The organism is Nonomuraea sp. SYSU D8015, from assembly GCF_008065375.1.
Taxonomy (GTDB): domain Bacteria; phylum Actinomycetota; class Actinomycetes; order Streptosporangiales; family Streptosporangiaceae; genus Nonomuraea.
In genome coordinates this window covers 1-55,939 of record NZ_VJYI01000037.1, presented here as the reverse complement: position 1 = coordinate 55,939, position 55,939 = coordinate 1, and the positions used below count along the sequence as shown (strand labels likewise).

Sequence of the window (55,939 nt, the reverse complement as noted above, 5' to 3'; positions counted from 1 at the left end):
CCGGCGACTGGTGGTACGACGGCGGCGACCACCCCGTCGACGTCCGCCTCAGCACCGGCCGCTACATCGCCAACGCCGGCTCGTCGATGAAGTCGCTGATGGCCCAGACACCCATGGTGAACGGCAGGTTCCCGCCCCAGCAGGAGGCCTTCAACGCCTTCATGTCCACGTGGGTCCCGCCGATCAAGGAGTCGCTCCAGGGCACGGAGGGCGGCGGCTACCTGTACGGCGGCATGCAGCCGGGCTTCTGGAACGACGGCGCGCACGGCGTCGTCACCGTCCGGCGGGGCGGCGCGAAGGTGCAGTACGTGCACGTGGTGACCAGGCCCAGCACCGACCTGGTCACGCTCCGGGACAACGGCTACCGCGTGACCCGGGTGAGCGACCTGCGTACCGGTGAGCGGATGCGCTTCAGCCAGTCCGGCGGGCACCTGACGATCCTGGGCATCACGCGGTGGGACCCGTACGACACCGTGTTCAAGGTCGAGACGGCCGGGCAGCAGCACTTCCACGACCAGTCCACGATCCGCGCCACCGCGTCCTCGTCACACGCGGAGCACCCGGCCGCCGCCCTCGTGGACGGCAGCTTCCAGGACTACTGGGACAGCGGAGCCCGGCTGCCGGTCTCGGTGACGCTGGACCTGGGCCGCCCGCGCAAGGCCGCCTATCTGGCGGTCAACCAGCGCGAGTGGTCGCCGACGTACGCGCGGGAGACGTTCGGCCGGCCGGAGGACTCGGCGCGGATCAAGGACTACCGCGTCTACGTGAGCGACGACGGCAGGCGGTGGGGGACGCCGGTGCGTTCCGGGGCGCTGCGCAGCGCCCGGGGCGTGCAGATGATCGACCTCGGCGAGCAGCACGCCCGCTACATCAAGCTGGAGGTGCTGAACACCTGGGCCGGTCCGCAGGCGCCGCGTTTCCACCGGCAGCTCCAGATCGACGAGATCAGGGTCGCGTACGGTTACCCGCGCGCCTCCGGAGTGCCGGTGCCGCTGGAGGCCGAGCGGCAGCAGCGCTCCGGCGCGGCGCGGGCCGAGCCGTGCCCGGCCTGCTCGGGCGGGGCGAAGGTGACCGGGCTCGGCGGCGGACCGCGTAACGCGGTCATGTACCGGGAGGTCACGGTACCCACGGCAGGCGACTACCGCCTGCAGCTCGACCACACCGCGCCGGACTCGGGTGCATCGCGTGTCGCGCCGGACGCGGGGGCATCCTCGGAGGCTGCCCCGGACTCGGCGGCATCGGAAGCCGCCCCGGGCCCGGGCGCATCGGAGGCCGCCGCGAGCCCGGGCGCGTCAGAGGCCACCCCGACGGCGGCGTCCCTGTCGGTCTCCGTCAACGGTGCCGCCCCGGTCGAAGTGCGGGTCGCCGGGGACAACGCGGGCGTGCCCGCCTCAACCGCGCTGCCGGTCCCGCTCCGCGCGGGGGCGAACACGATCACGCTGTTCAGCACGGCCGCCAAGGGGCCGGGGGTCGACCGGGTCGCGGTCGCGCCGATGCCGCCGGCCTCGTCCGTGCCCAAGACGACCATGACGGTCGACCCCTCCGGCCTGCAGTGGGTGGGCCCCGGACAGCAGTCGCTGAAGGTGTCGGCGACGCTGCGGCTCGACGCCGACGACGTGCTCGACCGCGTCTCACTGGCCCCGGACGCGCCCGCGGGATGGTCGGTGGATGGCGGCCCGGCCACCGCGGACGCGCTGCGCCTCGGGCAGACCTTGACGGGCACGTGGACGCTGACCTCGCCGCCCGGCCAGGACGTGACGGCGACCGACGTCCCGATCACGGCGTCGTTCCAGGTGCTGGGGCGGGCGAACACGGTCACGCGGCAGCTGCGGATCCGGCCGCGCCCGGTCGACCGCGTGTTCGTGCGGGAGGCGGAGGACTCCGGGAACCAGATCGGCAGCGCCGGCATCACGAACTGCTCCGCCTGCTCAGGCGGGCAGAAGGTGCGCAACCTCGGCGGCGGGCCGGACGCGTACGTGCTGTTCGAGGACGTCACGGTGGGCGAGGCACGGCAGTACACGCTGTTCATCGACTTCACGGTGAACGGCGACCGCTCGTACTTCCTGACCGTCAACGGCGGGACACCGGTGGAGGTGAAGGTGACCGGCGTCGGCAACAACCGGCCCTACACCACATCCGTCCCCGTCACCCTGCGCTCCGGCCCCAACACCATCAAACTCCACAACGACACGGCCCCGGCCCCAGACCTGGACCGCATCTCACTCGGCTGACGCCTCCACCTCGTGCCCCGGCTCGACGCAACGCACCGCCCGCCGTGGGCTGGCACGACAGGCCCGACGCCGCACCGCAGGCCGACGCCCCACAGCAGGCCGACGCCCCACAGCAGGCCGACGCGGCACGGCATGACAGGCGGTGGGCCAGGGTAGACACGGTCGGCCGGACGACCCCTCGCCGAACGTGGCACGCCGCGCCGGGCGTGGCGGGGAGCGGCGCGGGCGTGACGGAGCCGGGCATGGCGGGGCCGGGCGTGGCGGGCCGGGCATGGCCGGGCATGGCCGGGCCGGACGTGACGGAGCCGGACGTGACGGAGCCGGACGTGACGGAGCCGGACGTGACGGAGCCGGACGTGACGGAGCCGGACGTGACGGAGCCGGACGTGACGGAGCCGGACGTAGCGCCGCCCGGAGCGGGCGGGGGTGCGTGCTGACCCCTGGCGCCCCAGCCGTCGTCTGGGGGCGACCGGTGCCGCACCCCCGTCATCCGGCGCACCGGCGAACGCGCCCGCTCGCCGCGCTCCCCCGCACTCGCCCCCCGCGCCCGTCAGCCGCGCTCGCGTGGGAGGCAGACGCCCGGGCGCCCCATCCTCCCCTCCCCGGCCGTCACGTGAAAGGAGCGGGTCCAGCCCCGGCACAACCTCTCCCCCGACCTGGTGATTTGATGGAGGAAGCGGCCGGGCACGGGGGTGATTTCCATGGATCTCGTACTGCGCGCCGGAACCGCGGACGACGCGCGTGAATGCGGCAGGATCTGCTACGAGAGCTTCGCCGCTCTCGCCGACGCCCATGGCTTCCCGCACGACTTCCCCAGCGTGGGAGTCGCGATCGAGACGATCTCGACACTGCTGGCCCACCCGGGCTTCTACAGCGTCGTCGCCGAGCTCGACGGACGCATCGCCGGCAGCAATTTCCTGGACGAACGTTCGCCGGTGGTCGGCGTGGGCCCCATCACCGTCGATCCGGCGGTCCAGAACCAGGGCATCGGCCGCACGCTCATGCAGAACGTCATGCACCGCGCCGCCGACCGTCAGGCGCCCGGCATCCGGCTCCTGCAAAGCGGTTATCACTGCAGGTCCTTCGCCTTGTACGCGGGCCTCGGCTTCGAGTTCAGGGAAACCTTGGCCTGCCTGCAGGGCACTCCGCCGCACCAGGGCATCGACGGCCACGCGGTGCGCCCGGCGACGGACGCGGACCTGCCGGCCTGCAACGACCTGTGCCGCCGCGTCCACGGTGTCGATCGCGGCGGGGAGGTCGCCGACGCGCTCAAGCTGGGCACGGCCCGCGTCGTCGAGCACGACGGCCGGCTGACCGGCTACGCCACGGACCTGGCGCTCTTCGCGCACGCGGTGGGCGAGACCACCGAGGACGTCAAGGCCCTCATCGGCTCGGCCCTCTCGTTCGGCGGGCTCGGCATCCTGGTCCCCGCGCGCAACAGCGCGCTGCTCCAGTGGTGCCTGGGCAACGGCCTGCGGGTCGTCCTGCTCATGAGCCTGATGACCATCGGCCTGTACAACGAGCCCGCGGGCGCGTACCTCCCCTCCATCCTGTACTGAGGGCCTGGACTGAGGGCTGGTCAGCCCTTGAAGGCGCCGTCCATGATCCCGGCGACCATCCGCCTGCCGACGAACACGAACAGCAAGAGCAGCGGCAGAGTGGCCAGGAACGAGCCGGACATGGCGAGCCCGAGATCGATGTCCAAGCTGTTCTGCAGCGCCTTGATCGCGATCTGCGCGGTGTACATCTCGGGCGACTTCAGCACGATGAACGGCCACAGGAAGTCGTTCCACGCGGTGACGAAGCCGAGCAGGCCGATCACGAACGCGGCCGGCCGGACCAGCGGGAACGCGATGCGCCAGAAGATCTGCCAGGTGGTCGCCCCGTCGATGCGGGCCGCCTGGAGGAGCTCGTCGCTGATCGTGGCCCCGATGTGCTGACGCATCCAGAAGATGCCGAACGCGCTCGCCAGGCCGGGCACGATGAGCGCCTGCAGGGTGTCCACCCAGTCCAGCGCAGAGATGATCATGTACTGCGGGATCACCCCGAGCTGGGTCGGCACGGTCATGGTCAGCACCACGATCAGGAACAACGCGTTGCGCCCGCGGAAGCGCAGCTTGGCGAAGGCGAAGCCGGCCAGCGAGCAGAGCACCGCGTGCCCGACCCCGATGGCTCCGGCCACGATGAGGCTGTTGACCATCGAGCTGACGAACGGCACCGTCTCGAGGACCAGCCCGGCCAGGTGGAAGAAGTTGCCGCCGGGCACGATCTCGGGCGGCATCTGGGTGGCGGTCGCGCTGTCGGTGCTGGCGACCACGAACATCCAGTACAGCGGGAACAGGCAGGCGAAAACGGCCAGGCCGAGGAGGAGATAGGTCCACCAGCGGACACGGTTGGCCTTGTTCATCAGCGCTCCGGGCGGACGCGGGTGGACAGGACGTAGTTGAGCGCGGCGAAGGCGATGATCAGGACGAACAGCGCCACGCCGATGGCGGCGCCGTAGCCGAACTGGAACTGGCCGAAGCCCTGCTCGTACAGGAAGAGCGTGAGCGTCTGGCACTGGCGGACCGCCCCGCAGGTCTGCGCCGCGACCCGGGAGATGAGCAGCGGCTCGGTGAAGATCTGCAGCCCGCCGATCGTGGAGGTCACGATCGTGAACACGATGACCGGCCGCAGGGACGGGATGGAGATGTGGCGGAACTGCTTCCAGCCGCCCGCGCCGTCCACCGCCGCGGCCTCGTACAGCGAGCGCGGGATGGCCTGCAGCGAGGCCAGATACAGCAGGGTCGTGTAGCCGAACCAGCGCCAGGTGACCATCACGGCGATGAGCAGGTGGCTGCCCCACACCGACTGCTTGAAGTCGATCGGCTCCACACCCACCAGCCCGAGCAACCAGTTGAGCAGACCGTAGTCGCGGTCGAACATCTGGGCGAAGACGATGGCGGTGGCCGCGACCGAGGTGATGTACGGCACCAGCATCGACATCCGGAAGAACACCGCGAACCGCAGCCGGGCGTGGTTGAGCAGGTGCGCCAGGCCCAGCGCCAGCAGCAGCTGCGGCACGGTCGACAGGAGCCAGATGCTGATGGTGTTCCAGGCGGCGTTCCAGAACCGGGCGTCGTCGAGCAGGCGGGTGAAGTTGTCCAGGCCGATGAAGATGTGCTCGCCGATCGGGTTCCAGTCGAACAGCGCCACGTAGAACGTGAACAGCAGCGGCACCAGGCCGAACACCGCGAAGATCAGGAAGAACGGCGCGATGTAGGCGTACGGGGCGAGGCGCTCGCCGATGCCCTGCCGCACCCGGGTCGTGGCCGCGGGCGGCGCACCGGCCGCCCGCGGCGTGCTGAGAGTGGTCGTCACGCCGGTCCTACTTGCCGATGGCGGTCTTGATGTTGGCCAGCGCCGCGTCCCACGCCTTGGCGGCGTCGCCCTTGCCCTGCTCCACGTTCGTGATCGCGTTCAGGAACTCCTGGCCGATGACGGCGCTGTCCGGGCCGACGAGGAACGGCTTGAGTCCGGTCAGCGAGTTGGTGTAGATCACCCCGGTCGGCGCTCCGGAGAAGAACTCGTTCTTCAGCCCGGTGAGCTTCGGGTCCTTGTAGACCGATGGAGTGGTGGGCATCGTGCTCCCCGTGTCGACGAAGTGCTGCAGCTGGGCCTGCGGGGACTGGGTCTTGGTGATGTAGTCCCAGGCGGCCTTCGGGTTCTTGGCGCGCTTGGGGATGGCCAAGTAGCTGCCGCCCCAGTTGCCGGCCCCACCGGGAATGGCGGCGATGTCCCACTTGCCCTTGGTGTCGGGGGCGTTCCGCTCCATCTGTGACAGCAGCCACGCCGGCGCGGAGATCACCGCGTACTGGCCCTTGCCCATGCCCGCGCTCCAGCCGTCGGAGAACGAGCTCTGCTTGGCCGTGATCCCGGCCTGCACCGTCTTGATCGCCAGGTCGAAGGCGGTCTTGACCTGAGGGCTCGTGCTGTAGACGACGTTGCCCGAGGGGTCGTAGTACTTCATCGGCCCCTGGTTGACCGCCTGGTAGAACACACTGGTGGCGGCGTTGTCGACGAACGCCTTGCCGGTGGCCGCGGTGTACTTCTTGCCGGTCTCGATGAAGGCGTCCCAGGTCGGCCAGAGCTTGCCGACCTCCTCCCGGTCCGTCGGCAGCCCGGCCTCCTTGAACAGGTCCGTGCGGTAGGCCACCGCCATGCCGCCCACGTCCGTCGGAATGCCGATGATCTCGCCGCCCTTGGTGGTGCTCTGGCTGATCACCCAGTCCAGGTAGTCGCCCTTGATCTTGTCCGCGCCGAACTGCCGCAGGTCGTGGAAGTTCTGCGGCTGCTGCACGAACTTGGGCAGGTCGTCACCCTGGATGAGGACGAGGTCCGGCACCTTGCCGCCGGCCAGCGCCGTGGTCAGGGCCTGTGCGGTCTCCGTGGAGCCCCCCACCTCGGTCAGCTTGACCTGCACTCCCGGGTTCTGCTTCTGGTACTTGTCGACCGACTCCTTCTGGTTGATCCCGGTGAACGACCAGAACTCGAAGGACTTGCCGTCGCCGGACGGCTGGGCCGCGGTGCCGCCGCCCCCTCCGCAGGCGGCGGCGGAGAGGGCGAGGGCTGTGGCGAGCAGGGCAGATGTTGCGATACGGAACTTCACGGCGATCTCTTCTGCTAGGGGTGATGGGAGCCGCGGGGGCGCGGCCTCAAGTGGCGTGGCAGGCGGATGGGTCCGCAAGTTGCCTGATAATTTTCGGCAATTGGTCCGATCGTTAATGCGGGACTCTAGGCAAGCTTTCCGAAACCCGTCAAGAACACGGCCGTAAGATCGCCGAAACCTTCCGGTTAGACTGCGCTCATGACCTCGACCGAGGAGCCCTCCCCCGCCGGATCCGCGCACGCCGGCCCGCTGACCATCACGCAGCTCGCCGAGCTGGCCGGAGTGTCCACCGCGACCGTCTCCAAGGTGGTCAACGGCCGCACCGAGGTCGCCCCCGAGACCCGCGCCCTGGTCGAGGGCCTCATCCGCCGCCACGGCTACCGCAGGCAGCGGCGGCGCGTCGGCCCGGCCGCCCTGGTGGAGGTGGTGTTCCACGCGCTGGAGGGCGACTATCCGGTCGAGATCATCAGAGGGGTCGACAGGGTGGCGCGCGAACACCACATGGCCGTGGTGATCTCCGACATGCGGCGGCGCGACAACCCGGGCATGGGATGGATCGAGGACGTGCTGAGCCGCCGTCCCACCGGCGTGATCGCGGTGTTCTCCGGCCTGACCGAGGCCCAGCGCGATCAGCTCGTCACCCGCGAGATCCCCATCGTCATGCTCGACCCGTCAGGCGATCCAGGACCCGGCGTCCCGTCGATCGGGGCGGGCAACTGGAGCGGCGGCCTGTCGGCCACCCGCCACCTGCTCGACCTCGGCCACCGCCGCATCGCGATCATCACCGGCCCCGGCTGGGCCCTGTCCAGCCGGGCCCGTCTCGACGGCTACCGCGCCGCGCTCGACCTGGCCGGCGTGCCCGCCGACCCCGAGCTGATCTGTCGGGGCGACTTCCTCATCGAGGGCGGCCTGGCCCAGGCCCACCGGCTGCTGCGCCTGCCCGACCCGCCGACCGCAATCTTCGCCTGCAACGACGGGCAGGCCATCGGCGTCTATCGCGCCGCCTATGAGCTGGGCCTGCGCATCCCGGACGACCTGAGCGTGGTCGGCTTCGACGACCTGCCGCCGACGCAGTGGGCCGTCCCGCCGCTGACCACGATCCGGCAGCCGCTCACCGAGATGGCCGCCGCGGCCGCCGCCATGCTCGTGAAGCTCGCGCAGGGTGAGCCGCTGCAGCAGTACCGGGTCGAGCTGGGCACCGAACTCATCATCCGCGGCAGTACCGCGCCACCCGCTCGCTGACCGAAACTTTCTGAACAGTTTCCGTACGTATCGGAGCGGCGGAGCGCCTGAGCACCCCGGTGACCACTGCCACAGGACGCCTGTCTCGAAGGTCCGGTCGAACGTTAACGGTAGCGCTGACACGGAGGTGTCCGGGAGGAGCGGCGGTCAGCCGTGGAACGGACGGACCCGGCGATCGCATCCCCCTCGCGGCGGATTCCGGTGCCTGCTCTGTTCAGCTCCAATGGGGTGGATCACTATGAAAGCGCCGAGTTCGACGGCCCTGCCCACGACTGGAGACCTCCGCATGGTAGAGACCTCGAAGAACGCGAAGCTGCCCCCCAAGGCCCCCGATCGAATCGAGATCGACGACGCCCCCAGGGCCACGTCCCTGTTCGTGAACGGTCACTTCCCCAGGCGCCGTGCGCTGGTCGTCGGCCTGAGCGCCCTGGCCGGGTTCCTGCTGACGGTCATCTGGTCGGCGGAGTTCGTCGACAGCGTCATCGGCGACAACGTGGCCAACACGCTCCTCGGCCACGACGCCAAGGAGACGCCGATCGCCGGGATGGCGGCGGGCATCGCGTTCGCCCTGGTCTCCGGGGTGGCCGGGACGTTCACCGCCTGCAACATCGCCGCGTTCGGCGCGCTGGCGCCCCTGGTCGGCGGCTCGCACACGGTGCGGGCCAGGATCGCGCACATGCTCAAGCCGCTGGGCTGGATGTCGGCCGGGATGCTCGTGGTCTCGGCCGCGTACGGGGTGGTCGTCGCGCTGGTCGGCACCGGCATGCCGCAGTTCTCCACGGCGCCGAGCGTGCCCGGCGAGCTGTCCGCCCGCACCGTGCAGACCATGATCATCTATGGGCTGATCGGGCTGGTCATGATCTACCTGGGGCTGGCCGCGGCAGGCGTCGTCAAGGACCCGCTGGCGCGGATCTCGGCCCGCCACCCGAACGCCCCGATGGTCCTCATGGGAGCGCTCATCGGCGCGTTCCTGATCGGGCGGCCCTTCCCGCTGTTCCGGCAGATGTTCCGGGACGCGGCGGAGAGCGGCAACGTCCTCTACGGGGCCGCGGCCTTCATGCTGCAGTCCATCGGCAACATCGCGGTCATCACGATCCTGTTCGTCGTCTTCGGCCTCATGATGGGCGGCCGGGTGCAGCGGTGGATCAGCGCCAAGCCGAGCCGGGCGGCGGTCCTCATCGCGGCGGCGTTCATCGTGGCCGGTGTGTTCATGGTGCTGTACTGGGACGTCCGCGTGCTCGCCCGCCGCGAGATCATCCCCTGGTACCCGATGGCGCCCTGGGCCTGACCTGAGGCTATTCCCTGCCCGCGCCGAGCACGTCGCGGGCAGGGGTCAGCCCTTGAGTGCGCCGTCGAGGACGCCGCGGATGAAGTGCCGCTGGAAGAACAGGTACACGAGCACGACCGGCGCGATCACGATGACGGTGGCCGCCGCGAGCAGCGGCACGTCCACGTTGTACTGCCCGGTGAAGAACCCCAGCCCGGCGGGGGCCGTGCGCTGGGCCGGGTCCTGGATGAGGATGAGCGGCAGCATGAACTGGTTCCAGCACCACACGAAGTAGAGCACGCCGAGCGTGGTGACGGCCGGCCGGGAGTTGGGCATCAGCACGCCCCACAGGATCCGCCAGGACGACGCGCCGTCCAGCTTGGCCGCCTCGATGAGGGCACGCGGCATGGTGGAGAAGTGGGAGCGCATCCAGAACGCCCCAAACGGCATGAAGGCGGCGATCTCCACCAGCACCAGCCCCCACCGCGTGTTCGTCAGGCCGATGGCCCGCAGGTCGTAGTAGAGGGGGATGACCGTGACCTCGGTGGGAATCGCGAGCCCGAGCAGGAGATAGGCGAAGATCTTCTCCCTCCCGCGGAAGTTCATGGTCGCCAGCGCGTAGCCCGCCAGGCTGGCGAAGAACACCGAGGCGGGCACCACGGCCAGCGCGATCAGCACGCTCGACCACAGCAGCGATCCGAACCCGGCGGTGACCCACGCGCCGGCGAAGTTCTCCAGATGCAGACCGCGTGGCAGCTCCAGGCCGGTCAGCGGGGTGCCGGCCGGCTGCACGGCGGCGGACAGCAGCGGCAGGAAGGGGACGATCACCGCCGCCATGAACAACGCGAGCACCACGGGGGCGCCGATGCGTCCCGCCACCTCGCCGGGCCCGGGCCGCCGGCCGTGACCTCTGTGCTGGCCGGGACCCGTTTTCGTGGCGCTCACGGCACCTCCCTGATCAGGCGGTTCAGTGTCAGGACGATCGCGAAGATGACGGCCGTCAGGACCACCGCGAGCGCACTGGCAAGACCGACGGCGCCGCCGCCGAAGGCCAGGCGGTAGATGAGGATGCCGGGCACGACAGTGCTGTTGCCGGGGCCGCCGCCGGTGGTGGTGTAGATGAGGTCGAAGCTCGCCAGCGCGGCGATGACCGTGATGGACAGCGCGACCGCGATCTCCGGCCGGAGCAGCGGCACGGTGATGGAGACGAACTCGCGCACGGGTCCCGCGCCGTCCATCCGCGACGCCTCGTAGATCTCCCGGTCGATGCGCTGCGTACCGGAGAGGAACAGCACCAGGCACAGCCCGGAGACCACCCAGGTGCCGATCAGCCCCACGGCGAGCAGGGCCCAGTCGAAGCTGCCCAGCCAGGCCTGCGCCGCCTCCCCCAGGCCGGCCTGCCGCAGCACCTGGTTGACCACGCCGTCCTCGGCGTACACCCATCGCCACATGATGCCGACCGCGACGAGGGGCACGACCTGCGGCAGGAACAGCACCGTCCGCACGAAGCCCATGCCCCGGCGCCGGTGGCGGGCCACGAGGGCGGCGCCCACCAGGCCGAACAGGATGGGGAGGGCGGAGAAGAAGATGATCAGGGTGCCGGCGTGCACCGCGGCGGCACGCAGCTGCGGGTCGGCGAACACCAGCCGGTAGTTTCCGAGGCCGGCGAAGGACGGCAAGGTCACCCCGTCCCAGTCGAACAGCGACAGGTACCCGGTGTGCAGCGCCGGCAGGACGGTGAAGAGGGTGTACAGGAGCACCGCGGGCGCCAAGTAGAGCAGGGCGGCGCTGGCGGGCCTGCGCCTTGGCCGCCGGCGCGCGGCCGGGAGGCGCCGCTGGATCGGGGGCGCCTCCCGCCGGCCTGCCGCGACCGGACCGCTCAGCCTGTTCGCCGCCATCACTTGTGGTAGTTGTCGAAGTCTGCCTGGATGCCGGCGAGGAACTCGTCGACCGTGGCCTTGCCGCCCGCGAGCAGCTGCAGCTGCGTCTTGAGGGTGTCCCCCATGGTCGGGGTGGACGCGTTCTGGATGAACGGCTGCAGACCCTTGTCGCGCACGGTCGCCTGCCAGCCTTCCTGCAGCGCTCCCAGCAGGCCGGTCTTGGCGGGCATCGCGTCGGCCTTGGGCGCCATGAACCCCGCGTCGGCGGTGATCTTCGCGGCCTCCTCGCTGCCTACGAAGTCGAGGAAGGCGGCCGCGGCGGCGGCGTTGGCCGACTTGCTGGAGACGCAGTAGTACACGCCGGCGCCGGTGGTGCGGATCTTGGAGTCGGCCGTGGCCTGGGGCATGGAGAAGTAGCCGGCGTCGTCGCCCAGGCCCTTGGCGACGGCCGCGGCGGCCCAGTTCCCGCTGATCCGGAACACGCCCTTGCCCTTGGCGAAGCCGGCGGTGGCGTCCTCGTCGCTGATGCCGTTGACGTCGGGAGAGATGTATCCCTCGTCCACCCAGCGCTTGAGCGTCGCAGCCGCCGTCTTCGCCTCCGGCAGCACGATGGTCGCGCCCTTGTGCCCGAAGGCCCAGGCCGTGCGGTCCTCGGGCTTCAGATACACCGAGAGCAGCTGGTTGAAGGGGTGGTTCAGGCCGCCGTCGAGGTTGCCGACCACCAGAGCCAGCTCTCCTGCGGCCTTCGCCTTGACGAACAGGGCCTCCAGCTCCTCGACAGTCTTGACGGGGACGGTCAGGCCGAGCTCGGCCGCCTTCGCCTTGTTGTAGTAGACGCCTTCGAACGACAGCCCGCCCGGGACCCCGTACAGCGCTCCGGTGCCGACGGTCTTGCCGTCGGGCTCGAACGTGATCTGGTCGAGGCCGGGAAACTTGTCCGGCCAGCCGTAGGCCTTGCCGTACGCGGAGACGTCGAGCAGCAGGCCGCCGGGGATGAGGTTCTGCATCCCGGGGGTGAACTGGGCGATGTCGGGGGCGGTGGTCGCGGACATCGTCAGGTTGATGCTCTTGAGGTAGTCGTCCCAGCCGGTGTACTGCCGCTCGAACGTGACGTTCGGGTGTTTCTTCTGGAACGCCTCCAGCAGAGCCGGGGTCATGCTCGTGTCGTCGGCGTCGGCGACCTTGAGCATGATCTTCTTGTCCGCGGGCAGCGCCGTCGTCACGGGACCGGTGGCCGCGGCCGGTGTGGACGACGCTCCCGGGGTCAGCGCGGCGCAGCCGGCGAGCGCCGCGACGCCCGTGACGGCGAAGCCGGACAGCAGGGTGCGCCGTGAGAGGTCACGGCCTGTCCAGGGGTACGGATGCTGGCTCACAAGGTTCTCCTCGGTGGGGGGTGTGGATCCGGGTAGGGGGCTGGATCAGTCGAGATGGACGACGCGACGCTCGTGCCGGGCGCGTTCGGCCGCGAAGACGAGCTCGTGCGCGGCCAGCGCCTCGGCGGCCGTGTCCGCGATCCAGTGGTCGTCCCAGGTGGCCACGGCCGTGATGAAGTCGTTCATGAGCCCCGCGTCGCCGCCGCTGTGGCCGGACAGCAGCGGGTCGTCCGTGTCGGGGGCCGTGACGTCGATGGTCTCCGTCGCGCGGGTGCGGAAATCGGTGACCCGGATGATCGAGCCGTCGCAGAAGATCTCGCCCATCGTCCCGAAGACGTGGGTCATCCGCGGCCGGCTGGTGGAGAACGCCGTCATGGTGAACGTCGCGGTCGCCCCGCCGTCGAACTCCAGCGCGACCACCTGGTGGTCGACGACGTCGTTGTCGCAGGCCCAGACGCAGCGGCCGTAGGGCCCGGTGCACAACGCCGCGGCCACCGACTCCTCGGTCGGATGCGGGGTGAGCACGCTGAGCGGCCAGGCCAGGTCGCCGGCCGCCAGGTGCTCGCCGTAGATGCGCACCGCGGAGTAGGCGCACGAGTCCTGCAGCACGCAGTCCGGGCACCGGTCGGCGGCCACCGCCGGGCGGTTTCCGGGGACGAAGTAGCTCAGGCTGCCGAAGGAGGAGACCGCCCGCACCGGGCGTCCGACGATGTGGCGGAGCCAGTCCAGGTCGTGGCAGGACTTGGCGAGCAGCATCGGCGCGCTCGTCTCCTCTCGGCGCCAGTTGCCGCGCACGTACGAGTGGGCGTGGTGGGCGAAGCCCACGGGCTCGACGTGGTCGACGTTGACGATCTCGCCGATCCGGCCCCCGGCCAGCAGGTCCCTGAGCATCCGGGTGTACGGCGTGTACCGCAGGACGTGGCAGACCCCGAAGGGGACCTTGTTGCGGGACACCGCGTCCACGACCCGGCGGCACTCCTCCTCGGTCGGGGCGATCGGCTTCTCCAGCAGGACGGCGTACCCCGCCTCGGCGAAGGCGACGGCCGGCTCGACGTGCTGGGCGTCCTGGGTGGTGATGATGACGGCGTCGGCGAGCCGGGGCCGGTCGGCGAGCTCACGCCAGTCCGCGAAGAGCGCGGAGGCGGGCAGGCCGTGCCGGTCGGCGGCGATCCGCTGCCGGTCGGGATGGGGCTCGGCCACCGCGACCACCTGAGCCCGGTCCGGGTGCTCGGCGATCCAGTGTCCGTAGATCTCGCCGCGGATCCCGGCCCCCACCAGAGCCACCCGCACCGGCTCTCGATCAGCCGCGTCGGCGTCGAGCAGGTCCTGCGGCCGAACGCCCACGCCGGTGCCCGGCAGGTCCCGCGACCGACCCGGCGCGACCGCCTCGGGCGGGCCCTGCGGACGGCGGGCCGCCGCCGCGGGGCCCACGGGGTCCGCCGGCTGCCGCGGCACGGAGCCGGGCGCGGCGGCGCCGTGTCCCTCCGCTGTCGGCGCGTCTTCCTGCCTCGTCTGACCCGGCCGCATGGGCATCCTCCCGAGCCACTATTTTGATAATGCAATTGCGTTATCTAATTGCCGGTGACGATAGGCTGTGGCGCAGCGCCGGGGCAAGGATGCGTGACTCAACCGTTATCACCCGTCCCCGCGGTTACGTCCGTCGCGGTTCAGGAGGAGACAGGTCTGTGGCAACCACCAGCGATCCCCAGCTCGCCGGCGCCCGCCGTGCGGTGGTCTGGCCGCTCGGCGACGACCCGGTCGCCCACGCGGGGGCGCGGGTCACGTCCCCGTCGGCCGTGGGGGTCGGGGATCTGCGGGCCGCCAACGCGGCGGCCGTGCTCGCCGCGGTCAGGTCCGCCGACCGTCCGCCGCGCCTCGCCGCGCTGGCGGAGGCCACCAAGCTGTCCCGGCCGACCGTCGAGGTGCTGGTCGAGGACCTCGTCGGGTGCGGCCTGATCGAGGAGGTCGCGGCGGCCCCGGCGCAGGGCCTGCGCTCGCCGGGCCGTCCCGCGCGGCGGTTCCGGTTCCAGCCCCGGGCGGGCTTCGTGGTCGGGGTGGACGTACGCGCTCATTCGATCACCGCCTGCCTGGCCGACCTCGACGGCCGGCTGCTGACCGTCAAACGGCGGGCGGTGCGGGCCGGCCTCACGGGACGCACCCGCGCCGGCGCGGTGACCGCGACCGTCCGCGATGCCATGGAGCAGGCCGGAGTCGCCGCCGGCCGGGTCTGCGCGGCCACCATCGGCACCCCCGGCCTGGTGGAACGCGGCAACGCCCGCATCCGGTACGTCGATCACATGAAGACCTGGGCCGAGGTCGACATCGTGGGCGTGGTGTCGGAGTCGCTCGGCTGCCCGGTCGCGGTCGAGAACGACGCCAACCTCGCCGCGCTGGGCGAGCACTGGCGCGGCGTCGGCACGGCGACCACCGAGATGCTGTTCATCCTGCTCGGCGAGCGGCTCGGCGCCGGCATCATCACGGGTGGGCGGCTGCTGCGCGGGCACCACGGGGCGGCCGGCGAGATCGGGTTCCCCGGCCGCAGCACGGCGGAGGGGCCGGGGCTGGGGCCGCTGGCCGGCGACCGCGGGGGCGCGGCGGGGCCTGGCCGCGCCAGGCCGCAGGCCGGCGACCGCGAGGGCTCGGACGGGCCTGGCCGGGCTCAGCGGTCCGCCACCAGCGCCGCGGTCATCGCTGCCGCCGCGGACGGGGACGCCGATGCCGTCGGCGTGCTGGAATCGGCCGGGCGGCGGCTGGCCGAGGGCATCGCGCCGATCCTGCTCGCGCTCGACCCCGCCGTCGTCGTCCTGGGCACCAGCCTCTTCCCCGAGCCCCGCCTGGCTCCGGCGGCGGAGCTGCTTCGCGGCGCGGCCGAGCGGCGGGCGGCCGGTCTGCTCGTCGATCCTCCGGAGTGGCGGCTGTCGGTCCTCGGCGACGAGGCGATCCTCACGGGAGCCGTCCGCTTCGCACTCTCCGCAGTCGACCGCATCCTCCACACCAAGCCGACAAGCTTGTTCGACGCCTAGCGGGGCCCGCATGCCTTGCCCCAGGCAGGGAATCAGGCGGCGGGTCGGAGCACCGGACGACGAGCCCCGCCCGACGGGCCCGAGCGCGGACATTGGGTCCGGGCGAGCCGGTGCCTCGCTGAAGGCCGTGCGCCCGGCCGGTCCCCGGAGCGCACGCGAGGTGGCAGACCCGGCGGGGCGGCCGGGGCGCCAGACGGGGGCGGTGTGGTCAGAGGAGCAGGTCGGGGGTGTGGTCCTGCAGGACCTTCAGGAAGGCCGTGGCCAGGCGGCTCTGGTAGCCGCGTCTCCTCCGGACGACGACCACCGGCAGGACCGCGTCCATGCCCTCGACCTCGACCGCCCGCAGGCTCCCGATGCGCAGCTCCTCCCGGACGCTGCTGATGGGCATGAGGGCGACGCCGAGACCGGCCTCGACCAGGCGCCTCTGCGCGGTCAGGCTGTCGATCCGGGTGATGGACGCATTCACCAGCCCGGAGGCCGACACCAGGCGTTCGAGCACGTGGCCGAAGGAGTCGGACTGGCCCCGCTCTGGCGGGAAGCCGAGCCACCGCTCCCCCTGGAAGGCTCGCAGGTCCGGCAGGCGGCGGGCGGTGACCGGGTGGGACGCGGGCACCACGACCAGGAGCCGTTCCGTCCCCAGCGGGATCGACTCCAGCTTGGGGTCGGCGTCGGGGAAGTAGCGGAGGCCGAGGGCCGCCTCGCCGCTGCGGACCAGTGCGCTCACCTCACGGCTGGTCGCGGTCCGCAACTCGACCGTCGCCTCCCGGAACTCCGCCTCGAACGTCCGCAACGCGTCGACGATGTGCGAGTCGGCGAGGGTGCCGACGATGGCGAGGCTGAGGGTCTGCGCGCCGCCCGGCCCCGTCGCCAGGTCCCGTACGGCCCGCTCGCCGTCACGGATGGTCGCGAGCGCGGCCTCCGCGTACGGCAGCAGCGCCCTGCCCGCCTCGGTGAGCGACACCCCGCGCCCGGCCCGCTCGAACAGCGCCACGCCCAGCGACCGCTCCAGCTCGCGGATCCGGCGGCTGATCGCCGGCTGGGAGCGGTTGAGCCTCCGGGACGCCTCCGTGAACCCGCCCAGCCGGGCGATGCTCACGAAGGCCTCCATCTCCTCGACCGTCACAATCCATAAGTATTCCTGATACGTGTACATCAGATCTATGCATTTGACTGATCTGCACGACGACCGCGAGGGTGGGCTTACAGACATCAGCCCACGCCGGGAGTGCATCATGATCAATCAGATGGCCAGGGCGGCTCGTTTCCGCGCCCTCCACGAGCGGCCGGAGCCCTTGTTGCTGCCCAACCCCTGGGACGCGGGGACGGCGCGGCTGCTGGCGGGCCTCGGCTTCGAAGCCGTCGCCACCACCAGTCTCGCGGTGGCCAACGTGCTCGGCCGCACCCGGGCCGGTCGGCAGGACGTCCTCGACAACTGCCGCGTCATCTGCGAGGCGACATCCCTCCCCGTGAACGCCGACCTCGAGAACGGCTTCGCCGACGAACCCGGCGAGGCGGCCAAGATGATCGAGGACGCGTGCGCGTGCGGCGCGGTGGGGGCCTCCATCGAGGACGCCACAGGAGACCCGCGATCGCCGATCTACGACTTCGGCCTCGCCGTCGAGCGGGTGCAGGCGGCCGTCGAGGTCGCCCGCGGGCTGCCCGTCCCGCCGGTGCTGACCGCGAGGGCCGAGAACCTGCTGTACGGCGTCGCCGGCCTCGACGACACGATCAGGCGGCTCCAGGCGTTCGAGGCGGCCGGGGCGGACGTCCTGTACGCGCCGGGGCTGCGCACGCTCGACGAGATGCGCGCGGTCGTCTCCTCCGTGGGCAAGCCGGTCAACGTCGTGATGGGCTTCGCCGATCCGGCGATCACGCTGGAGCAGCTCGCCGAGATCGGGGTGCGCCGGGTGAGCATCGGAGGCGCGCTCAACCGCCTCGCGCTGCGGTCGTTCCTGGACGGCGCGCGGCAGATGCGGGAGGGCCGGTTCGGGTTCGTCACCGAGATGGCGTCGATCTCGGAGCTCCACCAGGCGTTCGCCCGCCTTTGAGCGAGGTCACCGCGCGGCGCCGAACTGGTGGGCCTGCGGGATCGTCGTGACGACGTGGGCGACGACGCGCTCGGAGAGACAGGTGTGCTGGTGCGGCACGTCGCCGGGGAAGCGGGCGAAATCCCCGGCGGACAGCTCCACCTGGTCCTCGATCGGCCCGGTGCGCAACGTGCCGCTGAACACGTAAATGTGGTGCAGCGTGCCCAGCGAGTGGCCGGGCACCACCGCGGCGGGGTTACCCCGCTCCAGCCTCATCACCAGCGTGTGCACGTAGCCGGAGCCGTAGGTCTGGTCGAGCATGCGCTCGGACCAGCCCTCGTGGTCCTGCCACAACCCGTCGTCCTGGCGCTGGACGTAGACGGCGCTCCCCCACTCGGTCAGCAGCTGCCGGGGTGCGACGTCGAGCGCCTTGCCGAGCGCCGACAGCGTGTCCACCGTGGGATTGCCGTCGCCCTGCTCGACCTTGGACAGCGTCTGCTTCGACACCCCGGACCGGCGCGACAGCTCGCCGATGGAGAAACCGCGCTCGCGCCGTAGCCTGCGGATGTTCCGCGCCACCAGCTCGTTGTGATCCATGGCACCTCCACCAGCCTCGTCACTTTTAATTGACACCTTGGTCCAGATTGACTTACGGCCATTTTATCGGACATGCTGTCACATATAAATAACCCCTTGAGAGACAGGTGTCGTCGGAGCCCCACATGAGCAGCACCGCAGTCGAGAACGCCCCATCGAGCAGGGACGAGCGCGCCGCCGTAGAGAAGGCGGTCAGCCTGCTCGCGTCTTTCGGCAGCCACGCCGGCACCGGGATCGGCGTGAGCGAGCTCGCCAGACGGGCGGAGCTCAGCAAGTCCACGGCGTTCCGGCTGCTGGGGATGCTGGAACGGCACGGCGTGGTCGAGAAGGTCGGCCAGAAATACCGGCTGGGCCAGCGGCTGCACGAGCTGGGGCGGCACGTGTACGTCCCCGACCACGACCAGATCCGCGACGCCCTCATCCCGTTCCTGACCGACCTGTACGAGCTGACGCGCGAGACCGTCCACCTGGCGGCCCTGCACGGCACGGACGTGGTCTACCTGTCGAAGCTCTACGGCCACCGGCAGGTGCGCTCGCCCTCGCGCATCGGCGGCCGGGTGCCGGCGTACTGCACGGCCGTCGGGAAGGTGCTGCTCGCCTACGACCACGCCGCCCTGGACGAGGTGCTCCGCAGCGAGCTGCGGCCCCTCACGCCCAACACGATCACCGATCCGGCCGCACTCGCCGCGGAGATCGCCAAGGTGCGCGGCGAGGGCGTGGCGTTCGACGACGAGGAGGCGACGCTGGGCCTGAGCTGCGTGGCCGTCCCGGTCATCGGGCACGGCGGCCGGGCCGTCGCCGCCCTGTCGGTGTCGGCGGTCACCGGCCGCCTCGACACCCGGGCCCAGGCCGCGACCCTGCGCCGGGTGAGCGCGGCCGCGGCCCAGCACCTCATGCGCCTCCGGCGCCACCGGCCCGCCCAGGCGCGCGCCATCGCCTGAGGTCTGGTCGCCGGCCCTGGAGACGGAACGGGCCCGACCTCACGGCCTACGCCCAGGCGTGCGCCCGAGACCGGGCGTCGTCAGACCCCGGGCACGTGGCCGATGCCCGGCGTCGTCACGTCCCGGGCACGTGGCCGAGGTCCATGTCGGTCCCCGTCACCCACTCGGGCTCGGCCACCAGCAGGCTGAGGTGCTCGTCGGCCACGTCCACGTCCACGACGTGACGGAACCCGGCCGACTCCGCCGCCGCCACCTGCTCGTCGTCGCCCTCCGGAGCGGCGTAGACCACCCGCCGGCACGCGGGGTCCGCCTTCGCCACGGCGTCGACGAGCGTCTGGAGGACCTCCGTCAACGGCCCTCCGCTGACCTGTAGCTCCAGGTCGTGCGCGCCCACCGGATACGTCTCGCGCAGGCGTCCGGCGGCGCAGCGTTCCACCCGGACGCGGGCGTCCGCCCCCTCCCGGTGCAGGTGGAGGCGGGCGGCGGCGCGGGTCCACGCCTCCACCGTGGCCTCCCACCCACCGCCGACGTCGAGCACGGGAAGAGACGGAACGGCGGTCATGTCAGTCCTCCTCGCCCACCAGGCGTCGTATGACCGTTTTGTCCAGTTTGCCAGATGCGTTCCTCGGCATGCTCTGGACGACCTTCAATTTTCTGGGCAGCTTGTACCTGGCCAGCTGGGCGGCGGCGTACTCGCGCACGTCGTCCAGGGTCACGGTCGTGCCCTCGGCCAGGGACACCACCGCGACGACGGTCTCCCCCCACTGCGCGTCGGGCGCGCCGACGACCGCGACGTCGACGACGCCCGGCATCGCGGCCAGGGCCCGCTCGACCTCGGCGGGGTAGACGTTCTCACCGCCGCTGATGATCATGTCTTTGAGCCGGTCGACGATGTACAGGTAGCCGTCCTCGTCGAGGTGGCCGATGTCGCCGGAGTGGAACCAGCCCTCGTCGTCGAAGGCGGCGGCGGTGGCGTCGGGGTTCTCCCAGTAGCCCGGGGTGACGTTGGGCCCGCGGACCACGATCTCCCCGGCCTCACCCGGCTTCAGCGGCCGGTTGGTGAGGGAGTCGACGACGCGGACCTGCGTGTACGGCATCGGGATGCCCGCCGATCCGATCTTGTCGAGGGTGCGCTCGATCGGCAGGTGCGTGGCGAACGGCGCGGTCTCGGTGAGCCCCCACGCCTGTTGCAGCAGGATGCCGTGCGCGGCGTACAACTCGATCAGGGACGGCGGCACGGGGGCGCCGGCGACGACGACCGAGCGCAACTGGCTGAGGTCGGCGTCGAAGACGCCGGGGACGCGGCTGAGCGCGGCCAGCATGGCGGGCACGGCGAACATCGTGTTGACCCGGTGGGTGACCAGGTCGTCGAGGAGCCCTGCGGGGTCGAACGAGCGCCGCACGACCACGGTGCCGCCGCGCACGATCGTCCGCAGCACGAAGCTGTTGAGCGCCCCGATGTGGAAGAGCGGGGCGGCGGCGTGGGTGACGTCGCCCCGCCGCGTGTCGATCATGGTGTCCACGTTGACGGAGTTCCACCAGACGTTGCCGTAGGTGAGGACCACCCCCTTGGGCAGGCCCGTGGTGCCGGAGGTGAACATCAGGATCGCCGGGTCGTCGAAGCCCTTCGGGGCCGGGGTGGAGGCCGGCTCCGCCGCGGCGATCAGCGCGGACCACGGCTCCCAGCCTTCGGCGTCCGGCGCGGCGGGCACCTCGGAGTCGTCGTCCACCAGCAGGAACCGGGTAAGCCGGGTTCCGCCGCGCACCTTCTCCAGGCTCGCGCGGTGCCCCTCCTCGCAGACGATCGTGACGGCGCCGCTCTTCTCCAGCACGGACTCCAGCTCGGGTTCGGCGAGCCGGAAGTTGACCGGGACGAAGACGGCGCCGAGCCGGAACGCGGCGAGCATCGTCACCAGGAACGCGGCGCTGTTGAGCCCGAGGTAGGCGACCCGGTCGCCGTCGCGGGCACCGCCCGCGGCGAGGACGGTGGCCAGCCTGGCCGCCTTGTCGTCGAGCCGGGCGTAGGTGAGATCCCCGCCCGCGTAGCGGACGACCGTGACCTCGCCGTGGTAGCGGGCGTTGCGGGCGACCGCCGAGGCGAGGTTGATGTCGGCTGGGGGGTGCAGGTGAGTCACGGTCGGCTCCTCAGAGGTGGTCGCCGCCGGCGGCGCGGGCGAAGCCGCGTACGCCGATGCCGCCGTCGGCGGAGATCGCGTGTCCGGTGATCGGGCCGCTCTGCTCGCGGGCCGCGAGGAGAACGTAGGGGGCGGTGAAGTCGCGCGGGTCGGTGCTGGAGTCGTGCAATGGTATGGGCGGCGGCGGAGCGTCCTGACCCTTCCTGGCGAAGGAGGCCGCGATCGAGCGGCCGCCCATCGCCAGCGCCTCGGGGCCGCGCAGGTCGGTGTTCATGCCGCCGCAGGCGACGCCGTTCACCCGGACCTTGGGGGCAAGCTCATAGGCGAGCTCACGCATGAGGCCGAGGCAGGCGTGCTTGCTGGCGGTGTAGAGCGGGCCGCCGCCGCCCACGTGGAAGGAGGCGTTGGACAGCGTCATGACGATGCTGCCGCGGGTCTTGACCAGCTCGGGCCAGGCCGCCTCGGCCGCGAGGAGGTAGCCCTTGACGTTGATGGAGAAGATCTCGTCGAAGGCGGCGTCGATCTCCTTGGCGGTGAGCCGGGTGAGCTGGCGCTGGTAGTCCCAGACACCGGCGTTGGCCACGAGGGTGTCGAGCTTGCCGAAGCGCTCGACGGTCCCGGCGACGGCGGCGTGCAGGCCGTCCGGGTCGCGTACGTCGCTGACGTACGTGTGCAGCCGGGACGGGTCGGACACCGACCGCGCGAGGTCGCCGAGCTGGCCGGGGTCGCGGCCGACGACGGTGACCGAGGCGCCCTCGGCGAGGAAGCGCTCGGCCACGGCGCGGCCGATGCCCGAGCCGCCACCGGTGATCAGCGTGGCGTACCCGTCGAGCCAGCCGCTCACGCCAGGAACCCCGTGACGAGCTCGTCGAACTCGCGCTGCCGCTCCACCTGCACCCAGTGGCCGCACCGGCCGAACACGTGCAGCCGCACGTCGCGGATCTGCTTGAGCATGAGCTGGGCGCCGTCGAGCGTGATCGTGCGGTCGTCGCGGCCCCACAGCAGCAGCGTGGGCGCCTTGATCTTGTGCAGGTCCTTCCACAGCGGGTCCATGCCGCCGCGCTTGGCGAAGGCGGCGTTGTAGCGGTGGTAGAAGGCGATGTGGCTCTCGTCGAGCGAGGCCTCGTAGCGGGCGCGCACGACGTCCTCGCCGAACTGCCGATGGTCGAAGACCATGGTGCGGATGAACGCGGCCATCTTCTTCTCGCTGGGCCCGCCGCCGTTGTAGTAGCGGAACATCTCCTTCTGCCCCTCGGTCGGGGTGGGCCCGAAGGGCAGCCAGCCGCCGCCGGGGGCCATCAGCACGAGGCGGTCCACGCGGTCGGGGCGCTCCTGGGCCATGGCGATCGCGGCGGCGCCGCCGAGGCTGTTGCCCAGCAGGTGGAACCGTTCGATGCCGAGGGTGTCGAGCGCCTGGAAGAGGGCGTCCACGGTGATCTCGGTGATCGACCGCTTCTCCAGGTCCTCCTCGGTGGGGCGGTAGCTGCCGCCGAAGCCGGGCTGGTCGGGCAGCACGACGCGGAAGCGGCGGGCCAGCGCGGGCAGGTTCTGGTGGTAGTTGGCGACGCCGGAGGCGCCGGGGCCGCCGCCGTGCAGCATCACCAGCACCGGGCCCTCGCCGGTCTCGGCGACGGCGATCTCGCCGAGCGTGGTGGTCACACTGTGGTGTTTCACGGGAGTTCCCATCAGAAGAAGGTCGAGATGTTCTTCGCCAGCAGGATGTTCTGATCGAGCAGGATGGTCCGGCGGGCGACGCGGAGGCCGGCGCCGGTGCGGCGCAGGAGGTCGGTGCGGCTGCCTGCGAAGACGTTCTCCTCCCGCTCCAGCCGGTTGCGGTAGACCAGGAACGCCGAGCGCACGTGCAGGTCGTCCGCGGTGAAGCCGGGGTGCTCGGCGGGGTCGGCGTGCCGGACCATCACGTTCGTCACCAGGTGGCGGGTGCGTGAGGGCGGGTCCTCGGCCCAGGCCATGCCGGAGTCGAAGCGGCGGATGCGCCAGGCCAGGCTCTCCTTGCTCTCGTCGTAGTAGGCGGCCTCGCCGCGCGCGGCGACGGACAGGGCCTGCTGGCGGCGCAGCCGGTTGGTGCGGGTGGGCATCCAGTAGTCGAGGTCGTCGGCGAGCAGGTCGAGCCAGTCGGCGTAGCGGCCGGCGTCGAGGAGGTCGGCCTCCTCGTAGTAGAACTGCTCGACCTCGAAGTGGAGGTCGCGGTCGGCACGCGTCCCGGCCCGCGACTCGGTGGCGGTGCTCACGGTGTCATTCGATCCCTTCTGGAGGGCGGGGTGGTACGGGCTGTGCCGCTGGACGGCACGTCATCCGCGCAGCAGCGCACGCAGGTTCACGGAGGGGTCGGCCAGCAGCCCGGGGTCGGCCGGCACGCGGCGGTCGATCATGCGGCGGGCGGCGCGGACCGCGTTCGGGTCGTCGACCGCCACCGCCGCGACCACCAGCCCGTCGCGCAGGCCGAAGACGGAGAAGGCCGGGGCGTCGAACGAGCCGCGGACGACGACCCGGGCGGCCGCCTCCATGTGGCCCACGACCTCGACGTGCCGCCCGTGCCGGTCCGTCCAGAACCACGGGGCGGTCGGCGCCGGCGGGCGCGTGCCGAGGATGGTCGCGGCCGCCCGCGCGCCGTCGTGCCGCGCCGCCTCCCAGTGCTCCGACCCCCGCCGGGTGCGGGCGGCGTCGCCCACCGCCAGCACCGCCGGGTTCGAGGTGACCTGGCGGTCGTCCACGAGGACGCCGCGCGCGACCTTCAGCCCGGACGCGGCGGCGAGCGCGGTCTCGGGCACCATCCCGACGCCCAGGACGACGACGTCGAACACCCGCGGCGGCTCGAACCCGCTGGAGAAGCGGGCCTCGATGCCGCCGCCGGCCTCCGCGAACGCCGCCGCTCCGGCCGGCACCGTCACGATGCCGCGCCTGGCATGCAGCCCGTGCAGCCAGGCGGCCAGCTCGTCGCCGAGCGCGGCGGCCAGCGGCCGGGCCACCGGATCGGCCAGGACGACCTCGCAGCCGAGCCCGGCGGCCGTGGAGGCGACCTCGGCGCCGATCAGCCCGGCGCCGACGACCAGGACGCGGGCGCCGGGCGTCAGCGCGGCCCGCAGCCGGTCGGCGTCGTCCACCGTGCGCAGCACGTGCACGCGCGGGCTGTCGGCGCCGGGGATGGGCGGGCGTGCGGCGCCGCCGCCGGTGGCCAGCACCACGCGATCGGCACGCAGCCGCAGGCCGTCCGCCAGCTCGACGGAACCCCCGCGCAACGCGGTGACCGTGCTCTGGTTGATCAGCCGGACCCGCTGCTCGTCGTACCACTGCTGCGGCTGCAGGGCGATCTGCTTGAGATCCTTGGTCCCGGCCAGGAACTCCTTCGACAGGGGCGGGCGGTCGTAGGGGAACTCGCCGGCGTCGACCAGGGTGAGGTCGCCGTCGAAACCACCCGCGCGCAGCGCCGCGGCCGTGCTGAGGCCGGCGATGCCGCCGCCGACGACGACCACGTTCATGGCGCCTGGTTCGGGAAGAGGTAGACCTGGCCGTCGCGCACCTCGACCCGGTGGGGGCAGGTGTCCCTGGTGGCGGGCAGGCCCTGGACCTCGCCGTTCTTCAGGCAGAACCTGCTGGAGTGCAGCGGGCACTCGACGTAGCCGTCCTCGACCCAGCCGTCGGCCAGTGAGGCGTCCTCGTGGGTGCAGGTGTCGTCGAGCGCCCACACGCTGCCGTCGGTGTCGCGCAGCAGCGCGATGTCGTCGGCGGTGCCGGTGATCGCCTTGTCGATGGCGATGCCCTCCCCTTCGGGGATGTCGTCCAGCGCCGCGACGCGGATGCCGTTGCTCATGGGTTCTCCTCGTGCCAGGCGGGGGTGTTCATCAGCTCGCGCCAGCGCGCGTAGAAGGCGCGGCCGGCGGCGTCGCTGTAGAGCTCGCTGGTCGCGCCCGGGTGGCGGCCGTCCTCGCGTTCGGAGCCGAGGCCCATCTGGTAGTTGAGCGGCACGCCGTTGGTGATGAAGCCGTGCGCGACGGCCTGCACCTCGCTCCAGTTCTCGCCGTCGTCCTGCTCGAAGATGCCGCTGGGGCCGAAGGTGCGCAGGTTGTACAGGCGCTGCGCCTCGCGGACGTCGGGCGGCATGGATTTGTCCACGATCGTCCAGGCCCACACCTCCATCCGGTCGGGCCCCTTGGGGTGCCACACGCGGATGGAGCCGTTGACGGGCAGGTAGGAGAAGTTGGGGAAGACGGTGGCGTGCCCGTTGGTCAGCGGGCCCTCGACGCGGGCGTCGCCGAGCCGTTCCCGCAGCGCGTCGTAGTCCGTCCACTGGTGCACGGTCCTGGCGTCGAAGCGGTTCTTCGGGTGGACGGGGAAGCCGGCGCCGTGGCCGCCCGGGCTCGCGTACTGGCGGCCGGTGCGGTGGACGATCTCGTCCTTCGGGCCCTTGCCGGTGGGCGAGAGCACCATGAGTGCCGAGGCGTGGCTCATGTTGACGTGGTACCAGTCGGTCGCGAACTGCTCGGCCGCCAGCTTCCAGTTGCCTTCGAGCACCCATTTGTGCACGCCGCCGACGACCACCGTGCCCTCGTCGTCGTGGTCGAGCATCGCGTCCATGTACCAGGCCATGTCGCCGAGCGACTCGCGCAGCGGGACGGGGTCCGGGTTCCAGGTGCCGAAGATCAGGCCGCGGTAGGTCTCGACGTGGGGCACCTCGATCAGGCCCCACTCCCCCGTGTCGAAGGACCCGGGGTAGCCCGCCTTGTTGGGCACGCTCACCAGCTTGCCCTCCAGGTCGTACGACCAGCCGTGGTAGGTGCAGGTGAAGTTGCGGGTCGTCCCGTTGTCGGCGCGGCACACGCGGGCGCCGCGGTGCCGGCAGGAGTTGAGGAACGCCCGGACGCGCCGGTTGCGGTCGAGGGTGACGATGACCGGGTCCTCGCCCATGTAGGTGGTGAAGAAGTCGCCGGGCCGGTGGAACTGGTCGGCGTGCGCGAGGAAGAGCCAGCTCGGCGCGAAGACGCGGCGAAGCTCCTGGCGGTAGAGCCGCTGGTCGGTGAAGATGGCACGATCCACCAGCCCGCCCTCGGTGTCGACCAGCCCGGAGACGTCGAGGTTCCGCGCCAGCTCGGCGGGGCGCCGCAGGGCCCCGCGCGGGGGTTCGATCGTCGAGGTCATGCGCCAACACAACAGCAGGGGGCCGGTGAGGTTCCAACGCTCGTTCCGCACGGCGGCACACCTGCTGTCGGACGACGGCGGTCGTCGGACAGCGTGTGGGGCATGCTTGCCGCCACCGCCGTCTCCCAGAGTGCGACCGACCCGCTGGCCGGGCTCGTCCTGGGCGACGCTCCCGAGCCCGAGCGCCGGCCCGGCTGGTCGGTCGTCCGGGTGGTCTCGTCCTCCCTGAACATGCACGACCTGTGGACGCTGCGCGGCGTCGGCCACCCGCGCGACCGGCTGCCGATCATCCTCGGCTGCGACGCCGCCGGGTACGACGAGGACGGCAACGAGGTCATCGTGCACCCCGTCATCGGCGACCCGGACGCCGGCCGGGGTGACGAGACGCTCGACCCCGACCGGGCGCTGCTGTCCGAACGCCACAACGGCGCCTTCGCCGAATACCTGACCGTGCCGACCCGCAACCTGGTACCGAAGCCGTCGTGGCTGTCGTTCGACGAGGCGGCCTGCCTGCCGGTCGCGTGGACGACCGCGTATCGGATGCTGTTCACCCAGGCGCGGATCACAGCCGGTGACCGGGTGCTGGTTCAGGGGGTCGGCGGCGGCGTCGCCTCGGCCGCGATCAAGCTGGCCGTCGCCGCGGGCGCCGTCGTCTACGCCACCAGCCGCAGCGAGGAGAAACGCGCCCAGGCCGTCTCCTGGGGCGCCCGCGCCGCCGTGCCGACCGGCGAGCGGCTGCCCGAGCGCGTGGACGTCGTCATCGAGACGGTCGGCGAGGCCACCTGGTCGCATTCGATGAAGTCGCTGCGCCCCGGCGGCACGATCGTGATCGCCGGCGCGACCAGCGGGGTGAACCCGCCTGCCGACCTCGGCCGGATCTTCTACCTCCAGCAGCGCATCCTCGGCTCCACCGGGTGCACCCGGGCCGAGCTGGTGGCGCTGCTCAGGTTGATGGACGCCACCGGCCTGCGCCCGGTGATCGACCGCACGCTGCCGCTCGACGAGATCCACAAGGGCTTCCAGCTCATGATCGACGGGCGGCTCACCGGCAAACTCGTCATCAAGGAGATCGCCTCATGACCGCCGCCGCTGTCGGCTTGTCCCATTCCCCCCTCATCGGCAAGAACGACCCGGCCCCCGAGGTCATCGAGGCCGTGGACGCCGCCGTGGAGCGGGCGCGCGCGTTCGTCCGCGCCTTCGACCCCGAGCTGGTCGTGCTGTACGCCCCCGATCACTACAACGGCTTCTTCTACAAGGAGATGCCGCCGTTCTGCCTGGCCACCGAGGCCACCGCGGTCGGGGACTTCGGCTCGGCCGCCGGGCCGCTGTCGGTGGACGCCGAGGCCGCCCGCGTGATCGCCCGCGGCGTGCTCGACCGCGGCGTCGATCTGACCATCTCGGCGCGGATGACCGTGGACCACGGGTTCGTGCAGCCCCTGGAGGTGCTGTTCGGCGGCATCGACCGCGTTCCCGTCGTGCCCGTCTTCGTCAACGGCGTCGCGACCCCGCTCGGGCCGGTCAGCCGCATCCGCGCTCTCGGGACCGCGATCGGCGAGGCCGCGGCAGGGCTGGACCGGCGGGTGCTGTTCCTCGGCTCCGGCGGGCTCTCCCACGATCCGCCCGTCCCGGTGCTCGACGGCGCGCCGCCACGAGTGGCCGACGCGCTCATCGAGGGCCACCCGCCCACGCCCGAGCAGCGGGCCAGAGGCGAGCAGCGGGTGATCCAGGCCGGGCGCGACTACGCGGCCGGCTCCGCCACGATGATCCCCATCAACCCGACCTGGGACAACCTGGTCCTGGACACGCTCGCGGACGGCCGCCTCCCCGAGGTGGACGGCTGGAGCGTCGAGTGGATGGCGGCCGAGGGCGGCGGCTCCGCGCACGAGGTCCGTACGTGGATCGCCGCGTTCGCCTCGCTCGCCGCGACCGGCGAGTACCGGATGACCTCCCGCTTCTACCGCGCGATCCCCGAATGGATCGCCGGTTTCGCGGTCGCGACTGCGGAGCCCCTCAAGGAGGCCGCGCGATGACCGCCATAGACCAGGCCGTCCAGCGGCTGGAGACCGCGGCGGCCAAGCGGCTGCCGTGCGCACCCGTCCGCGATCTCGTCACCGACGTCGCCGCCGCCTACGAGGTGCAGCGCCGCCTGAACGCCGCCCGGACGTCCCCGGTGACGGGCCGGAAGATCGGTCTCACCTCCCCCGCCGTGCAGCGGCAGCTCGGCGTGGACCAGCCGGACTTCGGCGTGCTGTTCGCCGACATGGAGGTGTCCGGCGACGTCTCGACCGGGCGGCTCCTGCAGCCCAAGGTCGAGGCCGAGATCGCGTTCGTGCTCGACTCCGATCTGTCCGGAGACCTCGACCCGGCCACCGTGCGGGCGGCGGTCGCCTACGCGACCCCCGCCCTGGAGATCGTGGACAGCCGCATCGCGGACTGGGACATCACGATCGTCGACACCGTCGCCGACAACGCCTCCAGCGGCCTGTACGCCCTCGGCTCCCAGCGGCTGCCGCTCAGCGCGTTCGAGCCGGTCGCGGCCACGATGCGCATGTACGCCGGCGACGAGCCCGTCTCCCAGGGCGACGGCGCCGCCTGCCTCGGCGACCCGCTCAACGCGCTGCTGTGGCTGGCCCGCACGGCCCGGGACTTCGGCGACCCGCTCCGCGCCGGCCAGGTCATCCTGTCCGGCGCGCTGGGGCCGATGGTCCCCGTCTCCCCCGGCCTCACCGTCCGCGCCGAGATCTCCACGCTCGGCACGGTGGCCGTGACCTTCAAGGACCCGACATGAACAAGACCAAGGTGGCCGTGATCGGCTCCGGCAACATCGGCACCGACCTGATGATCAAGGTGATCCGCCTCTCCGCGACGCTGGAGATGGGTGCGATGGCCGGCATCGACCCCTCCTCGGACGGCCTCGCCCGCGCTCGCCGGCTGAAGGTCGCCACCACCCACGAGGGGGTGGACGGCCTGATCGCGATGGACGGGTTCGCCGGCATCGACATCGTCTTCGACGCCACCTCCGCCAAGGCGCACGTGGCCAACGCCGCCAAGCTGGCCCCGTACGGCAAGACGATCATCGACCTGACCCCTGCGGCGATCGGCCCGTTCGTCGTGCCTCCGGTCAACCTGGACCGCCACCTCGGCGCGCGCAACGTCAACATGGTGACGTGCGGCGGCCAGGCCACCATCCCGATCGTGCACGCCGTCTCCCGCGTCACCCCCGTCGCGTACGCCGAGATCGTCGCCTCCATCGCCTCGAAGTCGGCCGGCCCCGGCACCCGGGCCAACATCGATGAGTTCACCGAGACCACGGCGGCCGCCATCGAATCGGTCGGCGGCGCCGCCCGCGGCAAGGCGATCATCATCCTCAACCCCGCCGACCCGCCGCTCATCATGCGCGACACCGTCTACTGCCTGATCGGCGCCGCCGACCATGACGCCATCAGGGCGTCCGTCGAGGAGATGGTGGCCGAGGTCGCCAAGTACGTGCCCGGCTACCGGCTCAAGCAGGACGTGCAGTTCACCCCCATCGAGGAGCCGGTGACCACGCTCACCTCCGAGCCGGTGACCACCCGCGTGTCGGTGTTCCTCGAGGTGGAGGGCGCCGCCCACTACCTGCCCGCGTACGCCGGCAATCTCGACATCATGACCTCGGCCGCCCTGCGCGTCGCCGAGCGCATCGCAGGAGCCATCGCATGACCCTCTACATCCAGGACGTCACCCTCCGGGACGGCATGCACGCGGTCCGCCACCGCATCACCCCGCGCGACGTGGGCCGCATCGTCGCCGCCCTCGACGCCGCCGGCGTCGACGCCATCGAGGTGGCCCACGGCGACGGCCTGGCGGGTGCCTCGGTCAACTACGGGCCCGGCAGTAACACCGACTGGGAATGGCTCGAAGCCGCCGCCGAGGCGGTCGACCGGGCAACGCTCACCACCCTCCTCCTGCCCGGCATCGGCACCATCGCCGAACTCGAGCACGCCTACGAGCTCGGGGTCCGCTCGATCCGCATCGCCACCCACTGCACCGAGGCCGACGTCGCCGCCCAGCACATCGCCAAGGCCCGCGACATCGGCATGGACGTCGCCGGCTTCCTCATGCTCAGCCACATGGCGCCCCCCGCCGAACTGGCCAGGCAGGCCAAGCTCATGGAGTCGTACGGCGCGCACTGCGTCTACGTCACCGACTCGGGCGGCCGGCTCACCATGGACGGCGTCCGCGAGCGTGTTCGCGCCTACCGCGACGTGCTCGACCCGGAGACCCAGATCGGGATCCACGCCCACCAGAACCTCTCCCTGGCGGTGGCCAACTCCGTCGTCGCCGTCGAAGAAGGCGTCACCCGCGTGGACGCCTCCCTGGCCGGACACGGCGCGGGGGCGGGCAACTGCCCCATCGAACCGTTCATCGCCGTCGCCGACCTCAACGAATGGAAGCACGGCTGCGACCTGTTCGCCCTGCAGGACGCCGCCGACGACCTCGTCCGCCCGCTCCAGGACCGCCCGGTGCAGGTGGACCGGGAGACGCTCACCCTCGGCTACGCCGGCGCGTACTCCAGCTTCCTCCGCCACGCCGAGGCCGCCTCCCGCCGGTACGGGATCGACGTCCGGACCATCCTGCTGGAGGTCGGCAGGCGCCGCCTCGTCGGCGGCCAGGAGGACATGATCGTCGACATCGCCCTCGACCTGCTGCGAAAGGCGTAGGAGACACGAAAGCCGCCCGGCCGCCGAGGACGATCTCGGCGGCCGGGCGGAGGTGTTTCCCGGGACGGTTCACGCCTCGTCGAGGCGGACGTTCGCGGTCTCCGGCGTGAGGAGCACCGCAACCGCGGTGACGACGCTGAGGAAGAGCATGTAGAGGCCCACGGAGAACGACGTGCCGGTGGCGGCCACCAGGGCGGCCCCGACCAGCGGCACCAGGCCGCCGCCGAGGATGTTGCCGAACATGTAGCCGACGGACACGCCCGTGTAGCGCACCTCGGTCGGGAACTGCTCGGCCAGCAGCGCGGGCAGGGGCCCGTACTGGGCCGACAACGCGATCGAGGCGAGCAGGCAGGCCAGCAGGGCCAGCCAGAAGACGCCGCTGTCGAACAGCGGGAAGAACGCCAGCCCCATGGCGACCTGACCGAGCGCGCCGTAGAGCGCGACGCGCTTGCGGCCGGCGCGGTCGGCGAGCAAACCGGCGTACAGCATGGCACCCGCCTGCAGGACGCTGGCCAGGATGATCATCGTGAGCAGGGCGGGGCGCGAGTAGATCTTGGCGGTGGCGCCGTAGGAGAGGATGAAGACCAGGATCACGTATCCCCACGACGCCGAGGCGATCGAGGCGAAGACGGCGCGCAGCAGGCTCCGCGGGTGCTTGGTGAGCACCCGGATCAGCGGGTTGTACCGGGGCGCGCCGGCCTTCTCCACCGCCTCGGCGAACAGCGGGCTCTCCGACACCTGGCGGCGGACGACGAGCCCGACCAGGACGAGGACCACGCTGATCAGGAACGGCACGCGCCATCCCCAGGTCGCGAAGGCGTCGCCGGTCAGCGCGGAGGTGAGCAGCAGGATCAGGTTCGCCAGGATCGCGCCGACCGGGACGCCGAGCTGGGGCGCGGCGCCGTACAGCGCCCGGCGGTTCGGCGGGGCGTGTTCGACGGCCATGAGCGCGGCGCCGCCCCATTCCGCGCCCACGGCGAGTCCTTGCATGATGCGCAGGACGACAAGCAGCGCGGGCGCGGCGACGCCCGCCGCCGCGTACGTCGGCAGCAGGCCGACGCCGACCGTCGCCACGCCCATGAGCAGCAGCGACAGGACCAGCATGCGCTTGCGCCCGACGCGGTCGCCGAAGTGGCCGGCGACGATGCCGCCGAGCGGCCGGGCGATGAACCCGACGGTGAAGGTGCCCAGCGCGGCGAGCTGGCTGACCTGCGGGTCGCCGGCGGGGAAGAAGAGGGTGCCGAAGACCAGCGCCGCCATGGCGCCGTAGAGGAAGAAGTCATACCACTCGATCGCGGTGCCGACGAACGTGGCGAAGGCGACGCGACGCGCCTCCCGTCCGCGTGCCCTCGCCGCGTCGGCCTGCGGGCGGGTGTCCGGTGGGGATGATTCCAGAGGCATGGTCGTCGACTCTTTCTGCGGGGCCGGTGGGGACCGGCACGGGGGGCACCCCGCCTCAGGGGGAGGGCGGAGGCGGGCGGATCTCCGTGTGACCGCCTTCACAGGGAAGATAGGAGCGCGGTGCGTGCCTGCCGACGCGCCGTTCCACCCTGCGGCACGCTTTGCCGCACGGGCCTCGACCCGATCACCGCGGCGTGGACATACCGTCCACGGCCGGGCTCTGGCGGGCGAGGTGAGCGGCGTGCGCCTCCAGGTCGGCGGCGACGTCCATCGCGCGGAAGAGGCAAGGCGGAGCCCCGTCTGTCCACTTTTGACATGAGATGCGACGATCGGACCGTTGACCGTTGAGCGATAGGTGAATGCATGACAGACGACCATGGCCGAAGGGCTCTCGTGGTGCGGGGCGGCTGGGAGGGGCATGCCCCGGTGGAGGCCACCGAGCTCTTCATCCCCTACCTCGAGAAGCAGGGGTTCGAGGTGCATCGGGCGGACTCCCCGGCCCCGTACGCGGACTCCGCGTTCATGTCCGGCGTCGATCTCATCGTGCAGTGCTACACGATGGGCACCATCGAGCCGGAGGAGCTGCGCGGGCTGGAGGCCGCGATCCGGGCGGGCACCGGGATGGCCGGCTGGCACGGCGGCATCGCCGACTCCTTCCGCAACTCCTCCGACTACCTGCACCTCATCGGCGGGCAGTTCGCCTGCCACCCGGGCAAGGACCCGGCCGAGCGGGACGGCTCGCAGGCCGACAACTTCGTGCCGTACACCGTGAACATGCTGCCCGAGGCCGCCGCCCACCCGATCACCGCGGGGATCGCGGACTTCGACCTGGTCACCGAGCAGTACTGGGTGCTGACCGACGACTACGTCGACGTGCTGGCCACGACCACCCAGAAGGTCCGCCCGTGGGACCCCTGGCACCGGGAGGTCACCTCGCCGGCGATCTGGACCCGCAGGTGGGGCGACGGGCGGATCTTCGTCACCACTCCGGGCCACAGTCTCGACGTCCTGCACCACGACAGCGTGCGGACCATCATCGAAAGGGGGATGTCGTGGGCCAGCCGGTGAACGTCGGCGTCGTCGGGTGCGGCGCCATCTCGGCCCAGTATTTCCGCACCATCGACCGTCTGCCGCGGCTGCGGCTGGTGGCGGTGGCCGACCTGGACCCCGACCGGGCACGGGAGGCGGTGCGGCCCTACCCGGGGGTCGAGGTGCTGACGGTGGCGGAGCTGATGGCCGATCCGCGCGTGGACGTCGTGCTCAACCTGACCGTCCCGGCCGCCCACGCCGAGATCGCGCTCGCCGCGATCGACGCGGGCAAGGACGTCTACTGCGAGAAGCCCCTCGCCGCGACCGCGGTGGAGGCCACGCGGATGTTGCGGGCGGCGTCCGCCGCGGGGGTGCGCGTGGGCTGCGCGCCCGACACGGTGTTAGGCACGGGCACGCAGACGGCGCGCAAGGCGATCGACGACGGACTGATCGGCCGGCCGGTGGCGGCGACCGCCACGATGGTGACGCCGGGCCACGAGCGCTGGCATCCCAACCCCGACTTCTACTACCTGCCCGGGGGCGGCCCGCTCCTGGACATGGGCCCGTACTACATCACCAGCCTGGTGACGCTGCTCGGCCCCGTGGCGAGGGTCGTCGGGGCCGCGAGCCGGTCGCGAGCCAAGCGCACGATCGGCTCGGGCCCACGGCGGGGCGAGGAGATCCCGGTCAGCGTGGACACCCACGTGACCGGCGTGCTCGTGCACGCCTCCGGCGCGCTGTCCACGCTGGTGATGAGCTTCGACGCGGCGGCGACCAGGGCGCCCCACATCGAGGTGCACGGTGAGAAGGGCTCGCTCGTCGTCCCCGACCCCAACCGTTTCGACGGCGCCGTCCAGGTGTCGGGAGTGGGAGAGGAGGGGTGGCGGGAGCTGCCCGTGTCGGCCGGCTACGTGGACGCCGGGCGCGGCGTGGGCCTGGCGGACTTCGCCTCGACCCCGGCCGGCGTGGAGCCCCGAGCCGGCGGATCGCTGGCCTACCACGTGCTCGACGTCATGGAGTCGCTGCTCGCCTCGGCGCACTCCGGAGCGGCGGTGGCCATCGCCGGCACATGTGAACGCCCCAGGCCCGTGGCACTGCTCCCCGCCGAGGGCATGGGCGACCTGGTCTGACGGTCTCGCGCCCAGGTGTCACCGCTGGTCGATCAGGACCTCGATGCTGTAGTCCTGGGCGCGATAGCAGTGGTCGCCGTGCTCCACCGCGTTGCCCTCGGAGTCGAAGGCGGTGCGGGTCATCGTGAGAACGGGTTCGGCCGCCTTCAGCAGCAGGTGGCGCCGCTCGGGCGCGCTCGGGGGGCGGGCCCCGATCGACTGGGCGGCGACCACGGGCCGCGCCCCGCGGGTGCGCAGCAGGGCGTAGAGCCCCGATCCCTCGAGGTCCTCGCGGGTGATGCCGTGGTATGCCGGCGGCAGCCAGTTGCTCATGAGGGCCAGCGGCCGGTCGCCGGAGTAACGCAACCGGACGATCAGCAGCAGGTCGGCGTCCGGGGACAGGTCGAGCGCGGCGGCCACCCGCTCGTCCCGCACCAGCTCGTGCCGCAGGACGCTGGTCGAGGGCCGGCCGCCTGCCCGGCAGAGGTCGTCGTAGAGGCTGGTGAGCTCCGCGCGCCGGTGCACCTTCGGGTTCGCGACCATGGTGCCGACCCCTCGCCGGCGCAGCACCAGCCCGCGATCGACCAGCTCCTGAATGGCCTGGCGCACCGTCGGGCGCGCCAGGTTGAGCCGCCCGGCGAGGGCCATCTCGTTCTCGAGCTGGTCGCCGGGCCGCAGCCGCCCGCTGGCGATCGCCTCCCGCAGCTGCTCGGCGAGCTGATGGTAGAGAGGCACGGGGGAAGAGCGATCGATCGTCACGCCCACTTGGACTGCCACAGCGCGAGTGTACCTCTGCTCGTGAATATGACGTTACGCAATGATGTCAGGACAAAGTCTTGACGACGGCGTGTTCACAAGGCAGGCTTCAAATCATCGCCGGGTGGCCCTTGACCAGGGATGAGGCACGGCGTGAGACGACCCAACGACGTGAATTGGACAGGACGCGAATGCGCATCGGGCTCGCGGGCGTCGGAAGGATAGGCGCCTTCCACGCCAAGACTCTGGCCGCTCTCGACTACGTCGACGAGCTGGTCGTGACGGACTCCGACATCGAGGCCGCCAAGCGCGTCGCCACCGAGCTCGGCCTCGAGGTGGCTCCGGACGCCGAGGCGCTGCTGGCCTCGGGCGTCGACGGCTTCGTGATCGCCACTGCCACGCCGGGGCACGCGCCGCTGCTGCGCCAGGCCGTCGCCGCCGGGGTGCCGGCCTTCTGCGAGAAGCCCGTGGCGGCCACCCTGAAGGAGACCATCGACCTGGCCGACCTCGTCGCGGCCGCCGGCGTGCCGGTGCACGTCGGCTTCCAGCGCCGCTTCGACGCCGGATACCGGCGCGCGCAGGCGGCGGTCGCCTCCGGCGAGCTCGGATTCGTCCACACCATCCGGGCCAACACCCACGACCAGGCCCCGCCGCACGCCGCCTACATCCCGACCTCCGGCGGCATCTTCCGCGACTGCAACGTGCACGACTTCGACATCCTCCGCTTCGTCACGGGGCGCGAGGTGGCCACCGTCTACGCCACGGGCGCCAACAAGGGCGCGCCCTTCTTCGCCGAGGCGGGAGACGTCGACACCGGCGCCGCCCTGCTGACCCTGGACGACGGCACGATGGTCCTGGTCTCCTCGACCCGCTACCACGGCGGCGGCCACGACGTCCGGATGGAGATCCACGGCGAGAAGGGCGCCATCGCCGTCGGACTGGACCACTCGCTGGCGATGCGCTCGGCGGAGGAGGGCGTCGACTTCCCGCGCGGGCCGCAGAAGTGGTCGTTCATGGAGCGGTTCCTGCCCGCGTACCAGGCCGAGCTCACCGCGTTCGCGGACGTCGTCCGCGGCGAGCTCCCCTCCCCCTGCACGGTCCGCGACGCGCTCGAGGCCTTCCGCATCGCGGAGGCGTGTGAGCTGTCCCGGGCCGAGCGCAGGCCCGTCGCACTCTCCGAGATCGAAGGGATCGACAAGTGAGCACTCCCGTGGCCGACCGCATCGCCGGTGCCCCCATCTCGTGGGGGGTCTGCGAGGTCCCCGGCTGGGGCCATCAGCTCGACCCCGACACCGTGCTGCGCCAGATGCGCGAGCTGGGCCTGTCCGCCACCGAGTTCGGCCCCGACGGCTTCCTCCCCGACGACCCGCAGGCCAAGGCCGCGACCCTGGCCGGGTACGGGCTGAAGGCGGTCGGCCAGTTCGTCCCGGTCGTCCTGCACGACCCCGGCCACGACCCGCTCCCCGAGGTCGAACGGGCCATGGAGGGCCTGGTCGCGGCCGGCGCCTCCACCGTCGTCCTGGCCGCCGCCACCGGCCGGGAGGGCTACGACGACCGCCCGGCCCTCGACGAGTCCGGCTGGGCCACCCTGCTGGGCAACCTCGACCGCATCACCGGCGCCGCCTCCGCCCGAGGCCTCGTCGCCACGCTCCACCCGCACGTCGGCACCATGATCGAGAGCGGCGAGGAGACCGCCCGCGTGCTGGAGGGCAGCCGCGTGGGCCTGTGCCTCGACACCGGGCACCTGCTGATCGGCGGCGGCGACCCGGTCGCGGTCGCCCGCGAGCACCCCGGCCGCATCGCCCACGTCCACCTCAAGGACGTCCGGCTCGACTGGGCGCGGCGCGTCCAGGCCGGCGAGGAGACCTACACCGGGGCCGTGGCCGGCGGGATGTACGTCCCGCTCGGCGCGGGCGACGTCGACATCGCGGCCATCGTCTCCGCCCTGGAGAGCCACGGCTACACCGGCTGGTACGTGCTGGAGCAGGACACCATCCTCACCGGCGCGCCCGCTGCGGGCGGCGACGGGCCGGATCCGGCCGCGGACGTCCGGGCGAGCGTCGAGCACCTGCTCACCGTGGCCAAGGCGGGGACCTGATGGCGGCGTACGACCTGGTGGCCATCGGCCGGTGCGGGGTGGACATCTACCCGCTCGACCACGGCGTCGGCCTGGAGGACGTGGAGCGGTTCGCCAAGTTCCTGGGCGGCAGCGCGACCAACGTGGCGGTGGCCGCGGCCCGGTACGGCCGCCGCTCGGCGATCATCACGCGGACCGGCCGCGACCCGTTCGGCCGCTACGTCCGCCGGGAGCTGCGCGGCTTCGGCGTGGACGACGCCTTCGCCGGCGAGGTCGACGGCCCGCCGACACCGGTGACGTTCTGCGAGATCTTCCCTCCGGACAACTTTCCGCTGTACTTCTACCGCTATCCGATCGCCCCCGATCTGATGATCGAGCCGGACGAGATCCCGTTCGACGCCGTCCGCGAGGCCGGGGTCTTCTGGGCCACCGTCACGGGGCTGTCGCAGGAGCCGTCTCGCTCGGCGCACTTCGCCGCCTGGGAGGCCCGCGGCCGCCGCGCGCACACCGTGCTCGACCTCGACTACCGGCCCATGTTCTGGCCCGACCCCGGCGAGGCCGGCGCGCAGGTCGGCAAGGCGCTGGAGCACGTCACGGTCGCGGTCGGCAACCGCGAGGAGTGCGAGGTCGCCGTCGGCGAGACCGACCCGCGGCGGGCCGCGGACGCCCTGCTGGAGCGGGGCGTGGAGCTCGCGATCGTGAAGCAGGGCCCCAAGGGGGTGCTCGCCGCGACCGCCGGCGAGCGCGTCGAGGTGCCACCCTTCCCCGTCGAGGTCGTCAACGGCCTCGGCGCCGGCGACGCCTTCGGCGGCGCCCTGGTCCACGGCCTGCTCAACGGCTGGGACCTGACCCGCATCCTGCGGTTCGCGAACGTGGCCGGCGCCATCGTCGCCGGCAAGCTGGAATGCTCCAGCGCCATGCCTACAGAAGACGAGGTCGAGGCCATGCTGGAGGGAGGACGATGACCCAGACGTCGAGCCGTCCGAGCATCGCGGATCTGACGGAGATCCGGGTACGCGAGCCCCGCCGCATCGCCGAAGGCTGGTCCGCCCGCAAGCGGCGCGACCTGGTGGGCGTGGACGGCAGGCTGCTCATCGTGGCCGCCGACCACCCGGCCCGCGGCGCGCTCGGCGTGCGGTCGGACCGGCAGGCGATGGCCTCGCGCAGCAACCTGCTGGAGCGGCTGGCCACGGCGCTGTCCCGGCCGGGCGTGGACGGCGTGCTCGGCACGCCCGACATCCTGGACGACCTGCTGCTGATGGGGGCGTTGGAGGACAAGGTCGCGATCGGGTCGATGAACCGGGGCGGCCTGCAGGGCGCGGTCTTCGAGCTGGACGACCGCTTCACCGCCTACACCCCGCAGGAGATCGTCGCCCGCGGTCTGGAGGGCGGCAAGATGCTCACCCGCATCTGCCTGGACGACCCCGGAACGGCGGCCACGCTGGAGGCCAGCGGCCGGGCGGTCAGCGAGCTGGCGGCGCACGGCGTCATGGCGATGGTGGAGCCGTTCCTGTCGGTGCGCCATGAAGGGCGGGTGCACAACCTGCTCGATCCCGACTCGACCATCACCTCCATCCACATCGCCGCCGGGCTGGGCGCCACCAGCCAGCACACCTGGCTGAAGCTCCCCGTGGTCGAGGAGCTGGAGCGCGTCATGGACGCCACGACGCTGCCGACCCTGCTGCTGGGCGGCGACCCCACCGGCCATCCCGACGAGACGTACGCCTCCTGGCAGCGGGCCCTGGACCTGCCCGCCGTGCGGGGGCTGGTCGTGGGTCGGGCGCTGCTGTTCCCGCCGGACGGCGACGTGGCCGCGGCCGTGGACATCGCCTCTGCCCTGGTGCACGGGAGTGGATCATGAACGACAACGGGCGCTGGGTCCGGCCGTACGGCACGGCCGCCGAGGGCGCCTTCCAGGTGTCGATCACCGATGCCGTGCCCGGGTGGGCCCACACGAGCCTGCGCGTGGCCACGCTGGAGCCGTTCGCCCAGGTGGAGCTGGCCACCGGGGACAACGAGATCATCGTGGTGCCCCTGAGCGGCGGGGTGGACGTCACGGCGGCCGACCACGCCGGGCAGCACCACAAGGCCCGGCTCGCCGGGCGGGAGAGCGTGTTCGCCGGACCCTCCGACGTCGCCTACGTCCCGCGGGGTGCGAACCTGACGGTCACCACCGGGGAGGGCCCGGCGAAGGTGGCCCTCTGCGGCGCGAAGGCGGCCAAGCGGGCCGAGCCGCTGCCGTTCCGGCACCTGCCTGCGGGCGACGTGCCCGTCGAGCTGCGCGGCGCCGGCACGGCCTCGCGCGAGGTGCGCAACTTCGGGGTGCCGCAGGTGCTCGACGCCGACTCGATCATCGCGTGCGAGGTCATCACACCCGCCGGCAACTGGAGCTCCTACCCGCCGCACAAGCACGACGAGGAGCGCGACGGCGTGGAGACCGAGCTCGAGGAGATCTACTACTTCGAGGTGCGGGCCGAGCCGGGCGCGCCCGACGGCGCGGACCCGATCGGCTACCAGCGCGTGTACGGCACCGCCGAGCGCCCCATCGACGTGCTCGCCGAGGTGCGCACCGGCGACGTCGTGCTCGTGCCGCACGGTTGGCACGGTCCCGCGATGGCCCCGCCCGGCTACGACCTCTACTACCTCAACGTGATGGCCGGCCCCGGCGCGAGCCGGGCCTGGCTGATCTGCGACGACCCCGCCCACGGCTGGGTGCGCAGGACGTGGGCGCAGCAGGACACCGATCCCCGACTGCCGATGGGAGGACCCCGATGACCGCCACCAGGGTCGCGGACTCGGCGACATCAGGTACCGTGCGGCTCACCGTGAGCCAGGCCGTCGTGCGTTTCCTGGCCGCCCAATGGAGCGAGCGCGACGGCCGCCGCCAGAAGCTGTTCGCCGGGTGCTTCGGGATCTTCGGCCACGGCAACGTCGCCGGTCTCGGCCAGGCCCTGCTGCAGGACGAGCTCGCCGGGCAGGAGGACCGGCTGCCGTACGTGCTGGCCCGCAACGAGCAGGCGATGGTGCACACCGCCGTGGCGTACGCGCGGCAGAAGGACCGGCTCCAGACCTGGGCGTGCACCGCGTCCGTCGGCCCCGGCTCGACGAACATGCTCACCGGGGCCGCGCTGGCCACCGTCAACCGGCTGCCGGTGCTGCTGCTGCCCTCGGGCACGTTCGCGACGAGGGTGGCGACGCCGGTGCTGCAGGAGCTGGAGGTCCCGTACGCGGCCGACGTCACCGTCAACGACGCCTTCCGCCCGCTGTCGCGCTTCTTCGACCGGGTCAACCGGCCGGACCAGCTGCCCTCGGCGCTGCTCGGCGCCATGCGGGTGCTGACCGACCCGGTGGAGACCGGGGCGGTGACGATCGCGCTGCCGCAGGACGTGCAGGCCGAGGCGTTCGACTGGCCGGTGGAGCTGTTCGCCCCGCGGGTGTGGCGGATCGGCCGGCCGCTGCCGGAGGCCGCCGACCTCGCCGACGCCGCCGCGCTCATCCGCGCGGCCCGGCGGCCGTTCGTCGTGGCGGGCGGCGGCGTGCACTACTCCGGCGCCGAGGAGGCCCTGCGCGCGTTCTGCGAGGCGACCGGGATCCCGGTCGGCGAGAGCCAGGCCGGCAAGGGCTCCCTGCCGCACGGCCACCCGCAGGCGATGGGCGCGGTCGGCTCGACCGGCACCACCGCCGCCAACGCGCTGGCCGCGGAGGCCGACCTGGTCATCGGGATCGGCACCCGCTACAGCGACTTCACCACCGCCTCGCGCACCGCGTTCCAGGACCCGGGCGTGCGCTTCGTCAACATCAACGTCGCCCGTTTCGACGCCGGCAAGCTCGCCGGCCTGTCGGTGGTGGCCGACGCCCGGGAGGCCCTGACGGCGCTCACCGCGGCGCTGGACGGCCATCAGGTGGACGCGGCCTACCGCGACCGCCAGGCCGCGCTGTGGCGCGAGTGGGACGCGGCGGTGGAGGCTGCCCACAACCCGCCGGCCGAGGTCACCGACGCGCTCGCCGACGGCGTGCTCACCCAGGGCACGGTGCTCGGCTGCGTCAACGAGCTGTCCGACCCCGAGGACGTGGTGGTGTGCGCGGCCGGCTCCATGCCGGGCGATCTGCACAAGCTGTGGCGGGTCCGCGACCGCAAGGGCTACCACGTCGAGTACGGCTACTCCTGCATGGGCTACGAGATCCCCGGCGGCATCGGCGTGCGGCTGGCGGACCCGGGCCGGGACGTCTTCGTCATGGTAGGCGACGGCTCCTACCTGATGATGCCGACCGAGCTGGTCACCGCCGTCCAGGAACGCGTGAAGATCATCGTCGTCCTGGTGCAGAACCACGGCTTCCACTCCATCGGCTCGCTTTCGGAGTCGCTCGGCTCGCAGCGGTTCGGCACCAGCTACCGCTACCGCAACGAGACCACCGGCCGCCTCGACGGGGACCGGCTGCCGGTCGATCTCGCGGCCAGCGCCCGCAGCTTCGGCGCCACCGTGATCGAGGTACGCGACCGCAAGGAGCTCGAGCAGGCGATCAAGGACGCCAAGGCGGCTCCGGCGGACGGCGGCCCCGTCGTCATCCACGTCGAGACCGACCCGATGGTGCACGCCCCGGACAGCGGGTCCTGGTGGGACGTCCCGGTCAGCCAGGTCAGCGAGCTCGACAGCACCCGCCGTGCCTATGACGCGTACACGGCGAGCAAGGCCGCGCAGCGCCCGCACGTGGCGCCGCCCGACCGGACGGGACCGTGACGGGGTCCGGTCCCACTGACCTTCCCGCACAGGGGGGTGCGGGGACATGCCGCCGGTGCTTACGGCGCCGGCGGCACATCACACCGAAACAGCACCAAACCACCCCCGATCCGTCCCTTCCAGGCGGCGGATGACGAAAGGCAGAGAACAGTGGCCCGCACATCCAAATTCGCCGTGCTGGTGACCAGCACCGTGGCGGCGCTCTCCTTGGCCGCGTGCAGCTCCAGCGGAGGCAAGCAGAGCACCAGCGAGTCGGCCGCGCCCGCGTCCGCGAGCGGCACGCCCACGATGACGGTCGCGTTCATCACGCACGCGGCCCCCGGCGACACTTTCTGGGACCTGGTGCGCAAGGGCGCCGAGGCGGCGGCCGCGAAGAGCAACATCGAGCTGCAGTACCAGTCGGACCCGGACGGCGCGAACCAGGCCAACCTCGTGCAGTCGGCCATCGACAAGAAGGTCGACGGCATCGCGGTCACCCTGGCCAAGCCCGACGCCATGAAGGCCAACGTGGAGAAGGCCGTGAAGGCCAGCATCCCGGTCACCGCGCTCAACGGCGGCATCGACAGCTGGAAGAGCATGGGCGTCCTCAGCTACTTCGGCCAGGACGAGAAGATCGCCGGCGAGGCGGCCGGCGAGCGGCTGAAGGCCGACGGCGCGAAGAAGGCGCTGTGCGTCATCCAGGAGCAGGGCCACGTCGGCCTCGAGGCCCGGTGCGACGGCACCAAGTCGGCCTTCCCCGACACCGAGAAGATCTACGTCACCGGCACCGACATGCCGAGCGTGCAGTCGGCCATCACCTCCAAGCTCCAGCAGGACTCCAGCATCGACCGGGTGCTGACCCTCGGCGCGCCGTTCGCGCTGACCGCGGTCAAGTCGGTCAAGGACGCCAACAGCTCCGCCAAGGTCGTCACCTTCGACACCAACGAGGAGCTGGTGGGCGCCATCAAGAACGGCCAGGTGGAGTGGGCGGTCGACCAGCAGCCCTACCTCCAGGGCTACCTGGCGGTCGACAGCCTGTGGCTCTACAAGAACAACGGCAACACCATCGGCGGCGGCCAGGCGACCCTGACCGGCCCGGCGTTCATCGACAAGACCAACGTCGCCGCCGTCGAGCAGTTCGCCGCCAAGGGCACGAGGTGAGATGACATGACTGCTGCGGCTACCGAGCCGAGCAGGGCGGAGGCGATCCGGGACGACCGGGTCGCCACCCGTTCGCTCGCGGCGCGGATGCTGAGCCGGCCCGAGGTCGGCTCACTCGTCGGCGCGATCGTGATCTTCGCGCTCTTCATGCTGGTGGCGGTGCCCTTCCGCAACGTCGCCAACATCGGCACGATCCTCTACGGCGCCTCGACGATCGGCATCATGGCCGTCCCGGTGGCGCTGCTCATGATCGGCGGCGAGTTCGACCTGTCCGCGGGCGTCGCGGTGACCACCTCCGGCCTCGCCGCGTCCCTGCTCGCCTGGAACTTCGGCCTCAACGTCTGGGTGGGCGTCTTCCTGGCGCTCGCCCTCTCCCTGGCCGTCGGCGCGTTCAACGGCTGGCTGCTGTTCAAAACAGGGTTGCCCAGCTTCCTCGTCACGCTGGGCACCTTCTTCGTCCTCCAAGGCATCAACCTCGGCGTCACGCGGCTGCTCACCGGCAACGTCGCCACGGCGGACATCTCCGACATGGATGGCTTCGCCAGCGCGCAGCAGGTGTTCGGCTCCGAGATCTCGCTCGGCCCGATCAACCTGAAGATCACGGTGCTCTACTGGGTCGTGCTGACCGTCGTCGCCGCCCACATCCTGCTGCGCAGGCAGGTGGGCAACTGGATCTTCGCCGTCGGCGGGGACGCCTCCGCGGCCCGCGCGATCGGCGTGCCGGTGCGGGCCACGAAGATCGGCCTCTTCATGGCCGTGGGGTTCTGCGCCTGGCTGTCCGGCATGCACCTGCTGTTCCAGTTCAACACGGTCCAGTCGGGTGAGGGCGTCGGCAAGGAGTTCATCTTCATCATCGCCGCGGTGATCGGCGGCTGCCTGCTCACCGGCGGGTACGGCTCGGTGGTCGGCGCCTCGGTCGGCGCACTGATCTTCGGCATGACCCAGCTCGGCATCAACTACGCCGGGTGGAACCCCGACTGGTTCAAGGCCTTCCTCGGCGTGATGCTGCTGCTGGCGACCATCGTGAACGTGTACGTCAAGAGGAAGGCGGACCTGCGATGAGCGTGGCGGCCACTCCCATCCTCGAGCTCGAGGACATCGGCAAGAGCTACGGCAACGTCCACGCGCTGCGCGGCTGCAGCCTGCGCGTCCGCCAGGGCGAGGTCACCTGCGTGCTCGGTGACAACGGCGCCGGCAAGTCCACCCTGATCAAGATCGTCTCCGGCCTGCACGACCACACCGACGGCGTCATGAAGGTCGACGGCGAGCCCTGCCGCTTCGGCTCGCCGCGCGAGGCGCAGGCCACCGGGATCGCCACGGTCTACCAGGACCTCGCGCTCGCGCCCCTGATGTCGGTGTGGCGGAACTTCTTCCTCGGCAACGAGATCCGCCGAGGGCCCCTGCGCGTGCTGGACATCGACCGCATGAAGCAGATCTGCCACGACGAGCTGGCCAAGATGGGGATCGTCATCCCCGATCTGGACCGGCCGGTGGGCGGGCTGTCCGGCGGCCAGCGCCAGTGCATCGCCATCGCCCGGGCCATCTACTTCGGGGCCAGGGTGATCATCCTCGACGAGCCGACCGCCGCGCTCGGCGTCAAGCAGTCCGGCGTCGTGCTCAAGTACATCGTCAAGGCCCGCGACGCCGGCCTCGGCGTCATCTTCATCACCCACAACCCCCACCACGCCTACCTCGTCGGCAACCACTTCGTGGTGCTCAAGCTGGGCCGGGTCGTGCTCGACGCGCACCGCGACGAGCTGTCGCTGGAGCAGCTGACCGCCGAGATGGCCGGCGGGCAGGAGCTTCAGGAGCTCAGCCACGAGCTGAGCGGGGCGGACCCGGGCAAGGTCGCCGCGCCCGCCGCGGTCGAGCACGGGCAGGTCGAGGCGCCCGACCTCCCGCCCGTCATGGAAGCAGAGGAAGAACGGACGGCGTGAGCCCATCGCCCCGCGACCCGGAAGGACGACTACGTTGACCACCCGCATCACCCACCTCATCGGGGGCCGCTCCTGGGAGGGCGTCTCCGAGCGCACCGGCGAGGTCCACAACCCGGCGTCCGGCGCCGTCACCGGTCGCGTGGACTTCGCCTCCGCCGAGCTCGTCGGCGACGCCGTCGCGACGGCCCAGGCGGCCTGGCCGGGCTGGGCCGGCGCGTCGCTGGCCAAGCGCGCCCAGGTGCTGTTCGCCTTCCGCGAGCTGCTCAACGCCCGCAAGCACGAGATCGCCGCGCTCATCACGGCCGAGCACGGCAAGGTCCTCGACGACGCGCTCGGGGAGGTCACGCGGGGGCTCGAGGTCGCCGAGTTCGCCTGCGGGATCCCGCACCTGCTCAAGGGAGGGTTCAGCGAGAACGTCTCCACCCGGGTCGACGTGTACTCGATCCGCCAGCCGCTCGGCGTCGTGGCCGTGATCTCGCCGTTCAACTTCCCCGCCATGGTGCCGCTGTGGTTCGTCCCGGTCGCCATCGCCTGCGGCAACGCGGTGATCCTCAAGCCCAGCGAGAAGGACCCCTCGGCGGCCGTCGCCGTGGCGCGCCTGTGGTCCGAGGCCGGCCTGCCCGACGGGGTCATGAACGTCGTGCACGGCGACAAGGAGGCCGTGGACGCGCTGCTCACCCACCCCGACGTGAAGGCCGTCTCGTTCGTCGGCTCCACCCCGATCGCCCGGTACGTCTACGAGACCGGCACCGCGCACGGCAAGCGCGTCCAGGCGCTCGGCGGCGCCAAGAACCACATGCTCGTCCTGCCCGACGCCGACCTCGACCTCACCGCCGACGCCGCCGTCAACGCCGGCTTCGGCTCGGCCGGCGAGCGCTGCATGGCGATCTCGGCGCTCGTCGCCGTCGACACCATCGCCGACGAGCTCGTCGAGAAGATCAAGGACCGCATGAGCAAGCTGCGCACCGGCGACGGCACCCGCGGCTGCGACATGGGGCCGCTCGTCACCCGCCAGCACCGCGACAAGGTGGCCGGCTACGTCGAGGAGGGCGTCGCCGCGGGCGCGACCCTCGTCGTGGACGGCCGGGAGGGCGACTTCGACGGCGGCGAGGACGGCTTCTGGCTCGGCCCGACCCTGTTCGACAACGTCACGCCGGACATGTCCATCTACCGTGACGAGATCTTCGGCCCGGTGCTGTCCGTCGTCCGCGTGAAGTCCTACGACGAAGGCCTGAACCTGATCAACGCCAACCCGTACGGCAACGGCACGGCCATCTTCACCAACGACGGCGGGGCGGCGCGGCGCTTCCAGAACGAGGTGGAGGTCGGCATGGTGGGCATCAACGTGCCGATCCCGGTGCCGGTGTCCTACTACTCCTTCGGCGGCTGGAAGAACAGCCTGTTCGGCGACACGCACGCGCACGGGACCGAGGGGGTGCACTTCTTCACCCGCGGCAAGGTCGTCACCTCCCGCTGGCTCGACCCCAGCCACGGCGGCCTCAACCTGGGCTTCCCCCAGAACGACTGACGCCCGCCCCGGACCGGACGAACGCGCCGGCCGGAGAAAGACGTCCGCCGAGGAGACCCCTCGCCCTCCTCGGCGGCGCTCGCCCCCGGGGTAGGCGACCATCCCGCCGCGCCCCGGGGCCGCGAGCCCTCTCCCCCACGATGCCTCACGCCCGGAACCGCGGCCCGGCCCACGCCGTCACGTCAGCGGCCTGGCCGGAGGCCCGAGGCGCACGACGGGCGGGCGACGTCCGTCCGCTCCCGCCCCGTGCATTCCGTAGCGCCACGCTGCGACCACGGCGAACGCAGGTCACCCACACCAGCGGCGCACCCCCACCAGGCTCAGGGAGGGCCCGCAGGACGCAGGAGACCCGGCACCAGCCGGGCGCCAAAGCAACGGTCAGCCGGGTGCGGGGCCACGGCCCGCCGCGGGTGCAGCTGTGGTGCTGCGCGGCACGAGGTGCGGCGCGACGACGATCTCCGTCTCGGCGGCCGGCTCCCCCTCCAGCCGCTCGATGGCCCGTCCGACGGCCAGGCTCGTCAGGCGTGGGATGTCCTGCCCGACGGTGGTGAGGTCGATGTGCGCGAGCCGGGCCAGGTGGCTGTCGTCGAAGCCGACGACGGAGACCTCCCCTGGAACCGCCACGCCCGCACGCAGGAACGTGTCGAGCACGCCCGTGGCGCACCGGTCGTTGAAGGCCAGAACCGCGGTCGGCGCGGCACCGGCGCCGAGCAGCGTGCGCGCGGCCGCCGCGCCGTCCTCCTCGGTCAGCCCGCCCGGGAGGATCCGGACATGGCGGGACAGCCCATGGCGGCCCATCGCGGTGCGATACCCCCGGCGCCGATCCGCGGCACCGGGCGCCGTGCCACCGTCGATGTGGGCGATGTCGCGGTGGCCGAGGGCGACCAGGTGGTCGACGGCCTGGCGGGCGCCTTCGTCGTCGGCGGTCCGTACGACGTCCACGCCCGCCGTCCGGCGCAGCCGCCGGGCCACGGAGACGACCGGCAGCTGGGCCGCGAGCTCGGCGAGCCGTGCGGCGGGGGCCTGCGGGCCGAGCAGGATCAGCGCCTCGCAGCGGTCGGCGAGCAACGTCTCCACGGCATGCCGCTCCCCGCGGCTGGGCGCGACGGCGCTGAGCGCGATCTGGTAACCGGCGGGCTCGGCCGCCGCGTAGATGCCCTCCACCAGATCGGCGTGGAACGGGTGCTGAAGCCCGAACTGCACGCCGAGCAGCCGCGTCCGGCTGCTGCGCAGCAGCCGCGCCCGGGCGTCGGGCCGGTAGCCGATCTCCTTGGCCGCGCGCAGCACGTGCTCGCGGGTGCGGTCGCTGGCGCCCTTGGCGCCGCGCATGACGATGGAGACCAGCGCCGTGGACACGCCCGCCCGCGCCGCGACGTCGGCGAGGGTGGGCCGCTTTCCCTCCGAGCCACCGGCGGTCGGTGCCACCGCTTCACCCACCTCCCCGTCCGGGCGCGAACGCGCTGCTCCACCATACTGCAACGTTCTAGTCCGGTGAGCCACGAAGCCTTGACAAGGCCACTCACCTGCTGGCCTACTACTGGAGAACTAGAACGTTATAGAAGAGCAGGTGACGGATGTACACGTTGGCGGTCTGTGCCGAGATGGTCTTCACGGATCTGCCGGTCGAGGAGCGGGCGCGGCGCATCCACGACGCCGGGTTCCAGGTCGAGATCTGGGACTGGAGCCGGCACGACCTGGCCGCCCTGGAGCGCACCGGGGCCGCGTTCTCCTCGATGACGGGCTACCTCCGCGGCAGCCTGACGGACCTGGACGGGGCGGCGGAGCTGCTCCGCACCGCCGAGGAGTCGATCAGGGCCGCCGAGCGGCTGGGCTGCCCCAGGCTCAACCTGCACGGCACGGGCCTCGACGCCCAGGGGCTGCCGGTGACGCCGGTGACCACCGCGGCCACCGGCCCGATGTGGATCGCCGCGTACCGCACGCTCACGAGCCTCGCCGAGCTCGGCGAGCGGGCCGGCGTGGTCTTCACCTTGGAGAACCTCAACACCGCCGTCGACCACCCGGGAGTGCCGTTCGCGACGGCCGCCGACACCCTCGCCCTGGTCGCGGCCGTGAACCGGCCGGGGCTGCGGATGAACCTCGACCTGTATCACGCGCAGATCGGCGAGGGAAACCTCATCGAGCTGGTCCGCCGCGCCCACACCCTCGGACTGATCGGCGAGATCCAGGTGGCCGACGTGCCCGGCCGCCGCGAGCCCGGCACCGGGGAGATCAACTACCCGGCCGTCGCCCGCGCCCTCGCCGGCCTCGGCTACGACGGCACCGTCGCGATGGAGGCGTGGGCCTCCCGCGACGGCGACCTCGCCCTGGAACGTTTCCGCTCCGCCTTCACCCTCTGAACCTCAGCTACGGAGACGCACATGACCACCCGGCACCCCCTCGCCGTCGGCCTCCTCGGCACCGGACGGATGGGCTCCTTCCACGCCGAGACCCTCGCCCACCGCCTTCCCGGCGTCCGGCTCGCCGCCCTCGCCGACCCCGTACCGGGCGCCGCGCGGCGCCTCGGCGACCGGCTCGGCTGCTCCAAGGCGACGACCGACGTCGGCGAGGTGCTCGACGACCCGGACATCGACGCCGTGGTGATCGTCACCCCCGCGCGCACCCACGCCGGTCTCGTCGAGGCGGCGGCCCGGGCGGGCAAGGCCGTGTACTGCGAGAAGCCCATGGCCGTCACCCTCGCCGAGGCCGACCGCGCCATCGCGGCCGCCGGCAAGGCGGGCGTGCCGCTCCAGGTGGGCTTCAACCGGCGGTACGACACCGGCTTCCGCGCCGCCCACGACAAGATCGCAGCCGGCGACATCGGCACCCCTCAGCTGCTGCGCTCCCTGACCCGCGACCCGAAGCTCGCCGACCCGGCCCGTGTGCCGCCGTGGACGATCTTCCTCGAGACCCTCATCCACGACTTCGACACCCTGCGCTTCCTCAACCCGGGCGCCGAAGCCGTCGAGATCTTCGCCATGGCCGACGCCCTGGTCCGCCCCGACTTCAAGGAGCAGGGCCTGCTCGACACCGCCCTGGTCACCGTCCGCTTCGACAACGGCGCCATCGCCACGGCCGAGGCCAGCTTCCAGGCCGTCTACGGCTACGACGTGCGCGGCGAGGTCTTCGGTTCGGCAGGCATGCTCACCATGGGCGACATCCGCAGCACCCACCTCACCGCCTACGGCCCGGGCGGCGCCACCGCCGAGTGCGTCACCTACGACCAGGACCTCTTCCACGACGCGTACGTGGCCGAGCTCGCCGACTTCGCCGACCGGGTCCGCACCGGGCGGCCGCCCGCGGTCACCGGAGAGGACGCCCGCGCCGCCCTCTCCATCGCCCTCGCCGCCATCGAGTCGATCACCACCGGCGCCCCCGTCCGCACCGGCGACCTGGAACGCCTATGAGACCGGCAACCGCCCTTGCCGGCCCATGAGGGAAGCCCTACGCCGACGACAGCAGGATGGGGCGGGTATGGTATAGCCCCGGGGGCAGGACCTGGACATCGACGCCGAGGAGGACGTCATCGACGTGGCTGCGAGCAGCCCCGCCCCGCACCCGAGGGGATCATGAGTACCGGCCCGCTTCGCCGTCGCCTGCCTTCCCAGGGCGTGATGAGCGTCCTGCGCTCGCGACGCGTGCTCATTCCGGCCGCCGTCGTCGTCCTCGTCGCGGTGCTCGCGTACGGCGTGCCCGCCATCGCGCTCGCGGGCAAGGTCCCCCCGGGCACCCGCGTGGACGGCGTGGACATCAGCGGCCTCTCCCCCGAGGCCGCCCGCACCCGGCTCGAAGGCGAACTGGGCAAGCGGTCGGCGCAGCGGTTGACGTTGGTCGCGGCCGGCGAGCGCAAGCGCGTCACCCCCGCCGAGCTCGGGCTCGGCTTCGACGCGCGGGCCACGGTCGAGGCCGCGATGGCCGGCGCCGTCACCCCCGCGGGCATCGCCCGCTCCCTCTTCGGCAGCCGCCAGATCCCGCCCGCCGTCACCGTGGACGAGCAGCGGCTCACCGCCGGGCTCACGAGCCTGGCCAAGGGCGTGGACACCAAGCCGGTGGAGGGCGGCATCCGCTACCGGGGGCTGGAGCCGCGGCCCGTGCTCCCGAAGCCCGGCCGCACGCTGGACGTCGACTCAGCGGCGAGCGCCGTGCGGGCGGCCTTCGCGGCCGCCCGGACGTCCGTCGAGCTGGACGTCCGGGAGACGCCTCCCACGCTCACCGCCGCCGTGGTCCGGCGCGCCGCCGCGACGACCGCGCGTACGGCGATCGCGTCCCCTCTCACGCTCACCAGCGGCGGCAAGGAAGCCACCGTGTCCAAGGAGCAGTTGGCCGCCGGCCTGCGCTTCGTCGCCGACGGCAAGGGCGGCCTGCGCCCGTCCTTCAACGCCGGGAAGATCGCACCGGACGTCGCCAAGGCGCTGGTGATCACCCCGCCGAAGGACGCATCCTTCAAGATCGTCAAGGGCAAGCCGCAGGTCATCCCCTCCCGAGCGGGGCGCGGCGCCGACATGAAGGCGCTCGGTCCGGCCGTCTCACAGGCCGTGGCGACCGGCAGCCGCCGCGTCGAGCTGCCCGCCACGCAGCGGCAACCCCGCGTCACCACGGCGCAGGCGAAAAAGCTGGGCGTCAAGGAGAGGGTCAGCTCCTACACCACCCACCACCCGTGCTGCGCGCCCCGCGTGACCAACATCCACCGCATCGCCGACATCGTCGACGGGTACGTGGTCAAGCCCGGCGAGACCTTCTCGCTCAACGGCGTGGTCGGCAAGCGGGACAGGGCGCGCGGTTTCGTCGAGGCGCCGATGATCCTCAACAACCGGTTCGTGAACGACGTGGGCGGCGGTGTCTCCCAGTTCGCGACCACCATGTTCAACGCCGTCTTCTTCGGCGGCTTCCAGGACGTCCAGCACCGCGCACACCAGTTCTACATCTCCCGCTACCCGGCCGGCCGCGAATCCACGGTCTCCTACCCGCAGCCGGACTTCCGTTGGCGCAACGACTCGCCGTACGGGGTGCTCATCAAGACGTCGTACACCGGGACCTCCATCACCGTGCAGTTCTGGAGCACCAAGCGCTACGACATCGAGTCAGAGAGCTCCGGGCGCTACAACATCAAGCCCATCGAGAACCTCACCGACTCGGATCCCGAGTGCATCCCCATGGAGGGCGCGGAGGGTTTCGCCATCGACGTGTGGCGGATCTTCAAGAAGGACGGGAAGGTGGTGCGCAAGCAGCGCTTCCACACCGTGTACGACGCCGAGCCCCGCCTCACCTGCGAGCCCTCCCGACAGGACTGATCACCATCCGCGCCTGCCACCGGGACTACTATTCCCTATAGTGACAGCGCCTCCATTCGAAGCGCTGCCCATCGCTCCCGCAGCTCCTTCTCTCTCGCGGTGCGCCCTTTTTCCTTTATACCCCATACCGGTACACTGTGATCCCCACTACTATGGAGGATCATCATGGACCACAACGGTCACCATCATCCGACCCCCGACCCCGCCGGCCATCACGACCACTCGTCCGCCGCACCCGCGGCCACGTGGGGCATGGCCGCGCAGGCGACCCTCCACTGCCTGACGGGCTGCGCCATCGGCGAGGTGCTGGGCATGGTGATCGGCACGGCCGTCGGACTGTCCGACCTGGCCACGGTGGCGCTGGCGGTGGCGTTGGCCTTCGTGTTCGGCTACGCGCTGACCATGCGTGGCGTGCTGCGTGCCGGAGTCGGCTTCCGAAGCGCGTTGAAGGTCGCGCTGGCCGCGGACACCATCTCCATCGCGGTGATGGAGATCCTGGACAACGCGGTGATGCTGACCGTGCCGGGCGCCATGGAGGCGGGCCTGGCCAGTTGGGTGTTCTGGGTGTCGCTGGCCGGGGCCTTGCTGGTGGCGTTCGTCCTGACGACGCCGGTGAACAAGTGGCTGATCTCCCGGGGGAAGGGTCATGCGGTGATACACCAGTACCACCAGGGCCATTGAGTGAGTTGTGGCCGAAGGCGGTGATCGCCTTCGGCCACAGAGGGGACATCTCCTACGTGAAGCGGCGTAGCCGCAGGCTGTTGCTCACCACGAACACGCTGGAGAACGCCATCGCCGCACCCGCGATCATCGGGTTCAGCAGGCCCAGCGCCGCCAGCGGCAGGGCGGCCACGTTGTAGGCGAACGCCCAGAACAGATTCCCCTTGATCGTCGACAGCGTCCGGCGCGACAACCGCAACGCATCAGCCGCCACCCGCAGATCACCTCGCACCAGCGTCAGATCGGAAGCCTCGATCGCGGCGTCGGTGCCCGTGCCCATCGCCAGCCCCAGATCCGCCTGGGCCAGCGCGGCGGCGTCGTTGACCCCATCCCCCACCATCGCCACGATCTTGCCCTCGCCCTGGAGCCGCTTGACCACATCGACCTTGCCCGCAGGCAGCACCTCGGCGATCACCCCCTCGATGCCCACCTCCGCCGCCACCGTCTTGGCCACCGCCTCGTTGTCACCGGTCAGCAGCACCGGCGCCCGCAGCTGCGCGATCGCCTCCCTGCTGGTCGGCTTGACCACATCGGCCACCACCAGCACCGCGTGGCCGTCCACGACGCCCGGCACGCCGAGCCCCTCGACGTTGGCGAAGTCCTCCACCTTCGCCTCCACCATCGCCTCCGACTGTGCCGCCCGGGCGATCGCCCGCGCGATCGGATGCTCAGAGGCGTGCTCCAGCGCACCCGCCAGCCGCAACGCCTCCTCCCGGTCCTTCCCCTCGGCCACGTGCACGGCGACCAGGCTCATCCGGCCCTCGGTGACCGTGCCGGTCTTGTCCAGCACGATCGTGTCCACCGTGCGGGTGGACTCCAGCACCTCCGGCCCCTTGATCAAAATCCCCAGCTGGGCGCCACGGCCGGTGCCCACCAGCAACGCGGTCGGAGTGGCCAACCCCAGCGCGCACGGGCACGCGATGATCAACACCGCCACCGCGGCGGTGAACGCCGCCGCCGCACCCTCCCCGGTGCCGAGCCAGAACCCCAGCGTGCCCACGGCGAGGGCGATCACGATCGGCACGAAGATGCCCGAGATGCGGTCGGCCAGCCGCTGCACCGCCGCCTTACCCGTCTGCGCCTCCTCCACCAGCCGCGCCAGCTGCGCCAGCTGCGTGTCGGCGCCCACCCGGCTCGCCCTGACGATCAGCCGACCCCCGCATTGACCGTCGCCCCGGTCACCCCGTCGCCGGGCCGGACCTCGACCGGCACGGACTCCCCGGTCAGCATCGAAGCATCCACCGCCGAGGAGCCCTCGACGACCACCCCGTCGGTGGCGATCTTCTCCCCCGGCCGCACCACGAACGTGTCCCCGACTTTGAGCTGGCCGGTGGGGACGCGGCGGCCGTCGGCCAGTTCCACCTCCTTGGCGCCCAACTCCGACAGCGCCTGCGACGCCGCCCCCGCCCGCCGCTTGGAGCGAGACTCGAAGTAACGGCCCGCCAGGATGAACGCCGTCACCCCGGCCGCCGCCTCCAGATAGATGTTGCCCGACCCGTCACCGCGGGCGATGGTGAACTCGAACCGGCTCGGCCGCCGGCTCAGGGCGCGCCGGCTCAGCGCGGCCGGTCCCGGCCCGGGCGGTGAAGCCCGCGGTGCGGACCTTACCGCCGTGCTGGAAGTCCACAAACAGCCGGTAGCCGCCGCTGCTGGGCACCTCGGCATAGAAGGTGATCTCCGGGCCCGCCTGCGCACCGTCGTCCGGATGCACATGCAGATACGCCAGATCACCCGCCCGCAGCGCGACCAGATGACCGTAAGCGCCCAGATACGGCTGCAGGTCGGTCACCGGCTTACCGTCCTTGCTCACCGTAAGCGTCAGCTTGCTGGACCGGCCCGGCACCAGATCACCGCTCAGCGTCACCGTATGGCCGTCCACCGTCGCCGTGCGGCTCACCCCGGCCGGCGCCCGCGGCGCGTAGTCACCGGCGGCCAGCAGATCCGCCCCCAGCGTCAGCTTCACCGACCACACCCCATCGGCGGCCATCTCCGGATGCAGGTGCTGAAAGCTCGCCAGATCCCGCGAGACCACGATGAAATGCATCTTCTTCTCGTGCTCGACCTCATACCCGGTCACCGGCTCGCCGTCCGGCCCGGTCACCGTGAACCGGAAGTCCGTGGGCCGTCCCATGCTCCCTCTTCACCGGGGCGGTGGGACCGACCTGGCCCACCGCGTTCCCGACACCCAGGGCGCCGCCGAAGACGGCGGTCAGCCCCACGACATAGGCGCCCAGCCTGGTTACGGTGTTCATGCCGAAGACGCCACCTCATAGCCGGCCTCCTCGACCGCGGCCACGATCTCCGCCGCGTCGACCGGCCCGTCGCTGCCGACCGTCAGCAGGCCGCTGGCCAGGTCCACCTCCACCGAGGTGACCCCCGCGACCTCACCGACCTCCTCCTTCACCGAGCTCACGCAGTGGCCGCAGGTCATGCCCTTGACGGTGTAGGTAGCGGTAGCCATGTCAATCAACCCTTTCCAGTGATGTTCGTCAGGAACGAAGCCTCAACGTACTATACCCCCCTACCGTACTCAAGACAGCTCACAGCCGCTTGACATATACCCCCTGGCCGTATAAATCTCTCCAGGCATACCCGCCTATACCCTACGGGGGTAAGGCTTACTGACTGGAGAGACTCATGTCCGCACCATCCCCCCGGCGCTGGACCGCCCTGGCCCTGATCGCCACCGCCCAGTTCATCGTCATCATGGACACGTCGATCATCGGCGTGGCCCTCCCCCGCATCCAGGAAGACCTCGGCTTCACCCAGGAAAACCTCTCCTGGGTCTTCAACGCCTACGTCGTCGCCTTCGGCGGGCTCCTCCTGCTCGGCGGCCGCCTGTCCGACCTGTTCGGCGCCCGCCGCCTCTTCGGCGCCGGCTGGCTGATCCTGCTCATCGGCTCGTTCGCGGCCGGCATCGCCCCCGAGGTGTGGGTCGAGCTGGCCGGTCGCCTCATCCAGGGCGCCGGGGCGGCTCTGATCGCCCCGTCAGCGCTC

52 protein-coding genes and 1 pseudogene (1 of these 53 cut by a window edge) are annotated in these 55,939 nt (G+C 71.7%); 30 read left to right on the top strand and 23 right to left on the bottom strand.

What is annotated here, in order from left to right:
• The 3 genes from ID574_RS55525 to ID574_RS55515 all read left to right on the top strand — a co-directional run.
• Positions 1-2,231 carry the 3' portion of a discoidin domain-containing protein gene (locus tag ID574_RS55525; RefSeq protein WP_188197178.1) on the top strand. 805 nt of this gene lie to the left of the window's left edge, so the window shows 2,231 of its 3,036 coding nt (coding positions 806-3,036); the start codon falls outside the window, past its left edge; the stop codon is at positions 2,229-2,231.
• A 44-nt stretch (positions 2,232-2,275) separates the two neighbouring features.
• A complete protein-coding gene (locus ID574_RS55520; RefSeq protein WP_188197177.1) occupies positions 2,276-2,668 on the top strand; it encodes a hypothetical protein in 393 nt (130 codons plus the stop codon).
• A 264-nt stretch (positions 2,669-2,932) separates the two neighbouring features.
• Positions 2,933-3,790 (top strand): GNAT family N-acetyltransferase, encoded by an 858-nt coding sequence (locus ID574_RS55515; protein WP_188197176.1) that lies wholly within the window; start codon positions 2,933-2,935, stop codon positions 3,788-3,790.
• A 20-nt stretch (positions 3,791-3,810) separates the two neighbouring features.
• On the opposite strand, the gene ID574_RS55510 is transcribed toward ID574_RS55515, so the two are convergent.
• Genes ID574_RS55510 through ID574_RS55500 form a run of 3 tightly spaced genes read right to left on the bottom strand, consistent with a single transcriptional unit; the run spans position 3,811 to position 6,879 of the window.
• Positions 3,811-4,638 carry a carbohydrate ABC transporter permease gene (locus ID574_RS55510; protein ID WP_188197175.1) on the bottom strand — a complete coding sequence of 276 codons (828 nt, stop codon included), beginning with the start codon at positions 4,636-4,638 and terminating at the stop codon, positions 3,811-3,813.
• A complete protein-coding gene (locus tag ID574_RS55505; protein WP_188197174.1) occupies positions 4,638-5,591 on the bottom strand; it encodes a carbohydrate ABC transporter permease in 954 nt (317 codons plus the stop codon). The genes ID574_RS55510 and ID574_RS55505 overlap by 1 nt, the downstream gene beginning before the upstream one ends.
• A 7-nt stretch (positions 5,592-5,598) precedes the next feature.
• Positions 5,599-6,879: an ABC transporter substrate-binding protein gene (locus ID574_RS55500; protein WP_188197173.1), complete on the bottom strand. Its 1,281-nt coding sequence runs from the start codon at positions 6,877-6,879 to the stop codon at positions 5,599-5,601.
• Positions 6,880-7,077: 198 nt separating this feature from the next.
• On the opposite strand from ID574_RS55500, the gene ID574_RS55495 reads away from it, so the two are divergent.
• Positions 7,078-8,121 carry a LacI family DNA-binding transcriptional regulator gene (locus ID574_RS55495; protein ID WP_188197172.1) on the top strand — a complete coding sequence of 348 codons (1,044 nt, stop codon included), beginning with the start codon at positions 7,078-7,080 and terminating at the stop codon, positions 8,119-8,121.
• Positions 8,122-8,407: 286 nt separating this feature from the next.
• On the top strand, positions 8,408-9,409 hold the full coding sequence (locus ID574_RS55490) for a hypothetical protein (RefSeq protein WP_223168106.1): 1,002 nt from the start codon (positions 8,408-8,410) through the stop codon (positions 9,407-9,409).
• 45 nt (positions 9,410-9,454) lie between these two features.
• Here ID574_RS55490 and ID574_RS55485 read toward each other — a convergent pair whose 3' ends face one another.
• From ID574_RS55485 to ID574_RS55470, 4 genes are read right to left on the bottom strand one after another with little or no spacing between them, the layout of a single operon-like run.
• Complete coding sequence (locus ID574_RS55485; RefSeq protein WP_223168105.1) at positions 9,455-10,333, bottom strand: carbohydrate ABC transporter permease; 879 nt, start codon at positions 10,331-10,333, stop codon at positions 9,455-9,457.
• The gene (locus ID574_RS55480; RefSeq protein ID WP_188197171.1) at positions 10,330-11,286 is read right to left on the bottom strand and encodes a carbohydrate ABC transporter permease; all 957 of its coding nucleotides are present in this window, start codon (positions 11,284-11,286) and stop codon (positions 10,330-10,332) included. The genes ID574_RS55485 and ID574_RS55480 overlap by 4 nt, the downstream gene beginning before the upstream one ends.
• The gene (locus ID574_RS55475) at positions 11,286-12,641 is read right to left on the bottom strand and encodes an ABC transporter substrate-binding protein (RefSeq protein ID WP_188197170.1); all 1,356 of its coding nucleotides are present in this window, start codon (positions 12,639-12,641) and stop codon (positions 11,286-11,288) included. The genes ID574_RS55480 and ID574_RS55475 overlap by 1 nt, the downstream gene beginning before the upstream one ends.
• 45 nt (positions 12,642-12,686) lie before the next feature.
• The gene (locus tag ID574_RS55470; RefSeq protein ID WP_223168104.1) at positions 12,687-14,168 is read right to left on the bottom strand and encodes a Gfo/Idh/MocA family protein; all 1,482 of its coding nucleotides are present in this window, start codon (positions 14,166-14,168) and stop codon (positions 12,687-12,689) included.
• A gap of 158 nt (positions 14,169-14,326) precedes the next feature.
• Between ID574_RS55470 and ID574_RS55465 the strand changes: the two genes are divergently transcribed.
• Positions 14,327-15,664, top strand: coding sequence for an ROK family protein (locus ID574_RS55465; protein ID WP_188197169.1), 1,338 nt, complete (start codon positions 14,327-14,329; stop codon positions 15,662-15,664).
• A gap of 208 nt (positions 15,665-15,872) precedes the next feature.
• On the opposite strand, the gene ID574_RS55460 is transcribed toward ID574_RS55465, so the two are convergent.
• On the bottom strand, positions 15,873-16,772 hold the full coding sequence (locus tag ID574_RS55460) for a LysR family transcriptional regulator (protein ID WP_223168109.1): 900 nt from the start codon (positions 16,770-16,772) through the stop codon (positions 15,873-15,875).
• Between the two features lie 124 nt (positions 16,773-16,896).
• Here ID574_RS55460 and ID574_RS55455 point away from each other — a divergent pair, with 124 nt between their 5' ends.
• Positions 16,897-17,712: an isocitrate lyase/PEP mutase family protein gene (locus tag ID574_RS55455; RefSeq protein WP_188197167.1), complete on the top strand. Its 816-nt coding sequence runs from the start codon at positions 16,897-16,899 to the stop codon at positions 17,710-17,712.
• Between the two features lie 6 nt (positions 17,713-17,718).
• Here ID574_RS55455 and ID574_RS55450 read toward each other — a convergent pair whose 3' ends face one another.
• Entirely contained in the window at positions 17,719-18,288 is a 570-nt protein-coding gene (locus tag ID574_RS55450; RefSeq protein WP_188197166.1) for a helix-turn-helix domain-containing protein, read from the bottom strand.
• Positions 18,289-18,413: 125 nt separating this feature from the next.
• On the opposite strand from ID574_RS55450, the gene ID574_RS55445 reads away from it, so the two are divergent.
• The gene (locus ID574_RS55445) at positions 18,414-19,229 is read left to right on the top strand and encodes an IclR family transcriptional regulator (RefSeq protein WP_188197165.1); all 816 of its coding nucleotides are present in this window, start codon (positions 18,414-18,416) and stop codon (positions 19,227-19,229) included.
• 115 nt (positions 19,230-19,344) lie between these two features.
• On the opposite strand, the gene ID574_RS55440 is transcribed toward ID574_RS55445, so the two are convergent.
• Genes ID574_RS55440 through ID574_RS55405 form a run of 8 tightly spaced genes read right to left on the bottom strand, consistent with a single transcriptional unit; the run spans position 19,345 to position 26,569 of the window.
• Complete coding sequence (locus ID574_RS55440) at positions 19,345-19,791, bottom strand: hypothetical protein (protein ID WP_188197164.1); 447 nt, start codon at positions 19,789-19,791, stop codon at positions 19,345-19,347.
• 1 nt (position 19,792) lies between these two features.
• Positions 19,793-21,364, bottom strand: coding sequence for a long-chain-fatty-acid--CoA ligase (locus ID574_RS55435; protein ID WP_188197163.1), 1,572 nt, complete (start codon positions 21,362-21,364; stop codon positions 19,793-19,795).
• A gap of 10 nt (positions 21,365-21,374) precedes the next feature.
• Positions 21,375-22,208: an SDR family NAD(P)-dependent oxidoreductase gene (locus tag ID574_RS55430; protein WP_188197162.1), complete on the bottom strand. Its 834-nt coding sequence runs from the start codon at positions 22,206-22,208 to the stop codon at positions 21,375-21,377.
• Positions 22,205-23,038: an alpha/beta fold hydrolase gene (locus ID574_RS55425; RefSeq protein WP_223168103.1), complete on the bottom strand. Its 834-nt coding sequence runs from the start codon at positions 23,036-23,038 to the stop codon at positions 22,205-22,207. Before ID574_RS55425 ends, ID574_RS55430 begins: the two co-directional genes overlap by 4 nt.
• Positions 23,039-23,049: 11 nt before the next feature.
• Positions 23,050-23,613 carry a 3-phenylpropionate/cinnamic acid dioxygenase subunit beta gene (locus ID574_RS55420; RefSeq protein WP_188197160.1) on the bottom strand — a complete coding sequence of 188 codons (564 nt, stop codon included), beginning with the start codon at positions 23,611-23,613 and terminating at the stop codon, positions 23,050-23,052.
• Between the two features lie 60 nt (positions 23,614-23,673).
• Positions 23,674-24,861 (bottom strand): NAD(P)/FAD-dependent oxidoreductase, encoded by a 1,188-nt coding sequence (locus tag ID574_RS55415; RefSeq protein WP_188197159.1) that lies wholly within the window; start codon positions 24,859-24,861, stop codon positions 23,674-23,676.
• Positions 24,858-25,193: a non-heme iron oxygenase ferredoxin subunit gene (locus tag ID574_RS55410; protein ID WP_188197158.1), complete on the bottom strand. Its 336-nt coding sequence runs from the start codon at positions 25,191-25,193 to the stop codon at positions 24,858-24,860. The genes ID574_RS55415 and ID574_RS55410 overlap by 4 nt, the downstream gene beginning before the upstream one ends.
• Positions 25,190-26,569, bottom strand: coding sequence for an aromatic ring-hydroxylating dioxygenase subunit alpha (locus ID574_RS55405; protein ID WP_223168102.1), 1,380 nt, complete (start codon positions 26,567-26,569; stop codon positions 25,190-25,192). Before ID574_RS55405 ends, ID574_RS55410 begins: the two co-directional genes overlap by 4 nt.
• Positions 26,570-26,620: 51 nt before the next feature.
• On the opposite strand from ID574_RS55405, the gene ID574_RS55400 reads away from it, so the two are divergent.
• From ID574_RS55400 to dmpG, 5 genes are read left to right on the top strand one after another with little or no spacing between them, the layout of a single operon-like run.
• Entirely contained in the window at positions 26,621-27,598 is a 978-nt protein-coding gene (locus ID574_RS55400; protein ID WP_188197157.1) for a zinc-binding dehydrogenase, read from the top strand.
• Positions 27,595-28,548, top strand: a complete 954-nt coding sequence (locus ID574_RS55395) for a 3-carboxyethylcatechol 2,3-dioxygenase (protein ID WP_188197156.1) — start codon at positions 27,595-27,597, stop codon at positions 28,546-28,548. Before ID574_RS55400 ends, ID574_RS55395 begins: the two co-directional genes overlap by 4 nt.
• Positions 28,545-29,306, top strand: a complete 762-nt coding sequence (locus ID574_RS55390) for a 2-keto-4-pentenoate hydratase (RefSeq protein ID WP_188197155.1) — start codon at positions 28,545-28,547, stop codon at positions 29,304-29,306. The genes ID574_RS55395 and ID574_RS55390 overlap by 4 nt, the downstream gene beginning before the upstream one ends.
• Positions 29,303-30,217 carry an acetaldehyde dehydrogenase (acetylating) gene (locus tag ID574_RS55385; protein ID WP_188197154.1) on the top strand — a complete coding sequence of 305 codons (915 nt, stop codon included), beginning with the start codon at positions 29,303-29,305 and terminating at the stop codon, positions 30,215-30,217. The genes ID574_RS55390 and ID574_RS55385 overlap by 4 nt, the downstream gene beginning before the upstream one ends.
• Positions 30,214-31,218: a 4-hydroxy-2-oxovalerate aldolase gene (gene dmpG / locus ID574_RS55380; protein WP_188197153.1), complete on the top strand. Its 1,005-nt coding sequence runs from the start codon at positions 30,214-30,216 to the stop codon at positions 31,216-31,218. Before ID574_RS55385 ends, dmpG begins: the two co-directional genes overlap by 4 nt.
• A 69-nt stretch (positions 31,219-31,287) precedes the next feature.
• Here the strand turns inward: dmpG and ID574_RS55375 are convergent, their stop codons facing one another.
• On the bottom strand, positions 31,288-32,619 hold the full coding sequence (locus ID574_RS55375) for an MFS transporter (protein WP_188197152.1): 1,332 nt from the start codon (positions 32,617-32,619) through the stop codon (positions 31,288-31,290).
• 363 nt (positions 32,620-32,982) lie between these two features.
• On the opposite strand from ID574_RS55375, the gene ID574_RS55370 reads away from it, so the two are divergent.
• Positions 32,983-33,687 (top strand): ThuA domain-containing protein, encoded by a 705-nt coding sequence (locus tag ID574_RS55370; protein WP_188197151.1) that lies wholly within the window; start codon positions 32,983-32,985, stop codon positions 33,685-33,687.
• Positions 33,672-34,778 (top strand): Gfo/Idh/MocA family protein, encoded by a 1,107-nt coding sequence (locus ID574_RS55365; protein ID WP_188197150.1) that lies wholly within the window; start codon positions 33,672-33,674, stop codon positions 34,776-34,778. The genes ID574_RS55370 and ID574_RS55365 overlap by 16 nt, the downstream gene beginning before the upstream one ends.
• A gap of 18 nt (positions 34,779-34,796) precedes the next feature.
• Here ID574_RS55365 and ID574_RS55360 read toward each other — a convergent pair whose 3' ends face one another.
• On the bottom strand, positions 34,797-35,534 hold the full coding sequence (locus ID574_RS55360) for a GntR family transcriptional regulator (RefSeq protein WP_188197149.1): 738 nt from the start codon (positions 35,532-35,534) through the stop codon (positions 34,797-34,799).
• Between the two features lie 170 nt (positions 35,535-35,704).
• On the opposite strand from ID574_RS55360, the gene ID574_RS55355 reads away from it, so the two are divergent.
• The 10 genes from ID574_RS55355 (at position 35,705) to ID574_RS55310 (ending at position 46,934) form a co-directional block, all read left to right on the top strand.
• Positions 35,705-36,715, top strand: a complete 1,011-nt coding sequence (locus tag ID574_RS55355) for a Gfo/Idh/MocA family protein (protein ID WP_188197148.1) — start codon at positions 35,705-35,707, stop codon at positions 36,713-36,715.
• On the top strand, positions 36,712-37,611 hold the full coding sequence (locus tag ID574_RS55350) for a TIM barrel protein (RefSeq protein ID WP_188197147.1): 900 nt from the start codon (positions 36,712-36,714) through the stop codon (positions 37,609-37,611). Before ID574_RS55355 ends, ID574_RS55350 begins: the two co-directional genes overlap by 4 nt.
• Complete coding sequence (gene iolC, locus ID574_RS55345; protein WP_188197146.1) at positions 37,611-38,555, top strand: 5-dehydro-2-deoxygluconokinase; 945 nt, start codon at positions 37,611-37,613, stop codon at positions 38,553-38,555. Before ID574_RS55350 ends, iolC begins: the two co-directional genes overlap by 1 nt.
• The gene (locus ID574_RS55340) at positions 38,552-39,451 is read left to right on the top strand and encodes a class I fructose-bisphosphate aldolase (protein WP_188197145.1); all 900 of its coding nucleotides are present in this window, start codon (positions 38,552-38,554) and stop codon (positions 39,449-39,451) included. Before iolC ends, ID574_RS55340 begins: the two co-directional genes overlap by 4 nt.
• On the top strand, positions 39,448-40,365 hold the full coding sequence (iolB, locus tag ID574_RS55335) for a 5-deoxy-glucuronate isomerase (RefSeq protein WP_188197144.1): 918 nt from the start codon (positions 39,448-39,450) through the stop codon (positions 40,363-40,365). The genes ID574_RS55340 and iolB overlap by 4 nt, the downstream gene beginning before the upstream one ends.
• A complete protein-coding gene (gene iolD / locus ID574_RS55330) occupies positions 40,362-42,329 on the top strand; it encodes a 3D-(3,5/4)-trihydroxycyclohexane-1,2-dione acylhydrolase (decyclizing) (RefSeq protein ID WP_188197143.1) in 1,968 nt (655 codons plus the stop codon). The genes iolB and iolD overlap by 4 nt, the downstream gene beginning before the upstream one ends.
• A 150-nt stretch (positions 42,330-42,479) precedes the next feature.
• Positions 42,480-43,469 carry a sugar ABC transporter substrate-binding protein gene (locus ID574_RS55325; protein WP_188197142.1) on the top strand — a complete coding sequence of 330 codons (990 nt, stop codon included), beginning with the start codon at positions 42,480-42,482 and terminating at the stop codon, positions 43,467-43,469.
• 6 nt (positions 43,470-43,475) lie between these two features.
• A complete protein-coding gene (locus ID574_RS55320) occupies positions 43,476-44,531 on the top strand; it encodes an ABC transporter permease (RefSeq protein WP_188197141.1) in 1,056 nt (351 codons plus the stop codon).
• Complete coding sequence (locus tag ID574_RS55315) at positions 44,528-45,406, top strand: ATP-binding cassette domain-containing protein (protein ID WP_188197140.1); 879 nt, start codon at positions 44,528-44,530, stop codon at positions 45,404-45,406. Before ID574_RS55320 ends, ID574_RS55315 begins: the two co-directional genes overlap by 4 nt.
• Positions 45,407-45,440: 34 nt before the next feature.
• Complete coding sequence (locus ID574_RS55310) at positions 45,441-46,934, top strand: CoA-acylating methylmalonate-semialdehyde dehydrogenase (protein WP_188197139.1); 1,494 nt, start codon at positions 45,441-45,443, stop codon at positions 46,932-46,934.
• Between the two features lie 378 nt (positions 46,935-47,312).
• Here the strand turns inward: ID574_RS55310 and ID574_RS55305 are convergent, their stop codons facing one another.
• Positions 47,313-48,359, bottom strand: a complete 1,047-nt coding sequence (locus tag ID574_RS55305) for a LacI family DNA-binding transcriptional regulator (RefSeq protein WP_188197138.1) — start codon at positions 48,357-48,359, stop codon at positions 47,313-47,315.
• Between the two features lie 149 nt (positions 48,360-48,508).
• On the opposite strand from ID574_RS55305, the gene ID574_RS55300 reads away from it, so the two are divergent.
• From ID574_RS55300 to ID574_RS55285, 4 genes are all read left to right on the top strand, one after another.
• A complete protein-coding gene (locus ID574_RS55300; RefSeq protein ID WP_188197137.1) occupies positions 48,509-49,291 on the top strand; it encodes a TIM barrel protein in 783 nt (260 codons plus the stop codon).
• Between the two features lie 21 nt (positions 49,292-49,312).
• The gene (locus tag ID574_RS55295) at positions 49,313-50,338 is read left to right on the top strand and encodes a Gfo/Idh/MocA family oxidoreductase (protein WP_188197136.1); all 1,026 of its coding nucleotides are present in this window, start codon (positions 49,313-49,315) and stop codon (positions 50,336-50,338) included.
• 162 nt (positions 50,339-50,500) lie between these two features.
• The gene (locus ID574_RS55290) at positions 50,501-52,222 is read left to right on the top strand and encodes a VanW family protein (protein ID WP_188197135.1); all 1,722 of its coding nucleotides are present in this window, start codon (positions 50,501-50,503) and stop codon (positions 52,220-52,222) included.
• A gap of 165 nt (positions 52,223-52,387) precedes the next feature.
• Positions 52,388-52,903, top strand: coding sequence for a DUF4396 domain-containing protein (locus ID574_RS55285; RefSeq protein ID WP_188197134.1), 516 nt, complete (start codon positions 52,388-52,390; stop codon positions 52,901-52,903).
• Between the two features lie 52 nt (positions 52,904-52,955).
• Here the strand turns inward: ID574_RS55285 and cadA are convergent.
• From cadA to ID574_RS55270, 3 genes and pseudogenes are all read right to left on the bottom strand, one after another.
• Positions 52,956-54,466: pseudogene (gene cadA / locus ID574_RS55280) on the bottom strand (cadmium family heavy metal-translocating P-type ATPase); the annotation flags it as partial.
• The gene (locus tag ID574_RS55275) at positions 54,441-55,073 is read right to left on the bottom strand and encodes a hypothetical protein (RefSeq protein ID WP_336245663.1); all 633 of its coding nucleotides are present in this window, start codon (positions 55,071-55,073) and stop codon (positions 54,441-54,443) included. The gene ID574_RS55275 and the pseudogene cadA, both read right to left, overlap by 26 nt.
• Before the next feature lie 117 nt (positions 55,074-55,190).
• Complete coding sequence (locus tag ID574_RS55270; RefSeq protein ID WP_188195916.1) at positions 55,191-55,403, bottom strand: heavy-metal-associated domain-containing protein; 213 nt, start codon at positions 55,401-55,403, stop codon at positions 55,191-55,193.
• Positions 55,404-55,579: 176 nt separating this feature from the next.
• On the opposite strand from ID574_RS55270, the gene ID574_RS55265 reads away from it, so the two are divergent.
• A partial coding sequence (locus tag ID574_RS55265; RefSeq protein ID WP_188197133.1) for an MFS transporter occupies positions 55,580-55,939 on the top strand: 360 nt, incomplete at its 3' end.

What these genes read in the sequence shown, in the direction of transcription:
- ID574_RS55460 (WP_223168109.1), bottom strand. Translation starts at nt 16,772, where the DNA reads ATGGAGGCCTTCGTGAGCATCGCCCGGCTGGGCGGGTTCACGGAGGCG.
- ID574_RS55275 (WP_336245663.1), bottom strand. Translation starts at nt 55,073, where the DNA reads ATGGGACGGCCCACGGACTTCCGGTTCACGGTGACCGGGCCGGACGGC.
- ID574_RS55320 (WP_188197141.1), top strand. Translation starts at nt 43,476, where the DNA reads ATGACTGCTGCGGCTACCGAGCCGAGCAGGGCGGAGGCGATCCGGGAC.
- iolC (WP_188197146.1), top strand. Translation starts at nt 37,611, where the DNA reads ATGGCGGCGTACGACCTGGTGGCCATCGGCCGGTGCGGGGTGGACATC.
- ID574_RS55270 (WP_188195916.1), bottom strand. Translation starts at nt 55,403, where the DNA reads ATGGCTACCGCTACCTACACCGTCAAGGGCATGACCTGCGGCCACTGC.
- ID574_RS55300 (WP_188197137.1), top strand. Translation starts at nt 48,509, where the DNA reads ATGTACACGTTGGCGGTCTGTGCCGAGATGGTCTTCACGGATCTGCCG.
- ID574_RS55515 (WP_188197176.1), top strand. Translation starts at nt 2,933, where the DNA reads ATGGATCTCGTACTGCGCGCCGGAACCGCGGACGACGCGCGTGAATGC.
- iolB (WP_188197144.1), top strand. Translation starts at nt 39,448, where the DNA reads ATGAACGACAACGGGCGCTGGGTCCGGCCGTACGGCACGGCCGCCGAG.
- iolD (WP_188197143.1), top strand. Translation starts at nt 40,362, where the DNA reads ATGACCGCCACCAGGGTCGCGGACTCGGCGACATCAGGTACCGTGCGG.
- ID574_RS55315 (WP_188197140.1), top strand. Translation starts at nt 44,528, where the DNA reads ATGAGCGTGGCGGCCACTCCCATCCTCGAGCTCGAGGACATCGGCAAG.
- ID574_RS55490 (WP_223168106.1), top strand. Translation starts at nt 8,408, where the DNA reads ATGGTAGAGACCTCGAAGAACGCGAAGCTGCCCCCCAAGGCCCCCGAT.
- ID574_RS55340 (WP_188197145.1), top strand. Translation starts at nt 38,552, where the DNA reads ATGACCCAGACGTCGAGCCGTCCGAGCATCGCGGATCTGACGGAGATC.
- ID574_RS55295 (WP_188197136.1), top strand. Translation starts at nt 49,313, where the DNA reads ATGACCACCCGGCACCCCCTCGCCGTCGGCCTCCTCGGCACCGGACGG.
- ID574_RS55390 (WP_188197155.1), top strand. Translation starts at nt 28,545, where the DNA reads ATGACCGCCATAGACCAGGCCGTCCAGCGGCTGGAGACCGCGGCGGCC.
- ID574_RS55440 (WP_188197164.1), bottom strand. Translation starts at nt 19,791, where the DNA reads ATGACCGCCGTTCCGTCTCTTCCCGTGCTCGACGTCGGCGGTGGGTGG.
- ID574_RS55375 (WP_188197152.1), bottom strand. Translation starts at nt 32,619, where the DNA reads ATGCCTCTGGAATCATCCCCACCGGACACCCGCCCGCAGGCCGACGCG.
- ID574_RS55395 (WP_188197156.1), top strand. Translation starts at nt 27,595, where the DNA reads ATGACCGCCGCCGCTGTCGGCTTGTCCCATTCCCCCCTCATCGGCAAG.
- ID574_RS55445 (WP_188197165.1), top strand. Translation starts at nt 18,414, where the DNA reads ATGAGCAGCACCGCAGTCGAGAACGCCCCATCGAGCAGGGACGAGCGC.
- ID574_RS55480 (WP_188197171.1), bottom strand. Translation starts at nt 11,286, where the DNA reads ATGGCGGCGAACAGGCTGAGCGGTCCGGTCGCGGCAGGCCGGCGGGAG.
- ID574_RS55470 (WP_223168104.1), bottom strand. Translation starts at nt 14,168, where the DNA reads ATGCGGCCGGGTCAGACGAGGCAGGAAGACGCGCCGACAGCGGAGGGA.
- ID574_RS55495 (WP_188197172.1), top strand. Translation starts at nt 7,078, where the DNA reads ATGACCTCGACCGAGGAGCCCTCCCCCGCCGGATCCGCGCACGCCGGC.
- ID574_RS55415 (WP_188197159.1), bottom strand. Translation starts at nt 24,861, where the DNA reads ATGAACGTGGTCGTCGTCGGCGGCGGCATCGCCGGCCTCAGCACGGCC.
- ID574_RS55455 (WP_188197167.1), top strand. Translation starts at nt 16,897, where the DNA reads ATGATCAATCAGATGGCCAGGGCGGCTCGTTTCCGCGCCCTCCACGAG.
- ID574_RS55450 (WP_188197166.1), bottom strand. Translation starts at nt 18,288, where the DNA reads ATGGATCACAACGAGCTGGTGGCGCGGAACATCCGCAGGCTACGGCGC.
- ID574_RS55290 (WP_188197135.1), top strand. Translation starts at nt 50,501, where the DNA reads ATGAGTACCGGCCCGCTTCGCCGTCGCCTGCCTTCCCAGGGCGTGATG.
- ID574_RS55285 (WP_188197134.1), top strand. Translation starts at nt 52,388, where the DNA reads ATGGACCACAACGGTCACCATCATCCGACCCCCGACCCCGCCGGCCAT.
- dmpG (WP_188197153.1), top strand. Translation starts at nt 30,214, where the DNA reads ATGACCCTCTACATCCAGGACGTCACCCTCCGGGACGGCATGCACGCG.
- ID574_RS55410 (WP_188197158.1), bottom strand. Translation starts at nt 25,193, where the DNA reads ATGAGCAACGGCATCCGCGTCGCGGCGCTGGACGACATCCCCGAAGGG.
- ID574_RS55400 (WP_188197157.1), top strand. Translation starts at nt 26,621, where the DNA reads ATGCTTGCCGCCACCGCCGTCTCCCAGAGTGCGACCGACCCGCTGGCC.
- ID574_RS55385 (WP_188197154.1), top strand. Translation starts at nt 29,303, where the DNA reads ATGAACAAGACCAAGGTGGCCGTGATCGGCTCCGGCAACATCGGCACC.
- ID574_RS55510 (WP_188197175.1), bottom strand. Translation starts at nt 4,638, where the DNA reads ATGAACAAGGCCAACCGTGTCCGCTGGTGGACCTATCTCCTCCTCGGC.
- ID574_RS55355 (WP_188197148.1), top strand. Translation starts at nt 35,705, where the DNA reads ATGCGCATCGGGCTCGCGGGCGTCGGAAGGATAGGCGCCTTCCACGCC.
- ID574_RS55370 (WP_188197151.1), top strand. Translation starts at nt 32,983, where the DNA reads ATGACAGACGACCATGGCCGAAGGGCTCTCGTGGTGCGGGGCGGCTGG.